Below are 55,693 nucleotides of genomic sequence, written 5' to 3' on the forward strand. Positions count from 1 at the left end.
AAGTGGATGAGGAGCTGTATCAGCAGGAGCCGGAAGACATTCATATGCTCAAGAAGCTGTAAGACAGAGGAAATAGAGGTGAACGGGCTGTGTTCGTGTATTTTGCATTCGGAATAGGTATTCTCATCATGATCGGGGCGGGCGTGCTCGCTTGGAAAAATTCCAAAATCATCGCGGAACAGAAGAAGCAGCCTGGCCCCAGACCGATTCACTACACCTATACGGTGCAGGTGACAAGCCGCTTAGATGAAGAGGAGAACAGCCGCTTCACCCCGATTTATCGAATTTCGTATGAGGATCCTCAAGGAACGATGTATGCGTACTTAAGCAGGGTAACCGGGGAAAGGGAGCTGAAGCTGTCCGAAGCAACCGGCATCATGGAGACTAAGCTGGCGGACGTGCTCGCGAAGGGCCGGCTCAAGGCGGCGTCTCCTGTCATGGAAGCGGTCATCGGCGAAGAGGAGAAGGAGGCTGTCGCCCGTTTGGACCACAAGTTAAACGCGTCAGGGGGGCTGATCAGTGGATGACTTGACAAAGCGGCCGATTCGGGCGGTGTTGTTTGATTTCGACGGCACGCTGGCGGATACGCTGCCATTGTCTTTTTACGCGTTTCAGGAAGTATTCCGCAAGTATACCGCGAAGGAGTACAGCAACGAAGAGATCATGGCCTGGTTTGGACCGACAGAGGAAGGCATTATCAGCCAGGTTTTGAAATCTCACGAGTCACTGCCGGAAGCTATTGACGACTACTATCGGATCTACGACGCATATCACGACCGGATGCTCTCGCTTTCGGAAGAAATCCGCGGCATGCTGAACCGGCTGCAGGACATGTCCATTCCGATGGGCATCATCACAGGCAAAAGCCGCAGATCGCTCGACATTTCTTCGGCAAAGCTCGCTATGGGGTCTTATTTCACCGTAGGCTTTGCCGGGGATGAACTTACCCGTCCCAAGCCGGATCGGGAGGGCCTCGATAGGGCGATGGCCGTGCTCGGAGTAATGCCGGAAGATACGCTGTTTATCGGGGACAGCAACGCCGATATGGCAGCCGGGCGGGCGGCAGGCACCCGGATCGGCGGTGCAATGTGGTTTGAAACGATTCAGAGCAGCAATCTTCTTCCCGTTCCCGATTATCGGTTCACCTCGCCGCTTCAAGTGGCGGAGCTGATCGGCAGGTTAAATCAGGGCAAAGGATAAACAAGAGGCGATGGAGGGAAGGCGAATGCACGTCGTTCAATTTCAGGATCCGGAAGCATTTTTGGAGCATACGGAGCCGGTGCTGCTTGAGAATGAACTGCTGAACAATCTTCCGCTTGGCATTCTGTACCGGTTGGTAGACACGATGAAAGAAGAAGGCGGCATTCCGAGGCATGGGGAGGGAAGCAGTCGGCTGTTTCTGGCGACGGTTCAGAACGGAGAGCAGCCCCTGCTCATACTCATCCAGACGCTGTCGCATCTGATTCTGTATGCAAGCGATGAAGTCGGCGGCCCGGAACAGCTTCGGACTTGCTGCTGCGAGGCGGTGGACTATATCATCCGTCAGGGTGAGGTATCCCAAATCCCTAGCATTATCGGGTTAACGTCAACCGCTGAAATGTTTGCGGAGGGGTGGCGCGACAAGACCGGCATTTCCTACCATGTCGGAATGAATCAGCGGATATACCGCTGCACGAAAGTAAACCCTATTTCCGAAAGCGGGGGGCACTTGAGGGAAGCTGGGCCAGATGATCTGCCGCTCCTTACAAGGTGGGTGCTGGACTTCAGCCGCGAAGCGCTGGAGCCGATCCCGCAGGAAGACTCGGAGCGGATTGCCCGAAGGGGAGTCATCTTGTCTTCCCTCTATATTTGGGATGACGGGGGACCGGTCTCTATGGTCCAAAAATCGCGTCCGACCAAGCGCGGTATTGTGGTCACGCTGGTTTACACGCCTCCCGAGCTGCGCGGCAGGGGTTATGCAAGCTCATCCGTAGCCGAATTGACCCGGCGGCTCCTAAGCAGTGATTACGAGTTCACCTGCCTGTACACGGATCTCAGCAATCCGGTGTCCAACCATATATACATGAACATCGGCTACGAGCCGGCGGCGGATTCTATCGTTTATGTTTTCGACCGGGCGGGCGAATAATTACATATGATAGCTGCCTGTAGGTTCGTTTAAGACCCATTCCAGCATGGTCAGCATGTCTTCGACGCGGAGCAGCTGGGCAGACAGCGAGGCGTGGACCGGCGTGTCCGGTTCAGCCGATTCGATGCGGGAGAGCAGCGACTTTTTTTGCATCAGCAGTTCGTTCATTTTGGATTTAATCTGGTTTTCAGTTCTCATTGATAACCCTCCATGTGCAGTTGTTACGGTACCATGATGATTATACCAGTCTTGAAGGGCAGGTCCATAACCGAATCGGCCCATCCACTATACCAAGGAGATGATGTGGAATATGAATCTGAAGAAAATGGCTGCGGAAAAAGCTGTTGAATACGTTGAGGACGGCATGCGTGTCGGTCTGGGGACAGGCTCCACCGCTTACTGGGCGATCAAGAGAATCGGTGAACGCGTCAGGGAAGGGATGACGATACAGGCAGTGGCGACCTCCAAGGCTTCGGAGAAGCTGGCGGCCGAGGAAGGGATTCCGCTATTGCCTTTTCACCAATTGGACGGGCTGGACCTGACTATTGACGGTGCAGACGAAGTCAATCCGGAACTGAGCCTGATTAAAGGCGGGGGAGGAGCTCTTCTGCGGGAAAAAATCGTTGCCTACCACAGCAAGCAGCTGATCATTATTGCCGATGAGCACAAAGTAGTGAATACGCTGGGCGCATTTCCCCTCCCGGTGGAGATCATCCCGTTTGCGCATGAATGGACGCTGGGATCGCTGGAGAAGCTCGGATGCAGCCCGCAGCTGCGCACCGATAACGACCAGCTGTACGTCACCGACAACGGAAACTATATCGCCGATTGCCGCTTCGGGGAGATTGCCGACCCTGCGAAGCTGCATCAGCAGCTGTTATACATTCCGGGCGTGGTGGACAACGGGTTGTTCATTGGAATGGCGGACCGGGCGGTCATCGCCGGCAGCGACGGAACGGTTAAAATCATGGAGCGTCCGTTAAACCGGTAGATCAGGCGCATTCCATGAAACAACCGGTATTGTCCGCTGCATGGCGAAATCTGCTGACCGTGTTGATCGTCGCTTATACGCTTCTTCTCCTCTATTGGATGTTCCTGGGGTTCGGACGGAGCCCGGGTTCATCCTTTCATTATAATGTGATTCCTTTGCGGACGATCCGGCTGTACATTCAGTATGGCTGGACCATGTCCCCGAAAATATGGATCATCAATTTGTTCGGCAATATGGCGGTGTTCGTCCCTTTCGGCCTCCTGCTACCGCTGCTGATCCAGAAGCTGCAGTCGTGGCTTGTGCTTACGGCCGTCTTCGTTTCGTCCATCCTGGTCGCGGAATGGGCGCAGATGCTGCTGCGGGTCGGCAGCTTTGACGTGGATGACGTGATCCTGAATACAGCGGGCGTGTGGATCGGATGGTTGATCTCCAGCATTTGGCGGGAACGGATCGGCATAAAAAGAGGAACAAAGGTTTGACATCATCGCGTCTTTCGATTATCTTAGCATTAAGATAGCGCGTTTGGAGGTTTTTACATGGCTGGTAAAACTAGCAACGATGAATTGTCCCTGGATTTATTTATTGTCCTTGCCCGCGCCTATAATTCAGTAGTTGCCCACTCCATTCGTGATATTCAAAGCCACGGTTTGAATTCAACGGAATTTGGAGTCCTGGATCTGCTGTATCACAAAGGGCCCCAACCACTGCAAAAAATCGGGGAGAAGGTATTGATATCCAGCGGGAACATTACGTACGTGGCGGATAAGCTGCAGAAAAAGAATCTGCTTGTCCGCAAGGCGTCACCGGATGACCGACGGGTCATATTTGCTGATCTGACGGATGAGGGGAGAGCATTCTTCCAAAGTATTTTTCCTCAGCATCAGCAGGTTCTGGTCCGCGCGGTGGAAGATCTGGACAGCGAAGAGAAGATGCAGGCGATTCAGCTTCTGCGCAAGCTCGGATTGTCGGCAGAGCGGAAATTCAAGGAGAGTGGGGCTATATGAACGGACAGCTTCGCGCAAACATCAGGCCCGGACTCGAGGTCGATATCGTACTGAAGCAGGACCAGCGTACAGGCAAAAGGACACGCGGCATCGTGAAGGATATCCTGACCAATTCCGCCCAGCATCCACACGGCATTAAGGTCAGGCTGACGGACGGGCAGGTCGGCCGGGTGCAGGAAATCATCACGCCATAAGTGTTAGAAACGGAACCATCTTGGCAGTCGTGCTGAAGCATGAAAAACAGCCGCTGCCCGCCGGAAGGGCGGGAGCGGCTGTTTTTCTTTTTGTATTGGTGACCGTTATTCCTCGGGCGGTCACAGATGAAACCGTTCAACCTGATCCCACTGCTTTTCTTTGCGCAAAATTTCGCGCTGTTTTGGCCCGATCAGGTCAAAATGGGGAAAAGGAGAGCGGTTGTGTATATATTTCGGTGAAAGTCCGTGGCTGACGCACCAGCCGGCGAGCCGGTCCAAATCCGAGCAGCCGACCTTGGTCACCGTCGTCATCCCGGGAAAACGCGGGTCCAGCCAGTAGTGCGTCAAATACGCGATTTCTCCCCGGCTGACCGCCTCCTTCCACCGGTTCAGTTCAATGCGGTTAATTCCAAAAGCCATCCTGTATTCATCCCCATCTATTTCGTCATTCGTCTTCGGATATGATTCGTACGTCTTCGCACATTTCCAGTTATTCCGCCTGGCAAATTCCTGCTTGCCGATTAAGCGTCTGCCGTACGCTGCATCAAACGCTTCAGCTTGGTTTCGGTCGGAGATCCGGCGCATGGCGTATAGATGCTGCAGCGCAAATCGCTTCCGCCCTGTACCTGCAGCGACGTTAAATCGAACAGCATCTTTCCGGCTTTGGCATGCCTGAACTCAATCAGTACCTCCGGCGCCGAGCTGACCTGGCTCTGTTTCCACAGCGTCAGGAATTCGGGATCGGTATTCTCCATTTCCCGCAGAAACTGCTCATACCATTCGTCATCGACGTACTGCCCGTAATACGCGCGAAAAATCGACAAAAACCCCATAATAAAATGCTCCCAGTTAACCGCCAGCCTCCGCATCTCTTTGCGGGTAAACAGAAGGCGAATCAGGTTCCGCTCCTCGGGCGGAATCTGGGTAAAGTCGAGAAACACGTGGGCGGCCGCTTCATTCCAGCCGACAATCTGAAAACGCCGGTCGGAGATGATCGTTGGACAGTAGTGGAGCTCGTCCACGATTTTTTGCAGCGCCGGGCTGATCTGCGGGTGCTCCTGCTGAATCGGGGCGGCAGCGGAGCCGCTCTCCAGGGCGAGCGAAAACAAATATTTCCGCTCGTCCGCTGTCAGCCGGAGCGCGGACGCGACGCAGTCGAGCACCGAAGCGGACACTTTGATGTCCCGTCCCTGTTCAAGCCAAGTATACCAGGTGCTGCTGACCCCGGCGAGCTGTGCCACTTCTTCCCGCCGGAGTCCGGGCGTCCGCCGGCGGGTGCCCTGCGGAAGTCCGACTGTTTCCGGCTGCAGCTTGGCCCGCTGGTTTTTCAGAAAAGCGGAAAGCGCATTAAGCCGTGCCTGCTGATTCATCTGTTCTTGCACCTCTTTCAAAGTTAAGACCCATTTGCAGATCTATTTGCACATCCAATGATAAGCTCCATCGTAGGTTCCGCTGCCATCCGGGTGTTTCTTATGATGGTGTTCATTATGATGGTGTTCATTATGATGGTGTTCATTATGATGGTGTTGCTTATACTAGGATAAACTATAACTTGTAATAGGATAAATGCTATGGAAAAATGATATCATAATTTGAGTTTGGGAGGAATACCAGATGGAAAAGGTTGTCGTTACAGGAATGGGGCTTGTTTCACCGTTGGGCAGCACGGTGCCCGGCTTTTGGAATGCCATGATTCGAGGCGAGTCGGGAATATCCCGGATCGATGCGTTTGATACATCGCACATGAAGGCTTCCGTCGCCGGCATCGTGCGGGATTTTGATGCAGAGGCAAGATTCGGCCGCAAAGAAGCCCGACGGATGGACCGCTTCACCCAGTTTGCGCTGGCGGCGGCCGAAGACGCGCTCAAGGATGCGGAACTGGACATGGACCGCCTGGATAAGGAGCGGACGGGTGTGTACGTCGGCTCCGGTATCGGAGGCATTGGGACATTGATGGAGCAGGGGGACGTTCTTCGTTCCCGGGGACCGGAACGGGTCAGCCCGCTGCTCGTCCCGATGATCATCTCGAATATGGCCGCGGCGACGATCAGCATCCGGTTCGGCTTCACCGGACCTACAATGTCGCCGGTTACGGCATGCTCGATCGGCAATACAAGCATCGGAGAGGCGTTCCGGCTGATCCGCTCGGGCGGTGCGGACGTCATGATTGCCGGCGGCGCGGAAGCGGCCATTTCCGAAATTTCGATGGCGAGCTTCGGCAATGCTACGGCCCTGTCGGCATGGGACGGGGATCCGAAGCTGGCAAGCCGCCCGTTCGATGCTGGCCGCGACGGGTTCGTCATGGGCGAAGGCGCGGGCATCCTGGTGCTGGAGTCGCTGTCCCACGCCCGCAGCCGGAACGCCCGCATATATGCGGAGGTAGCCGGATATGGGGCGACTTCGGATGCCTATCATATTGTTGCTTCCCATCCGGAAGGCATCGGAGCCTACAACGCGATGAGGCTTGCCCTTCAGGAAGCCGCCGTCCGTCCGGAGGACATCGATGTGGTCAGTGCTCATGCTACGAGTACGGAAGTCGGGGACAAGTCCGAGACGCAGGCCATCAAGCGCTTGTTCGGCGAGGCGGCTTACCGTGTGCCGGTGACGGCGAACAAATCGATGCTCGGGCATATGTTTGGGGCTTCCGGCGGCGCTCAGGCCATCGCTTTGGTACAGATGCTGCTGGAAGGCGTGATACCACCGACGATCAATCTGCGGGAAGCGGACCCGGATTGCGACCTGGATTATGTTCCGAATATCGCGCGCACCGCTGAAGTCAAGATCGGCATGTCCAATTCCTTCGGTTTTGGCGGTCATAACGCCGTCATCGTTTTGAAGCGATTCGAAGCGTAACGAAGGGCGTATCCCTTCCCCGGGCTTCTCTTTGGCGGCCAATCCCTCGAGTCCCGGTCGTCTTGGCCGCTATGGTATGATGGGGATATCTATCCATAAGTCAGAAACCCATAACTGGAGGGGATGAGAATTGGCCGTCAAAATTTGTCCGAAGTGCGGGGAATCCAATCCGGAGCAGGCGTGGACCTGCGTACGCTGCGGCAGTTCCCTGCAGAATGCCGAAGTGGCCGGAACTCCGGATGCCGACAAAAGGGCGGGCATATCGCTCGGACGCGATGAGAACATCTGCCCTGCATGCGGTGAACAGCTCGAGCCGGGGGCGAGAAAGTGCAAGTTTTGCGGGACGACGATTTATAAAAAGCCCGCTGCACCGATTTATGAAGAACCGGATGAAGATCCGTTTAGACCAAGCGCGGTGTCGATCATTTTGCTGATTCTGGCGACGGTGGTGTTTCCTCCGGCCGGTCTCATTATAGGCGGGGTGGCCGTCGTTCTCGGCGATCCGGATAAACGGATCGCCGGGCAGCTGTTGATGGTTCTCGGTCTGATCGTGATTGCGGTGAAGTACTTTTTTTAATGCGTGTCGCCATCATTTTCTAGAAGAAATTCGGCAACCAGCCTGGTCGGGGGCTCCTTCCTTGGGTAAATCTTAAGTAGAAGCTTGTTAACTAAGGAGGCTGGCCGATGAACAAAGAACATTTTGAAGCAGCAAGGGCTTCGGAAGCGGAGTACCATCAGCGCTTTTACGAAGATAACGATCTGTTTGAACAGGGTACCTGGATGGCTCAGCCGGGACCGGTCGTCATGGAAATGCTGGAGCGGCTGCTCCAGCATCGCGAGGATGCACAGGTGCTGGATCTCGGCTGCGGCGTCGGCCGCAACACGATTCCGGTCGCCGAGCGGTTGCGCGGAACCCGGAGCCGGGTGGTCGGGGTGGATCTATTGGAGGATGCCGCTGCCAAGCTTAAGGAAAACGCAGTGGAATTCGGTGTACAGGAGCTGGTTGAATCTGAGGCCGCCGATGTGGAGCATTACGCGATACAGGCGAATGCCTACGATTACATCATTGCGTGCTCGGCACTGGAGCATACGTCATCGCGTGACGCCCTGGAACGGGTGCTGGACCGGATGAAGCGCGGGACGCGGACCGGCGGAATCCACTGTATCACCATGAGCACGGACGTAGAGGAAGTTGACCGGGTAACCGGAGAAGTTCGGAAGGGATTAATCGAGACCAATTTGGCGCAGCAGGACGCTATGGCCCTGCTTCAGCAGCATTACCGGGATTGGAACATCCTGATCGAACGAGTGGTACCGCAGAGCATCGAGGAAGTGAAGGATGGGCGCAGCATCGATTTTCGCTGTTCCCTGATTACGTTTGCCGCACAGAAGATCCGATAAAACCGATGTGCGTGCAGCTGCAGCCCTCCTACTCCGCTTAACTGTTTGATCAAGATACGAGATCTATCTAACCTTTGCCCCATGACAGCCAGCGGCTGACGGGGCTTTTTTTCGCTCAAATACGCTAGGGTTGGAATCGCGATGTCATGGAGACGTCAGGAGGAGTTCTGCTTGCTCCAGGGCCACCCTGCAGATTCGGTCCGGTTGAAATTTACGCGCAGACAAGGTACAGTAACGAAACAGAATTCTTTTTGCCATGATAGGGCAGAGCAGTGAATGTGAATTTACAGGAGGCAGAACCTATGCTGTTAAATATCAAAAATTACATACGCAAGCCGGAGACGATGGAGCTCATCTCCTATGCGGTTTTTCCCGATGACCGGTCGATTGAGCAGGCGATCCAGCAGTACGAGGCCAACGACGCCTGGCAGCTGTACGGTTTTGAAGACGGGGAACTTCTAGTCGGGTTGATCGGTTATGAAAAGATGGATGATACCTTGCTGATCCGCCATATTTCGGTCATTCCGGAAAACCGCGGGCTCGGATACGGAAGGGGCATGATCCTGGAAGTGCTGACGCAGGAAAAGCCCGCCAGGGTCGTAGCGGAGACGGATGAGGAGGCGGTCGACTTTTACCGCAGCATCGGATTTGAGGTGCACAGCCTGGGCGAACTGTTCCCGGGAGTGGAGCGTTTCCGCTGCGTTTACGAAGCCGAAGAGGATGAGGAATAAAACGGCAAATCAGATGAAAATAACGAGAGCCGGTTCCGGAAAGGGACCGGTTTTTTGGCGTTTTTCCTTTTTTTTGCAACCTGAACGGGTTTGGGTGCATCTTTATAGTAGAGGGGAGGTAGCCGTACTGGACGTAATCGGGAGACTGAAGCAAAAAGATGAGGCGGCACTTCAATGGATTATGCGTCAATTCGGTGACGAGCTGTTGCGAACGGCGTTTCTTCTGCTCCGTGACAGGTATGATGCCGAGGAAGCGGTCCAGGACAGTTTTATTCAAGCCTTTCGGCATATCGAACAGCTTCAGGATGAGAGCAAGCTTAGGAACTGGCTGATCCGCATTGTCGTAAACAGATGCAGAATGAAGCAGCGTGCCTGGTCGTGGAGACGGTTCTTGCCCTCGCCGCGGATGGAGGAAATGATGGGAGGACTTCCTACCCCCGGCCCGGAAGAGAAGCTCCTGACGAAGTGGAGGAATGAGGGTCTGAGCCAAGCCATTCATAGGCTGAAATACATCTACCGCGAAAGCATTACGCTTTACTATTTTAATGAGATGAGCGTGTCCGACATTGCCGGTTACCTACAGCTTAGCGAGAACACCGTCAAGGCTCGATTGGCCCGCGGACGCCAACAATTGCAGCAGATGCTGGAACAGGAGGAGCTTGATGCGAAAAACAGAACAGCTTTTGATTAAACGGACTTTGGAGCAGGAGCTATCCGAAATTCGGTTTACCCAAGCTGCGGAAGTACTGAGAGCAACCCATCCACGGAACTGGAGAGACCGGGTGCGGGCTTTTTTGAACAAAGAACTGGAACTGCCGCTTGTGCCGCTGGGGACAGCCTCATTGTTCTTTCTGGCTGCGTTGTTCGTATACCATTTGGTCGAGCAGCCGAAAACTCATCCTGGCGGGCCACAGCAGCATCTTCGTGAATTGATTGAAGAAGGCGGAAGCTATTATTGGAAAGACGAATATGAGCGGAAGGTGAATAGGCATGAAGGTGACCATCAAAGTTAAGCATTTGATTTTGTCCACTGCTGTCTTTCTCCTGCTCATAGCTGGATCTCTGGTAGCCCTTTCCCGTCAAAGCCCCCCGTCTCAAAACACTGATCAGGCGGTGGGGAGCAGCTTGAGCAAGCAGGAGGTTTTCAAGCGGATTCGGGAATCGGAGGATGAACAGAAGTGGACATATATTCGCAATTACCTGATCGGCAGGGAGGGAGCCGAGCTAACAAACAGCTACGACATATATGTCGGGCCGGGAACATCGGAATGGAGCTCGGTAACGGATGAGGGACAGGGGCAGCTGCCTCCCATCACGTTGAAGGAAAAATTCCCCTATTTGGAGGCTTATGTAGAATCGGGACCCGCTGATTTTCATTTGGCCGGAGCGGCGTTGCTTCTTTCGTACTATTACGAAGGAGCGGGGCAATGGAAAAAAACGATCGAGCTGCTGGAACGTACCGAAGAACGGCTGCCTGCTTCACAGATGTATGCTGCTCAGAAGTTGAAAATAAGAATGGCCGAGGTCGCGGGAAACCATGGAGACATGGATCTTTTTCGTCAGATCAGCGCCGATTTATCCCGCGAGCTTAAACAAAATCCAGACACTCGCATCGTGGAGAAGTTCAGCTGGCTTCAGACCAGATATCTGGGCGGAAACGAAAGCATTCAGCAATATTTGAAAGCACTAAAAAAATGGGAAGGATCCCCGGTCGATGGAAGCGGGAAACAACCAACGTTGATCTTGGAGCAGCCCACTCTGCTGAAACAGGGATTGCAAAAGCTTGCTGACTCAAGATCGGACCGGCTGCCTGAAGTGTCCGGTACGCTGAAGAGAAGCGACGGTTCACCGATCGCCTATGCTGGCGTTTATTTACGGACGAAGGACAGCGTGCAAGGAAGCCTTCAGTCGGATGAACCTTACCAAACGATGACCAACGGGAAGGGGGAATATACGATCAAAGGGGTGCTTCCAGGAAGCTACCAGCTGTATTTGGGGCTTGAATTGGACCAGATCAGCGGGTGGACTTGGCCTGCGGAATCCGATGAATGGGTTCGTGTTGGACTTCAGGATGTAACCCGGAATGCCGTTTTACAGCCGCTGCTGGAATTGGATTTTCCTGTTAACCAGACGACGGTCCGCGAAGATCGGATCACCTTTGCATGGGAGCCTGTACCGAGGGCCGCTTATTACGATGTATACCTCGGAGTGCAGATTCATTCAGGTTCGTTCAGCCAGCCGGTTATGACGAAGGTTGACACAACCCGAACAACGATAAAGACCGAGGAACTCTATCATCTCCTAAGCGGTATTTCATCCTATTCAGATCAGGACGGGAAGATGGTCACGGATCCGCTGTCCCTGCTCGGGTTCTCCAATCCGGAGAACCGCTTCTTCTGGACCGTGAATGCATATGACAAAGATGGCCATCTGCTCACCCGAAGTGACGGGTATCGCGTCGGAAACGACAAAATCGGAAACCTGCCATTCTTTTATCTGAAGGAGAGAGAATTGACACTGGCGGACCGCACACTCCTGGCAGGGAATCTGGATCAGGCTATGAAACAATATGAGCAGGCATACAAGGACGATCCGGCCGATACGCACAGCCTTCATATGCTGATCGTGATGATCGATGCACAAATATCCGAACACCGATCCAACGGATCGGATTCCTTCGACCGAGAAAACGCCGAAAAACAGCAAGAGACTTATTTGAAGGAAATGGTTCAGCTTCATCCGACCTCCGGATATTTGTCGAGACTGACAGACTATTACTATAAGAAAAAGGATTGGCAGGCTTACAATGTCTATTTCAAACTTTATGAAAAAGTGGCGGCGGGAGATTCATGGGATGTTGATCTGTCGACCCATGCGATGGCCATGATGAGACAGGGGAAGCTGAAGGACGCGGAGGCATTATTGGTTCAATCGATGGAGGATGATCCCTCGCATCGAAGGGTCGGACAATACCTTTCCCTGATCCTGTACCGGGAATGTTCCTTTAAAACAGCTAGGCAGCTAGCCGGTTCGTACCCTGACCTAGCTTCAAACGAGTCAAACGATTGGGGGCGCATGGTGGAAAGTATGGAAGAAGAGTCAGCCTCCAATGCTGATTATGACAAAGCTATACACAAGTATCTTGGATGGTACCTTCAGGATCAGCAGGAACTGTTGGACGCATGGCTGCGAAAAAGGGATCCATCGTACCTGGCTTTGAGGGCATTTACTCAAGCCCTTCAGAACAGCGAGTGAAATATTCGGGGTCCCTTCTCCCTGAAAATCAAAAATCCCGCGCATGGTCCCGTTTCGCTCCCAGGCCCGGTTACATATACTGCATTAAGCAGCTTATGAGTCAGAAGGGGGGCGAAGGCTTTGGTGTATTCATACACCGCGATAGGGGATTCATTGACCGTCGGTTTTGGAGCCTTGCCGGGAAACGGTTTTGTTCCAGTGTATCGGGGGATGGCGGAACAGCATGTAAGAGCTTTTGTATCTTATGAAAATTTTGGCGTAAACGGGTTGACGACGTCAGGCTTATATGATCACATCTCCAGAAATGGGGCGATGCGGCAGGCGATCAAGCAGGCGGAGATCATTACGATTTCTATTGGCGGCAACGATCTGATTCGGGCGGCCAAAAACGCACCGTTCGGCTCGAAGGCTTCCCAGCATTTCAACCAAGCGCTGAGCCAGTGCAAAACGAATGTGTCGGGAATTCTCCGCACGATCAACCAATTAAAAGGCGGGGGCCAGCGCCCTTACATTATTCGCGCCGTAGGCTTGTACAACCCGTATCCGCAGGTTGAAGAGGCGGGTTACTGGGTACAGCAGTATAACCGTTTTTTAAACGGATACGCCGGCGGAAACCTGGGGGTCGCCAACATTTACGGTTCCTTTCAGGGAAGGGAAAGGGAACTGCTGTCGCTTGACCATCTGCATCCAAACGGCAGGGGGTACCGGGTGATTGCGGAACAGCTTAACTCGTTGGGGTACCGGCCTTTGGCCTAAGCAGCCCGGCACAAAAAAACAGACCCGGCAATCGGGTCTGTTTTTTTGCTGGTCTGGACCCGCACTCACTTGCGAAGCATGCTGAGGACGGCCCACTTTCGTTCCTGGCGCTTTTTGTACAAGGGCAGCGCGCGGTACAGATCGATCGATTCCTGGAACGCCGCTTTGGCTTCCTGGGTCCGGCCTAGGGATTTGTACATCATCCCGAGCAGGTAGTAGCCTTCACAGGAGGAGGACTGGATCTGCTGGAATTCCTGCACGTAGCTCACGGCCTTAGCCTGGTCGGTGCTCTTATAAATATCCGCCAGTCTCAAATAAGGGCGGCCGTATTTGACGCGGGGGTTCAGCTCAAGCGCGCGCAGGATGTGCTGCTCACCCTCCTGAATGCGCCCCAGCTTGAGCTTGACGGTACCGAGGTCATCCCAATATTCGGCGGAATCCTCGGACTGGGTTTCGATGGATTCCAGCAGGCGGAGCGCCTCAGGATACTTTTTCCGTTCGATCAGCAGGCGGGCGAGCTCGTGCTTGGAGGAGACATCGCTGGGGCTCATCGTCACGTGGGCTCTCAGCTTGGATATCCGGTTCATCCGTTTAAATGGCTTGGTCACGCTCGGAAAAATGCCCACAAATTTTCTGTCCAGCAAATAGACGATGATCAGCAGGACAAGGATGGCCAGGAAAGGGTTTCCGAGCAGCCGGGCCAGTATGAAAAACAGGGCGATTTTAATAAACATAAATCCTCCTTATGAAAAACGCCGGGCCAGGCTGCAGCGAGCAGCCTATTGGCTCGACAGTGCGCTTCGTACGCTTAAAATGTATTTCGATTGATCCAGCGGATTGACGCCCCGTCTCTGGCGGGCGGCATTGGTTTCCGGCGGGGCTTCCTGATATCCGGCAAAAGAGGAAGCCATCACGCCGCGGCCGCCGGTCATGGACCGCAGCTTCACCGGAAATTCGAGCGAAGTCGCCGCCGGAATGATGCCTTCGACCATAAAGCGTCCGTGCAGGATGGAAGGCGGCTCAAACTCCGCGCGCATCTGCACCAGGTCGCTGAGGATTTTGCCCCCGTAATCCTCGGGGGTGGTGATGCGGAACCGAAGCAACGGCTCCAGCAGGGTCGTGCCCGTCGCGGCCAAGCCGTTCATGATGCCCATCGGCGTGGCGACGACAAAATCGAGCGGATGCGTATGCCATACGTGATGCTCTCCTTCAACGAGGGTTACCCTGAGGTCGGTGACCTCCCAACCCAGAAGTCCCTGCTGCAGGGCCTCCGGCACGCGCCGCTCCACCTCGTTCTGGTAGCTCGTCAGCAGATCTTCGCTCCGTACCTGGGAGCTGTATACGAGGCCGCTCCCGCGGGGGAGCGGTTCGATCGTGAAGCGGAGCACGGCCCAGCACGGCTTGGGCATCGTATAGGCGATAAAGCCTTCACCGGATTGGCTCGGCGTTTCCTTATAAATTACGGAAGGCTGGCCGAACCGGACCTTCAGGCCAAAACGGCTCTCCAGCTGGCTGGACAAAATTTCGAGCTGGATGGAGCCCATCACTTTAAGATGGAGCTCCCGCTCGCTCGGAAGCCACTGCAGATCGAGCAGCGGATCCTCGTCGGTGAGCTCCTGAAGCGCCTCTACCAAGTCCTGATAGCGCGCTTCTTCCTCGGCCTGCACCTGAACGGTTAACAGCGGTACGGCGATGGAAGGGGAAGGGGGGATGAGCTCGCTGCTGCCCAGAATATCGCCGATCTTGGATTGGGACAGGCCGTATACCGCGGCGATATCTCCGGCATGCAGCTCCCCCAAATCTGCGAATTTGCGCCCGTCCATTTTCCGGATTTGGGTTACCTTTTCCTGAACGTCCTGCGTCAGATTACGGACGGCGTCTCTGTTCTTCAGAGTGCCGTTATAGAGCCGGACGTAGGCGGCGCGTCCCATCGTTTTGTCCCGTTCGATTTTGAACACGACGCCCGACAGCTCGCCCTCATTATCGCCGGTTGGCCCGGGCAAATACGCTGTTGCATGATCCAGCAGCTCCCGGATGCCGATGCCCCTCTGTGATGAGCCGAAGAGGACGGGGAATAACCGGCCCTGACGGGTCAGCCCGGCGAGCATGCTCCGCAGCTCTTCCGGCGCAATCGGCTCCCCTTCGATAACCCGCAAAAGCAGCTCTTCATCCACATCTGCGCAGGCCTCCACCAACTGTACGTACTCCGGACGTTCAAGCTCCCCATCCTTGGCGGGGTCCAGAATGGAATGCATACCGGCAAAGTCCTCTGCTTCACCTATCGGAATTTGAAGCGGGACGGCGTGAGGAGAGAGGAGCCGTTTGATTTCATCCAGGACGGAAGCGGCGGACACGCCGGTCCGGTCCATTTTGTTCACGTATATTAACGTCGGGATGTTTAAGGATCGGAGCGCATGCCACACCGTTTCCGTCTGGGATTGAACGCCCTCGGCCGCGGATACGATGAGGATGGCCCCATCCATAACGCGCATCGACCGCTCCACCTCGGATAGAAAATCGACATGGCCCGGCGTGTCGATGACGTTGATATGTATGCCTTTCCAATGAAGCGTGGTCGCGGCGGCACGCACGGAGATGCCCCGCTCCCGCTCGACTTCGAGCGAATCGGTCAGCGCCGTTCCTTGATCCACGCTGCCCAATGTGCGGATCGTGCCGCTCTCAAAGAGCATATGCTCGGTCGTGGTCGTTTTACCCGCGTCGATATGGGCAAAAATGCCGATGTTTCTCGTTTCTTTGGTCGTCATAGCGCTGATGCCACCCCGTATGCTTCGGATTATAGTGACTCTATTATAGCATGGGGGAACGATCCGCAGCCTTTTTCGCGCGAATTCAAGGACTCCGAAAAATTGCAAGCCGTTTTATTTTTTCGAGATTTGAAAGGTGAATTTCCATACGGCCTGGTTTCCCGAATATCGGCCCCGGTTTTCTGTGACCGTCACTTTCATCTCCACCAGCTGGGTTTTCTTTGTCAGCGTGCTGACTTTAATCGATTTCTGTGCTTTCCCCTCGTCCGGAATCTTGTCCTGTTCTTCGGCGTAGGCGTACAGATTGATCGAACTCACGTTTTTGAGGGTGACGGAACTGCCCTCCTCCACTTCCTTACCGTTCACAGAAGCCGTGTAATACCACTCATTGCCAACATGCTCGTTCTTAACTAACTGAACGCTCACCAGTTTGACATTCCAGCCGGTAGCGGATGCAGCCAAGGCAGGTGTGGCGCCGGCAACCACGATCAACAGAACGGCAGTGATCCATAAGCCTAATTTTTTGATGAATGAATCCATTGTGTACCGCCTTTCGCTATAGTCCATATAGAAACTTCTTTTAATAAGGTAGACCCCTATCGTACTATAACCCCTTTTGTTAAATTGTTCCATATGCAATTTGGGAAATTAGCGGATAACGGTTTACACGCTGTTTCGTTATAGGCCGCCCTGGTTGGGGTAAGCATAAAAGGATGGAATTCTGCTGCCGCGAGTATGGCATTGGCGGTGTATATGCAAAATGGGAGGAATGACGAATATGGAACGCACGTGGTGGAAAGAAGCCGTCGTGTATCAGATCTATCCCCGCAGCTTTAAAGACAGTGACGGCGACGGGGTCGGCGATATTCAAGGGATCGTGTCGAAGCTGGATTATTTGCAGGAGCTGGGGATAGACGTCATCTGGCTCTCTCCGGTCTACAAGTCGCCGAATGACGATAACGGTTACGATATCAGCGATTACTTCGAGATCATGGACGAGTTCGGCACGATGCAGGATTGGACGCAGCTGCTGGACGGCTTGCACGAACGCGGAATGAAGCTGCTTATGGATCTGGTCGTAAACCATACATCGGATGAGCATGCCTGGTTTGCGGAGTCCCGCTCATCCCGGGATAACCCTTACCGCGACTATTATATCTGGCGCCCAGGTAAAGGCGGGAATATGCCGCCGAACAACTGGAGGTCCTTTTTCAGCGGGTCGGCCTGGAAGTATGATGACACGACCGGAGAATACTATTTGCACCTGTTTTCAAAGAAACAGCCCGACTTGAACTGGGACAACCCGAAGCTCAGGCAATCGGTGTACGAGATGATGACCTTTTGGCTGGATAAAGGCGTGGATGGCTTCCGCATGGACGTCATCAACCTGATTTCCAAAGTGCCGGGGCTTCCAGACGACGGGGAGGACGGACTTGGAGATGGCAGCCCTTATTTTATGAACGGCCCGCATGTGCATGACTATTTGCGGGAGATGAACGAGCAGGTGCTGTCGAAATACGATGTGATGACGGTTGGGGAGACACCGGGCGTATCTGTGGAAGAAGCTCTGAAGTATACCGGAGCGGACAGGAAAGAGCTGCAAATGGTGTTTCAATTTGAGCATATGGACGTCGATGCGGGTGACGGCGACAAATGGACCGTGGTCCCATGGACGCTGCAGAAGCTGCGCGGCGTGCTTCATAAATGGCAGACCGGGCTGGCGGAGGACGGATGGAACAGTCTGTATCTCAACAATCATGACCAGCCGCGGATGGTGTCGAGATTCGGCAATGACGGTGAATACCGGGTTCCTTCGGCTAAAATGCTCGCTACGCTGCTGCACACCCTTAAAGGCACGCCTTACATCTATCAGGGCGAGGAGCTCGGCATGACGAACATCCAATTTAACAGCATTGAGGACTACCGGGATATTGAAATTTTGAACATGTACGAGGAACGGGTCACGCAGGGAAATGCGGATCCGGGAACGATCATGGAATCGATCCATGCCAAGGGAAGGGACAATGCGAGAACGCCGATGCAGTGGAATGCCGGGCCCAATGCCGGGTTTACGATAGGTACGCCTTGGATCCGGATCAATCCCAATTACAAGGAAATCAACGCGGAAGCGTCGATGAGCGATCCGGATTCGGTCTTCCGCTATTATCAGCGGCTGATCGCTTTGCGCAAGCAGAATCCCGTGATGGTATACGGGGATTACCAGCTCCTGCTGCAGGATAACGAGCAGATTTATGCGTATACCCGTACTTTGGGCGAGGTGATATGGCTTATCGCTTTGAATTTTTCGGAATCGGCTGCGATCCTTGAACTTGACGACAGGTACAGCGGCATGAAACGGGAGCTGATCATCGGCAACTATCCCGAGGACGGAATGGAACCCGAGCGGCTGCGCCCTTATGAGGCAAGAGTCTACCGGATGTTCACGTAATGTCCGGCTGCTCAAAGAACAGACTTCTCAAAGAACAGACTTCTCAGAACATACTCTCGCAATGAAGGAAAGCGTCCCGGCCATGGCCGGGTCTTTCTTTGTTAAAAGGAGAGAAGAATTGCATGGAATGCCGGAAGCGTGTCCGTTTTGTCACGGGCTGTTGGATATGATATGTTCGTCCTAACGTATAGGAGGTTGTTACCCATGAATGAACGTTTGAACCGGCAGATCGAATTTATCAGGGAAATCGACAAGCTGAAGACGATCTACCGCCAGTCGTACCTGATGGACAAATCCCGGCACGAAAATGATGCGGAGCACACCTGGCATATTACGCTCATGGCCTGGCTGCTCGAGGAGCATTTGGATCAGCGGAAGGTAAACCTGCTTCGGGTCATGAAAATGCTCCTGGTTCACGATTTGGTTGAAATCGATGCAGGTGACACTTTCGCTTATGATGAGCAGGGCCAGGAAGGGAAATTCGAGCGGGAAATGGTCGCGGCGAAGCGGATTTTCGGGCTTCTGCCCGTCGATCAGCGTGATGAAATGCTGGCCCTGTGGCTCGAATTCGAGCAGCGGGAAACCCTGGAATCGCGCTATGCGGCGGCCATGGACCGGATTCAGCCGCTGCTTCACAATTATTTTACCGGGGGAAAAGCGTGGCAGGAACACGGAGTTGCGGCAGACCGCGTCCGGGCGCGGATCGTTTTTTTGCAGGAGGACCTCCCGGACCTGTATTCGCTGGTTCAGCACTTGATCGACGACGCGGTCAAACAGGGGTATCTCCGCCCCTGATCCCGAACAGAATAAGGGACTTTTCGGTATAGACGGTCCCCGCCAATGTGATAGAATGATAGTAACTGCTAAGCGAACTGCGATCCACATATTACTTGCCTGAACGCAAAAAGGAGAGGGACTAGAGCGATGAAGCTGAGCCAAAATGATACATTACTCTTTATTGGGGATTCCATTACGGATTGCGGCCGCGTCCGGCCGGTCGGGGAAGGCGGCTTCGGCCAGCTGGGCAGCGGTTACGTCGCACAAGTCGACGCGCTGCTGAGCGCGGTATACCCGCAGCTTAACATCCGGGTGCTGAATACGGGAATCGGCGGAAATACCGTCCGCCATTTGAAGGAGCGCTGGGAGAGCGACGTGCTCGACCTGAAGCCGGACTGGCTTTCGATCATGATCGGAACCAACGATGTGTGGCGCCAATTCGACCGTCCGCTGAATCCGGATCAGCATGTGTATTTGGACGAATATGAAGCGACGCTGAGGGAACTGGTGCAAACGACACGGCCGAGGCTGAAGGGGCTCGTTTTGATGACTCCATATTACCTCGATCCGAACGTGAACGACCCGATGCGTGCAACGATGGACGTCTATGGGGCCGTTGTCAAAAAGGTCGCCGCGGAATTTGACGCCATCTTCGTCGATACACAGGCTGCTTTCGACGCGTTGTCGGAGCATGTCTATCTGTCTTCGTTGGCTACGAACTGGGACCGTGTCCACCCTGGATCCCGCGGACATATGACGCTGGCGAGGGAATTTCTGAAAGCGGTCGGCTTCAGCTGGTAAGTTAATATTGAAAAAGTTGCCCTGCCTTCCGATATATAGGTTGAGGTGATACGGATGGCCAAGAAGGGGCAAGTTTTTAGCTCATACAGCCTGGATACCAAACGGAAGGCCGTACATATGCGTCTTCAAGGGATGACCAAAAAAGAAGTGGCTGCCGCATTAGGCATCGCCGACATCGGCCGGTTAAAGGTATGGATGAGGAAATACCGCGAGCACGGGGAATCCGGGCTCATGGATCAACGAGGCCGCTCAAGGGAAACGCTGACGATCGATCGGCCCTTAGCGGAACCGGTTCAGCATTAAATTTCGGGGAAGAAGCTCTGATTTGACAGGGCTTCTTCTTTTTTTCGCGGGAAGGGCCGGGCCGGAGCACATTTTGCAAATGGGTCTGGATTGTCCATACGTTTGTGCATTTATGACATATGGATAAAATAACCTTACAATCAGCCATATATGCCGCAAAAGTAATCCGAATGGAGGTGTTGTCAGTGCAAAGCCGGAGTGCAACCCACGCCAAAGGCATAGATGTGTCGCATTGGCAGGGCATCATCGATTGGAAGAAGGTCCGCGGCGCGGGATATTCGTTTGCCTTTCTTAAAGCGACGGAGGGATCCCGGATCGTCGACGACCGCTTCCGGGCCAACGCGCAGGACGCCAAAAACGCGGGGCTTCTCATCGGGGCATACCATTTTACCCGTGCGGCCTCACCGGGTGATGTCAAGAACGAAGTGGATCATTTCCTTCAGGTGATTGAAAGTGCCGGGGGGCTGTCCGCATTCAAGCTGCCTTTTGTGCTGGATATCGAAACGAAGGAAGGACAGAACAAGGCGCGGATCAGCCAGATCGTGAATACGTGGGGAACCCAATTCAAGCAGCGGACTGGCCGAACCCTGATGATCTATACGTTTCCAAGCTTTATCGATTCTTACCTGGATTCGTCGCTCGGCTCTTACCCGCTGTGGTATGCCTATTACGCCAGCGGTACGCCGGCCAACAAGGCCGGCTGGAAAGCTTGGGAATTTATCCAGTATACCAACAAGGGCAAAGTGCCGGGGATCAGCGGCGACGTTGACCTGAACGAGTATAAAGGAAGCGAGGCGGAATTAATGGCAGCATACAGCAATCCAACGCCGAACACCAGCGAAACTGCTCCGCAGTGGAAAGAGTCGGGAAGACAATGGCTGATCGATCAGGTGGGAATCAGTCCCGACTGGAAGGCCGAAGATCCGGTTGATATCGGGACGCTGGGCAGCATTTTGCTCAAGTATACCCAGAATGTCCTGGGCAAAAAGCAATCCTGATTGGCTTAACGTACCCTTCGCGTAAAATAGGCTGTGCTCTCGCCATGAAAATTGGGTCTTTGACCAGGCCATGGGGAGCGGGCTTTCATACCATAAGAGTATGAAAACGGAGGAGGGAATGAAATGAGCGGAGTCGTTGGAGGTTATGGCTGCGGCGTAAATCCTTTCGCATCGACAGGTGCAATTTTGGTCCTCTTTATTTTGTTGGTCATCATTACCCGTTCTTTCTGGATATAACGTCTACAGAAATATCGTTTGCTCACCTGTTTTCGGCGTCTGCCGGGGACAGGTGGATTTCTTTGGATGCTATAGCCTGTACATACTTTCGGGCGTGATTCATTTTTGAGCAGCCGGGTATTTGTACTCCAAGAGGTGATGAAACATGGACAAGGATTACAAGGACCGGCAGGAGCCCGTGAATCGTGATGAAAACGAAAAACATGCACGCATGGATCATCCGGAACAGTATGCCACCGAGCGCGAAAGCCTGTTCGACCGCTTCGAAAGCGAACGCAACGTGGATCCGATCCCCGTGGAGGATTTAACCGAAAATATGAAGGACGAGCAGAATAAAGAGCACACCAAAGATTCCTCCTCCAGCGAGAAGAAATATCGACCGTAACAGCCCGGCTTTCCTTACGGACAGGATCAGGAAAAGAAAAAGCGCAGGTTCCTCCCTTATAATTGGGACAAGCCTGCGCTTTGCTATGCTCTCGGCTGCAGTCATTTGCTCATGGTGCCTGGTGTTGGCTGATCTGGCTTTTATTTTTTAGTAAGAAGAAACAAGAGCTTAAGTTGATTGCAACAAGGGCTGTTCTAAAGTAGTCGGTTCCGCGGCTTTTCTGCCGTGGATTTAATCTTTGGCGCCCATCGTGATCAAATTGAGAAGCACCGTTACGGCACCAAGAATAATACTGGTCCATAATGCGCTTGTATCTACGGAATAAACGAAAGGGAATACGATGAACCAAACTCCGGCAAGAAGCGAAATCCAATTTTGCCAGGAGCCCCATCCCGAACTGGAGAACGCCCACAATGAGGCGATCAGCTGAACGGCACCGATAATGACGCTGGTCCACAATGCGCCGTTATCGTCAGAGAACCCGAAAATCCAGGGAGCGATAATAAACCAAATGCCAATCAGAGCGACAATCGTGTTGTCTACGCTTCTGAGCTTCATACACACACCTCCGGTTATATATTGCCAACATCAGGATACGTAAAAATCATATGCAAATAATTCCAGTTCATGACCTGCTGTACAAATTAACATCTGGAGTCAGTTGGATCCTAGAAAATGGTATCCTTGCCCCGGACTCCTTCATTGGCTGAAAGGCGGGATGAAGTCATCGCCGTCATCCTGCACACTGCCGAATGGTTCGCGATGGCCGCCAGGGCCCCCGCCGTGTCCTCCGCCTGGGCTACCATAGCCTCCGCCACCGTGATAACCTCCATGACCTACAATGCCCGGATAGCCTCCATGGCCACCAAAACCGTCGTAGTGCCCGCCATGCCCGTATCCCCCGTATCCGCCAAAATAGGGATATCCCCAAGATGGTCCGTAAGGGTATCCAGCATAAGGATAGGGGTATGGGTAAGGAGAGTAGTAGGGATAAGGATAGGGATAATAGGAATAAGGGGATCAAGTAGTAAAAGACATTCTAACGCCTCCCATTCTCAACTATGGAAACATCGTATGCCGGAAGGCGAAAATCGTGATAAGTGCCCTGTAAAAATGGGCGCATGTCCCGTAACCAAACAGACATCAAAAATTAATACTGGCATAATGCTGTTTTAATGTTTCATTCACAATTGGTTTGTATATTTATATATATAACCCCCTTTGATATATATAGTACGGAATGGACCCTGACGGCCTTGGCGCTGTGACAGGGTCATTTTTTTGCGTAAAAAGGGAAATACAAAATATTCCATGGGATGAAATAGATACGGGCTGCGGACTGCATAGGTGATATCTCATTTGGGAAACTTACGATTGAAGTCTTATACCTGGAGGTGAAAAATGATGAAGAAGCGTATCGCTGCAGCCCTGCTTACAGCCTGCATTTCCATGAGCGTTTCCGTACCTGCTTTTGCGTATGGCCATGGTACAACCGGTACAGGCACTGGAACGACGGGAACAACGGGAACATACAGCACGACAGGTACCTATGGTACCAACAACACGAACGGAACCTATGGCACCAACGGTATGAACAATACTTACGGCACCTACGGTACCAACAACGGATATAACAACACGATCCGTACCAACGCAGCAAATGACAACAACATGGACTGGGGATGGCTTGGACTTCTTGGCCTGCTTGGATTGATTGGACTCCGCGGAAGAAACCGCGAGCATTCCTAAGCAACTGGGCACCCCATAATCAAGCAAAAGCACCCTTGCAGATTCTGTGATCTGACGGGGTGCTTTTTTCTGATTAGGAACAAACCGCACAAGTGCAGCGCGTCCAGATACAAATACAATCGGATGTTAACCAAATAAAATTGGGCGCCCCTTGCGGGACGCCCTCATGGGAGAGGAGAAACCGGACGAAGAGCTTATGGGGAAACGTAAGCTTACTCCGCGGTTGTCTACGACATTCGTTTGATGTCGATAATTTAAGCATTCCCAGGCAGAGATGTTTTATACATTGCTTTTCCAAAAAAGATGAAAAATTCCTCAAGGGCCATTTTTCAAACTTGCGGGGATTGTGGTACGATATCGTCATAATTGCGTATTCCGCAAAATTCGATATCCCTCGCGAAATTCGGGCATGATATGACGCCGTAGGATGAAGAATAACGGAATACGGACAAGATCAAGTGAAACTGCGGTTTCATCGATAGAATGGGTGAAAAGCAAGTGAGAGTTGTTTCGGGAAGCGCAAAGGGCAGACCGCTGAAGGCGGTGCCGGGCATGGGTACCCGCCCGACGACCGACAAGGTCAAGGAAGCGATTTTCAGCATGATCGGGCCTTATTTTGACGGAGGGACCGTTCTCGATTTATTTGCGGGAACCGGGGGACTGGCGATCGAGGCGCTCAGCCGGGGCATGGAACGGGCAGTGCTCGTCGACATGGACCCGAAGAGCATTGAGACGATTCGGGCGAACCTCAAGGCGACCAAGATGGAGGGACAAGCGGAAGTGTACCGGAACGATGCGGTCCGGGCGCTGAAGGCGTTGGAAAAGCGGGGGCTGGTCCTGAACGCTGTTTTTCTGGATCCGCCGTACCGGATGAAGAACGGGGACGAGCTCATGCTCCTTATGCAGGACAAGCATATGCTGCGGCAAGGCGCGGTCATTGTTCTGGAGCATGAGTCAGGCTACGAATACCCCGCCGAGTTCGGCTCGTTTACCTGCATCCGGCATGCGGTGTACGGTGAAACGGCCGTATCGATCTATAGATACGAAGAACATACAGCGGATTCGTCAGACGACGGTCCGCGGGCAGGAGGGCAAGATGAGCGAAACGAATAGCAAGCAGCGCATTGCCGTATATCCGGGCAGCTTCGATCCGGTGACTATGGGGCATCTCGACATCATCCAGCGGGCCGCAAAGCAGTTTGACGTGCTGATCGTTGCTGTACTCAACAACCGGAGCAAAAACCCGCTGTTTACGGTAGAAGAGCGGATGGATTTGATCCGGCAGGTAACCGGGCATATCCCGAATATCGAAGTGGACAGCTTCCGCGACCTGACGGCCAACTATGTGCGGCAGAAGAATGCACAGGCTATCATGCGCGGCATTCGCTCCGTCACCGATTTTGAATACGAGATGCAGATGGCGTCGACCAATCATAAGCTGAACCCGGAGGCGGAGACCGTCTTTATGATGACGAATCCGAAGTACTCCTATCTCAGCTCAAGCATCGTCAAGGAGATCGCCGCCTATCATGGAGACGTGACGGATCTGGTTCCGCCGGAAGTGGAGAAGGCGCTGCGCAGTAAATTTTAACGCCGGACCGTTTTGTCGCGACGGGGAACCACAATCAGAAGGACGATTAAGGCGCCGAGGATGGAGGCGAGCAGGAGTCCCTGCCACTTCAGCAACTGGGGCATCAGCACCCACAGATCCTCGATCGGGCCGCGGCTGCCGCTGAACGGGCCGCTCTCGGAATAAACGGGATGAATACGGCCCAACAATGCGGCGAGCGGAGCCCAGGTCAACCATGTCAGGGCAAAGGCATACGCCCCATGAAGAATCCGGGTCCAGACCATGGGCATAAGCGGAGCCCCGGTTTTGCGGATGAGGGACATGGACTGCAGCAGGGCGCTGATGCCGCTGAATCCGAGGAGAGCGGACAGAACGGACCACTGCAGCCCACCGGAAGCAAACGCGGCGGCACTGATGTCCCGGGCGCCCAAATGAACCTCGAAGAGGCTTGATAATGCGTAATCCGGAATCGGAAGCCGGGCGGTCGTCACCCGGCCGGCAATTTGGATAACAACGGAGAAAATAATGATGTATCCGCCGATCATCATCAGCACCTGGACGGCATGCGTGACGGAGTCGCCCAGCAGCCGGCCGAAGCTGCGTCCGTCTTTGGCGCGCGCTTCCTCCGCCGCTTGAAGAACGCGGGCAGGCAGCGGGGCAGGCTTGCTCTCCAGCCGCTGCTGCCGGGGCTTGTCTGACGCAGGGGCGGCTCCTTTCGTTCTGACGCGCCGGTGGACGGTCAGATAGGCCAGGATGCCGGCGATCCAATGAACGGCGATCAAGCCGTAGCCGAGGGCCGGATCGTGCATCAGTCCGGTGGCTACTACGACGAGAATCATCACCGGGTTGCAGAAGTGGGATATGGCCGCGAGCTTGCCCGCTTCTTCGGCCTGAAGACTGCCCTGGGCGTGAAGCTGCTGAACCGCCTGGGCACCGCCCGGAAAACCGGTCGTCAGCCCCATGGCCATGACCCATCCGCCGGTGCCGGGCAGACGGAACAGCTTCTTCATCAGCGGCTCCAGAAAAGCGCCCAGGGCGCTCACCCAGCCGTACGCGATCAGAATTTCCGACAGGACGAGAAAAGGCAAAAGCCCGGGAAACACGATTTTCCACCATAGGTTCAGACCTTGAAGGGAAGCCTGAAAAGCGGGGGCAGGGGAACTGACGATACCGGCCACGAGAGCTGCTGCGCACGCTCCCAGCATAAGCGTTATGGCTTTGGGAGAAGGACGATGCGTCGTTTTTTTCATGATTTTCACCTCTTAAGAGTAAACATAGCTAGTACCCAATCTATGCGGGGAAGACAACCATAAGACCAGGGAGCAGGGATGGGAATGAAAGATGGCAACAATATGAGACGGCCGCGCAGAAGAGAGGGCTTGCGCCTTCTGCTGTACATTTTCGTGGTGGCTGTCATGGTGTATGTGTGCGTATATATGCCGACACCATACATTATTTATCAGCCGGGCAGCGCCAACGAGGTGAAGCCGATGCTGTCGATTGCCAAAGGGGATACGGAGGAGCGCGGAACCTTCATGATGACGACGGTGGCGGCAAGTTACGCCAATATCGCCATGCTCGTCATGTCGGTGTTCAACCCGAACGATGAGGTAGCCAAGAAACAGGCGAGACTCGGGGATATGAGCGAGGATGAGTATGCGGCGGAGCAGGTCTACATGATGAGCGACTCCCAGTCCTCCGCGATGGAGGCGGCTTACCGGGAAGCCAAGGTGCCGTTCAGCATCGTTCCTGAGTATTTGTTTGTGTTCTCGACGCCGGACGATTCGGTGAACAACCAATACTTCAAGCCTGGAGACCGCATTGAGGAAGTCAACGGCAAGCCGGTCCCGGACAATACGGCGCTCGCCGACATTCTGAAACCAATGAACGTGGGCGATGAGGTCACCGTCAAGCTGCTTCGGAGCGGCAAAACGCTGGAGCAGAAGCTGAAGCTGATTCCGATCAAGGATCAGAAAACGGGAAGCACCCGGGCCGGCCTCGGGGTCACCATAGCGACAATGCAGGCGGTCAAGACGAAGGATCCGGGCCATCAGGTCCAGTTCAAGGATACGCGGATCGGAGGGCCTTCCGCCGGCCTTATGTTCTCGATGGAAATCGTCAACCAGCTGACGCCCGGGGATCTGACCAAGGGCTACCGGGTCGCAGGCACAGGCACGATTGACAAGAACGGTACCGTCGGGGCGATCGGAGGCGTCCAGCATAAGATTGTGGCGGCGGACCGGGAGAATGCGGATATTTTCTTCGTTCCGAAGGATAACTATAACGAGGCGAAAGCCAAAGCGGATCAGATTAAAACGAAAATGAAGCTGGTTCAGGTCAGCACCCTCGAGCAGGCGATGGACTATATGAACCAGCTGCAGGCTAAATCATGACCGGCGGCTGCATATAGTCGCGGTACCAATCGTCCGGCGACGGCGCGGCGTACGCGTTCGCATATGCCGCCGCCGCCCGGAGGTCCAGGTCCAGCTGGTCATGGGAGAAGGCGGACGGCTTCATTACCACCGGTAGGGAGGCCGTCTTTTTCATTTGCTTGAGCAGAGCCTGTCCCATCTTGTTGAATCCCAGGATCCTTAAATAGCCGGGGCCTTCCGCAAGACGCGCAGGAGCGAGCTGCTCCTTCGAGTGCCGAAGCAAAATATGCACCAGCATCCGCTGCAGCTTCGTATGGGTATAGCGCTTTGTCTTTAAGGCGGCGAGCAGGCCGGCCACATCGGCTCCCGGCAGGGCCGGCAGCCGTCTGCCCAGGCGATGCTCGAGCCCTTCCGTCACTTCGTGCAGGGCCGCGAGCTGCTCGGGAGGCGTGGTGAGCAGCAGGTGCAGAAGCGGCTGCCGGAACGATTCCCAGGTGATCGGCCCGCGTCCGGCGGCAAATTCCCGCTTCAAAATGGCGAGCGTCGTGGCCGGCACATACGGAGCGGCCTCGTCAGGGGCCGGGCCGAGCAGCATGCGGCGCACCGCGGTGGCGCTGGCTATATACGTATGCCCCGGCACTTCATCGTGATATCCCGCGTGGATGCGCGGGATGGTGTAGGGGCGCATACGGCTGCCAAGGCGCTCGAGCGCGATCAAATAATGCAGGCCGAGCGTATGATTCGGCTTGTGGAGCAGCTGGAGGATATCCTCCTTCCAGCCTCCGCTTCCCGCCAGAGCTTCGGCGGCTGCCGCGTAGGCGGAAGGATAGCTCATCCCCTGGCCCAAGTAGTGCGCGATATGGCCTTGAAGCTCTTCGCTTTCATGCGCCAGCATGCGGGCCAGCGGCTGCAGCACCTCCAGCGTCCCGCTTTCGGTTCCGAAGCAGACGCTGTCGACGACACCGGTGGCGTTCAGCAGCGCGACGGCCCCGTAGGCGAACCATTCGGCGGGCTGAACGGCATATGCGGCTGGCAGCTCGATTACTAGGTCGGCACCCATGGCCAGCGCCATTTCGGCGCGGGCGTATTTGCTGACGATCCCGGGCTCGCCCCGCTGCAGGAACGGCCCGCTCAGCACCGCGACGGCATGCTCGGCACCCGTCACTTCCTTGGCTCTGGTATAATGGTGGACGTGGCCGTTATGTAAAGGATTATATTCGACAATCAGGCCGACTGCGGACATGGTCTTCAGCTCCATCGTTTCATTTTGGGCACCCGTGGTTAACGGCTGTTATAAAATATATCATAAAACGAATGGCATCCAGTCACAATAAGGGGGAACGTAAGGTCAAGGTGAAACTATTGACAAAGTTCCCCGGAAATCGGTATAATAATTTTTGTTTGTTTGGAGTGATGTAGATGCACTTTCAATTCAGGAAAATGGCAGCCAGCAGCGAGCCGCTGCAGCTCCGTCAGCAAGTGGATGTAAGTCCGCTGCTTAAAGGACTGGGTGACATCAAGGCCGACGGACCGCTCACAGCGGAACTTACAGCCTCGTATGTCGGTCCCGATACAGTGGATGTTCAAGGCGAGTTATCCGTACAGCTGGACATGTCCTGTTCACGCTGTCTGACACCGGTGCATGAGCATTTGGATATTCCATTCCACGAGCAGTTCAAGCTTAAGAAGCAGCCTGAGGAAGCCGAGGACGAAGAAGATGAAACCATATATGTGGACAACGAGACTGTGGAGCTCGCCCCTTACGTGGAGGAATCCTTTATCCTGAATCTTCCGATGACCGTCGTGTGCAAGGAATCCTGCAAAGGCCTGTGCCCTACGTGCGGAAGAGACTTGAACGAAGGTGCCTGCGGCTGTAACAATGAAGTGGTAGATCCACGGCTTGCAGCGCTAAAAGACTTTTTCAAATGAGCATGAATGCATTCCTCCGGGCCCTTCGGGACCCCGGTTGATTGAAATAAGGAGGTGGGAACATGGCAGTACCTCAACGGAGAACGTCCAAGACACGTCGTGACAAGCGTCGTACTCACTTTAAACTGGCAGTGCCGGGCATGGTGAAATGTGAACAATGCGGAGAATTGAAGCTTGCTCACCACGTATGCAAAGTGTGCGGAACGTATAAATCAAGAGAAATCATTTCGCAGTAATGCCAAAAACAATCAAGTAGTACTTCATCTTTGGTGAGGTGCTATTTTTTTTGTCACTTTCTTTTTAACCCGTCATGCTTTATACTACATTAGTACCAGGTTCTAATGAAAACTGTCCGGATTGATTCTTTTTTCCTGTGAATTCTATTGACGAACTTCATAGACTGTTTGTGTTCCACATTCATGGACGGACAAGACATGACAGGGAGGTGCCTCACATCGAACGGTTGCCCAAGAAGCAGCGGCATCAGCAGCTTTTGAAGATTATCGAACAAAATCCGTTTGTGACCGACCGCGAACTGACGCGGGAGCTGAAGGTCAGCATTCAGACGATCCGGCTTGACCGGATGGAGCTAGGCATCCCGGAACTGCGGGAACGAATGAAGCAGATGGCAGAGCACTCCTATGATCAAGTTCGCTCCTTGCAGCTTGATGAGGTTGTCGGGGATGTCGTGGATCTGCAGCTGGATAAGAGCGGCATTTCCATTTTTGAAATACGGGAAGAGCATGTGTTCACCCGAAACCATATCGCCCGCGGACATTATGTGTTCGCCCAGGCCAACTCGCTGGCAGTTGCTCTCATTAACGACGAGATTGCCTTGACCGCATCTGCAGACATCCGGTTTCTGCGGCAGGTTCATCTGGGTGAGAAGTGTATTGCCAAAGCCTATGTCCGGTCTATGGCCGGCCAGAAGGGAAAAGCCAAGGTTGAGGTGTTCACCTATGTGGGCGAGGAAATGGTGTTCCAGGGGAACTTTCTGATATACAGATCGACGGGCGAGGATAACAGCGAAGGAGGAGTACAGTATGCGGATCGCCATTGATGCCATGGGCGGTGACCATGCGCCGGAGTGCAACGTGGAAGGAGCTTTGGCTGCCGCCGCCGAATGGAAAGATACGCAGATCGTTCTGGTCGGGGACGAGCAGCGGTTGCTGCCGCTCCTGAAGCAAAGCGGAGGGACGGTTCCCTCCAATCTGACGGTCCATCATGCGGGTGAAGTGATCGAAGCCGAAGATGAACCGGTCAAAGCCGTCCGGCGCAAGAAGGATGCTTCCATGGTCGTGGCGGGACGGATGCTGAAGGAGAAGCAGGCGGAAGCCATGATTTCGGCAGGCAACACGGGAGCGCTGATGACGACCGGATTGCTGGTTGTCGGACGGATGGAAGGGATTGAGCGTCCGGCTCTGGCCCCTATGATCCCGACGCTTGACGAAGCCGGCGTGCTGGCCCTGGATCTGGGCGCGAATATGGACGCAAAGCCCGAGCATTTAGCGCAGTATGCGCTGATGGGCAGCCTTTATCGCGAGAAGGTGATGGGCGTGAAGAATCCACGGGTCGGCCTGCTGAACGTGGGCACCGAGCCAGGGAAGGGGAACGAGCTCACCAAGCTGGCGTTCCCGCTGCTGCAGGAGCTTCCGATCAACTTCATCGGCAACGTGGAAGCCCGGGATATTATGCTCGGGAGCTGCGACGTCCTCGTGTGCGACGGATTTGCCGGCAATATCTTGCTGAAGGCTGTGGAAGGAACGGCCGGCGCGATGTTCAAGCTGCTGAAGGAGCAATTCACTCAGAATATGCGCAGCAAGCTTGGGGCCGCCCTGCTTATGCCTCAGCTGCGTAATTTGAAAGGCAAGCTGGATTACAAGGAGCACGGGGGCGCCCCTCTGCTCGGCCTGAGCGGACTTGTCGTCAAGAGTCACGGCTCGGCGGACGGCAACGCCATCAAGAACGCGGTCCGGCAGGCCCGCGTTGCACTGCAGAATCAACTGGTTGAGAGTATATCCAAGGAAATCAGCGGGAAGTGAGTGACAAGAGAATGGAAAAATTACGTTCAGTAGGCATCATCGGCACAGGCAAATATGTTCCTGAGAAAATATTAACCAACAGCGATCTGGAAAAGATGGTAGAGACGAACGACGAATGGATCGTCTCCCGCACCGGGATCCGCGAGCGGCATATCGCTTCTCCGGAACAAGCGACTTCGGACCTGTGTTATGAAGCAGCCCTGAAGGCGCTGGAGTCCGCTGGGATGTCGGCTGAAGAGCTGGACCTGATCGTTGTCGCAACCATCACCCCGGATACGTTCTTTCCGTCAACGGCCTGCATTCTGCAGGATAAGCTCGGCGCCAAGCAAGCCGCCGCGTTCGACCTGTCCGCTGCCTGCTCCGGCTTCGTCTACGGACTGGCGACGGCGAGCAATTTTATCAAGACCGGCATGTACAACAACGCTTTGGTCATCGGCGCCGACACGCTGTCGCGGATTACGGATTATACCGACCGCAACACTTGCGTGCTGTTCGGTGACGGCGCGGGAGCCGTCATCCTGGGCGAAGTTCCCGAAGGCCGAGGATTTCAGTCCTTTGACCTCGGAGCCGAAGGGGCCGGCGGTACGCTGCTGAAACTGGAAGCTGGCGGTTCCAGACTGCCGGCGTCCCAGGAGACGCTCGAAGGCAAGAAGCACTACATTTATATGAACGGGCGCGAAGTGTTCAAATTTGCGGTCCGCGTCATGAATACGGCAACGGAAGACGTCCTGCGCAAGGCCGGCAAAACGAAGGCCGATATCGACCTGTTCGTGCCGCACCAGGCGAATATCCGTATCATTCAGTCCGCCATGGAGCGCCTCGACCTTTCGCCGGATAAATGCGTCATCAACGTAGATAAGTACGCCAATACGTCGGCGGCTTCCATTCCACTCGCGCTGGTTGAAGCGGCGGAGGAAGGACGGATGAAGGAAGGCGACTGCGTGCTGATGGTCGGCTTCGGCGGAGGATTGACCTGGGGCGCATCCGTGCTGATCTGGTAATCATATGATTCATCTTATGTGAATGATCAATCGATAGCTTACGAAGTGAATTGGCTTATTCAAGCAATACAATAGAAGCTTTGCATCAAGAAGTATACGAGAGGAGCCTGAGCAATGGGGAAAGTTGCGTTTGTGTTTCCCGGACAAGGGGCCCAATCCGTCGGAATGGGTAAAGATTTCTATGATGCGGTTCCCGCTTCCCGCCGCATTTTCGAAAGTGCGGACGAGGTGCTGGGATTCCCGATGACGAATATGATTTTTGAAGGTCCGGACAGTGAGCTGAAGAAGACCTTCAATACGCAGCCTGCGCTCCTGACGGCCAGCGTTGCGGCGTTTGAGGCGGTTCGCGAACAAGGCGTTACTCCTGACTTTGTCGCCGGACACAGCCTGGGCGAATACAGCGCCCTGGTGGCTTCCGGCGTGCTGAGCTTTGAGGATGCGGTAGGAACGGTCCGGGCGCGCGGCGAATTTATGGAGCAAGCGGTTCCGGGCGGACAAGGGGCCATGGCCGCCGTGCTCGGTGCCGAACGCGAAGCGCTGGCCGAGCTGTGCCGCAGCATCACGGCAGAAGGACATCTCGTGGAGCTGGCCAACCTGAACTGCCCGGGGCAGATCGTCGTCTCCGGCTCGAAGGAGGGCGTCGCCCTTGTGGGCGAGCGCGTGAAAGAAGCCGGAGGAAAAAGAGCGATCCCGCTTGAGGTAAGCGGACCTTTCCATTCCTCGCTGATGAAATCGGCTGCCGAGAAGCTGGGCGGGAAGCTTCAGCCGCTTCACTTCGATGAACCGGCCATTCCCGTGATTGCGAACGTGACGGCCCGTCCGGCCGCGTCTGCGGAGGAAATCCGCGGATTGCTGGTCGAGCAGGTATACTCTCCCGTGCTGTGGGAGGATACGGTGACCTATCTCATCTCCCAAGGGGTGGATACGTTTGTCGAGATTGGTCCCGGAAACGTGCTGACCGGCTTGATCAAAAAGACGGATAAATCCGTCAAGCTGATTAACTTAAGCAGCCTGGACAGCCTGGAGACGCTCAAGGCCAGTCTTGAACAATGATTACGCAATAAACTTTGGGTATACTCTAGGAAAGGAGGAATGGGTATGTCTAAGCCTTTACAGGGACAGACAGCACTCGTTACCGGCGGCTCCCGCGGGATCGGCTGCAGCATCGCGCTTGCGCTGGCCGAAGCCGGGGCTAACGTAGCCGTCAACTATTCGGGCAGCGAAGCCGCCGCCAAGGAGGTTGCGGAGCAGATCCGTGCGCTTGGCGTAGAGGCGATCACCGTTCAAGGCAATGTCGGTAAAAGCGAGCAGGCCGAGGATCTCGTTAAAGAGGTTGTTGCAGCGTGGGGCAAAATCGATATTTTGGTCAACAATGCGGGGATTACCCGGGATAACTTGCTGATGCGCATGAAAGAGGAAGAATTCGATCAGGTGATCGAAACGAATCTGAAGGGCGTGTTCAACTGCCTGAAGGCGGTCAGCCGTCCGATGATGAAGCAGCGCTACGGCCGGATCATCAACATTTCATCGGTCGTCGGCGTTCTGGGCAACGCCGGGCAGGCCAATTACGTCGCCGCCAAAGCGGGGGTAATTGGCCTAACCAAATCGTCTGCGCGTGAGCTCGCCTCGCGTGGCATCACCGTTAACTGTGTCGCACCAGGTTTTATTGATACCGATATGACACGAGAGCTGCCTGAGGATCTCCGGGCGAAGATGCTGGAAGACATTCCGCTCGCCCGCCTCGGACAGCCTGAAGAAATTGCCAAAGTCGTGGTTTTCCTAGCGACGGAAGGGGCATCCTACATGACAGGGCAGACGCTTCATGTGGATGGCGGTATGTACATGTAATACCGGAAATCTAGGAAAAACAGCGAGATAACCGTTTTCATTGCCTCTATGGCATTTTGAAAACTTTTCTCGTATAATACCAAAGAGGAGGTGAACCGGATGTCCGATGTATTGGAGCGTGTAAAACGCATTGTCGTCGATCGCTTGGGTGCTGACGAAGCCGAGGTTACACTGGAAGCATCTTTTAAAGATGATCTTGGTGCTGATTCTCTCGACGTTGTTGAACTGGTGATGGAATTGGAAGATGAATTCGATCTGGAAATCTCTGATGAAGATGCAGAGAAAATTACGACCGTAGGTGAAGTTGTAAACTACATACAATCTCATACCTAAGTCATTTGATAAGTCCCGTACTGCTCTTACAGGCGGGACTTCTCCTCATTTTCCAAGTGAATCGGCTTTACAAATAGGATAATTGATTTTGCAGATGCTGTTTATATAGAGGTGAACTTATTGATGCACAGAGTGGTTGTTACCGGGATGGGTGTTGTTACGTCACTGGGCCACGATTTGGACACTTTCTGGAATAACCTGATGGAAGGCAAATCCGGTGTGTCTCAGATCGAATCCTTTGATGTCAGCGACTACCCTACACAGATTGCCGCTTCGGTGAAAGACTTTAATCCCGAGGCGTATATGGACCGGAAGGATGCGCGCAAGATGGACCGATTCGTCCAGTTTGCCGTTGTCGCCGGCAAATCGGCCCTTGAGCACAGCGGGCTGGATATTCAGAAGCACTCCGATCCGAACCGGGTGGGCGTATCCATCGGTTCCGGCATCGGCGGCCTCGGAACCTGGGAAGACCAGCATAACGTTTTGCTGGAGAAGGGACCGAAACGGGTCAGCCCGTTCTTCATCCCGATGATGATTGCGAACATGGCCTCCGGTCAATTGTCGATCATGCTGGGCGCCAAAGGCCCGAACACGACGCCTGTGACGGCATGTGCGACCGGATCGCACGCTATCGGCGACTCGTACAAGCTGATCCAGCGCGGCGATGCCGACGTGATGATCTGCGGCGGAGCTGAAGCGACCATCCGGCCGACGGGAATGGCCGGCTTTTGCGCTATGCGCGCCATGTCCACCCGCAATGACGAACCGGAGAAAGCGAGCCGTCCGTTTGACACCGGCCGTGACGGATTCGTCATGGGTGAAGGTGCAGGGATTCTCGTTCTGGAATCGCTGGAGCACGCGCAAAAACGCGGGGCCAACATTATCGCCGAAGTGATCGGCTATGGGCTGAGCGGCGACGCTCACCATATGACCGAGCCCGATCCGGACGGACCGGCGCGCTGCATGTCTATGGCGATGCGCGATGCGGGCATTCAGCCGGAGGACGTAGACTACATCAACGCTCATGGCACGTCGACGCCGGTTGGAGACCGGTCCGAGACGATCGCGATCAAGAAAGCGCTGGGAGACCATGCGTACAAGGTTGCGGTCAGCTCGACGAAATCAATGACGGGCCACCTGCTGGGAGCCGCTGGCGGCGTTGAAGCGGTCATTTGCGGCCTGTCGCTGCAGAACCAAATGCTGGCGCCAACCATTAACTTGGACAACCCGGATCCGGAATGCGATCTGGATTATGTTCCGAACGTTGCACGAAAGGCTGATTTGGACGTTGTCATGTCTAACTCTTTTGGATTCGGAGGCCACAACGCCACTGTAATCCTGAAGAAATTCGAGCAGTAAGGGGACGATTTGTTGAGTGGAGATCTGAAGCAGTTACAACAGAAACTTCAAATCCAATTTCACAATCGGCTGCTGTTGAAGCAGGCTTTTACCCACGCTTCCTACGTCAATGAGCACCGTTTCAGCCAGCAGCAGGATAACGAGCGCCTGGAATTTCTGGGCGACGCCGTGCTGGAGCTGACGGTTTCCGAGTATTTGTACAACCTGTTTCCGAACCGGCCCGAAGGAGAGCTGACCAAGCTGCGTGCGGCGATCGTCTGCGAACCGTCGCTGGTGAAATTTGCCGAGCAGCTGGAGTTCGGGCAGTACGTTCTGCTGGGAAAAGGTGAAGAGCTGACCGGCGGGAGAACTCGCCCAGCCCTGCTTGCGGATGTGTTTGAATCGTTTGTAGGAGCGCTGTACCTTGACCAAGGCCTGGAAGCGGCGCGGGCGTTTCTGGACCGCTACGTGTTCCCGCTGCTGGAAGAGGGCGGCAAAGTGCACATGAGCGATTTCAAGACAGAGCTGCAGGAGCTGACGCAGCACCATAACATGGGCGTTCTGGAGTACCGGATTGTGGAGGAACGCGGTCCGGCGCATGAACGCGAGTTTGTCTCCGAGGTGTATATGGGGAATGAGCGTGTGGGAAGAGGATCGGGCCGCTCGAAGAAAGAGGCGGAGCAGCAGGCTGCGGCCGAAGCGCTGAAGCAGCTGAAGCTGGCCGGTAACGGCTCCCTGTAAAGCATGGACAAACAAAGAGCAAAGAGCAGTCGCCTTTCGGATGGATGGCAGGAAGAGCCTTCAGACTGCTTTTTGCTCTTTATTCATTGGGAATATGCTTGTCCTCGCAAGCTGCAATGTTGTGGTATTATTAGGTTTAGAGGTGATTGAGGGAATATGTTTTTAAAACGGATCGAATTAGCCGGTTTCAAATCGTTTGCCGACAAAACGGAAATGGAATTTGTCCGCGGAATTACGGCTGTCGTCGGTCCCAACGGCAGCGGCAAGAGCAACATTTCCGACGGCATCCGCTGGGTGCTCGGGGAACAGAGTGCCAAGTCGCTGCGCGGGGGCAAGATGGAGGATATTATCTTTGCGGGAAGCGATGCGCGCAAAGCCGTCAATTTCGGCGAGGTGTCGCTGACCCTGGATAATGAGGATCATGCCCTGTCCCTCGATTTCAACGAGGTGACTGTGACGCGCCGTGTGCACCGCAGCGGAGACAGCGAATATTTTATCAACAAGCAGTCCTGCCGCCTGAAGGACATCACGGAGCTGTTCATGGACACAGGCATCGGCAAAGAGGCATATTCCATTATCGGTCAGGGCCGGATCGAGGAGATTTTGAGCACCCGGTCCGAAGACCGCAGAGGTATTTTTGAAGAGGCATCGGGCATCGTTAAATATAAATCCCGCAAAAAGGACGCCGTCCGCAAGCTGGATGAGACCGAGCAGAATCTGGTTCGGATCCACGACCTGGTCGTTGAGCTGGAGGATCAGATCGGCCCGCTGAAGGAGCAGTCCGAGAAGGCGATCCACTATAAACAGCTGCGGGAGCAGCTGAAGCATAAAGAAATTTCGCTCTACGTGTACCAGATCGAGCAGATCCACGCTGCCTGGAGCGAAGCGAATGCCAAGCTCGCTGTGCTGCAGGAAGAACAGCTTCAGCTGTCCACCGTCGTGTCGGCGCATGACGCCAAGCTCGAGAGCGACCGCGCCCAGCTCCGCAAGCTGGAGGAAGAAGTGGAGACGCTGCAGGGTGAGCTGCTTCAGTATAGCGAAGCTTATGAGAAAAGCGAAGGCTATGCGGAGGTGCTCCGCGAACGCAAGCGGAACCTGGAAGCGAACCGGGAGCAGCTGGCCGGGTCGCTGACGGCAGGGGACGAGAGATTCGAAGACCGCAAGGCGGAAATCGACCTGCTGAAGTCCAAGCTGGAAGCTTCGCGGGACGAGCTGAAGGCGCTTCGGGATCAGCTGTCGGCCGAAGAATCGAAGCTGGCCGGCGTGACTGGAGGCATCAGCCAGCAGCAGGAAGAAACGTTAAAGGGTACGCTGCTGGAGCTGATGAACCAGATGGCGCAGACCCGCAACGAGATCCGCTATGCAGATCAGCAGCAGGAGGCGCTCTCCCGCCGGATGAACCGTGCCGCGGAGGAAACCGGCAAGTGGGAAACCCAGAAGGAGGAGCTGCTGAAGCGTAAGCAGCAGCTGGATTCGGCCATCGAGAAGCTGGGCGGGGAAATCCGCGAGCTGCGCGGCGGGTACATAAGCGAGAGCGAGCGGTATCAATCGCTGCAGCGGCTTCTGGACGAGAGCCAGGGCACGCTCCGCAAATGGGAGCAGAAGCGTGAAGCTCAGGTATCCCGCCGGGATACGATGAAAGAGATGGCCGATGATTTTGACGGCTTTATGCTGGGCGTCAAGGAAGTGCTGAAAGCGTCCCGGCGCTCCATCCTGTCCGGCGTGCACGGGGCTGTGGCCGAGCTGATCCGCGTGCCTGAGAAGCTGGAGCTGGCGATGGAAACCGCGCTTGGCGCATCCCTTCAGCATATCGTCATGGATAATGAAGCTGTATCGCGCCAGGCGATCTCCTTCCTGAAGCAGCGGCAGCTCGGCCGCGCGACCTTCCTGCCGCTCGACGTCATCCGGCCCCGCAACATTTCGGGGGGTGACCGCTCGATGGTGGAAGGCGTGGAAGGCTTCGTCGGCATCGGGGCCGACCTGGTGCAGTTCGACGGCCGGTATGCGCCAGTCGTCGGCAGCCTGCTTGGCAACCTTATCATCGCGGAAAGCCTGGAAGTGGCGAACCGGATTGCCGCCAGATGCCAATACCGCTACCGGGTCGTCACGCTGGAAGGTGACGTCGTCAATGCCGGTGGTTCGATGACAGGCGGTAGCCAGCATAAGAAGAACAGCAGCCTGCTCGGGCGCAAGCGCCAGCTGGACCAGCTCGATCAGGAGATCAACGATACGGAGGTTCAGCTGCGCAAGCTCCGCCAGAGCATTCAGGAGGTCAAGGTTCAGCTGACCGAAACGCAGGCCAAGCTGGACGAGCTGCGCCAGTCCGGCGACGAGAAGCGGATCGAGGAGCAGCGCTTGTCCAGCGACCTGAAGCAGCTGGAGCATGAGCTGCGGCATGTGCTGGAGCAGGTGGAAGTGGCCGATCAGGAGAAGACCGGCTTTAACGAGGAGAACAAGGAGCTTGAGGAAGCCCGGGCGAATGCTGTCAAGAAGCTGGCCGAGCTGGAGGAAGAAGAAAAGGCGACGCATCAGGCCATCCAGGCTGCCGAATTTGCCCGCAAGGCGAGTGAATCGGCGAAGGAGGAGCTGCAGAGCCAGCTTACCCAGCTTAAAGTCAGGGAAGGTAAGCTGGATCAGGAATGCTTCTCCTTGGAAGAGCAGTTAAAACGAATGCAGAGCGAATTCAATTCGCATGATAAAGAGCTGCGCCAGACGAAGACGCTGCTCGCTTCGATCGAGGCGGATCTGGAGACGAACGCGAAGGAATCCATCCAGCAGATCGAAGATTTGAACCGGTACCGGCTCAAGAAGGAGCAGGCATCCGAGCAGCTGGACTTCAAGCGGGCGGCCCGGACGCAGCTGTCGAAGAAGCTGGAGCTGGAAGAGAGCGAAACGAAAGAGCAGCGGACGCGCCTCAAGGCCGTGGAGGATCAGCTGCGCCAGACCGAAATCGGCGTGAACCGGCTTGACGTGGAGCTGGAGAACATTCTGAAGAAGCTCAGCGACGATTACGAGCTGAGCTACGAGCTGGCCAAGCAGCGCTATCCGATTCCGGAGGACGTGCCTGCGGTCCAGACCGAGGTGCGCGAGCTCAAGCGGGGCATCACCGCGCTGGGCGATGTCAACCTCGGCGCGATCGAGGAATACCAGCGGGTCAACGAGCGGTACGAATTCCTGAATGAGCAGAAGCAGGATCTGGTGGAAGCGAAGACGACGCTCTATGAGGTCATCCGCGAGATGGACGACGAAATGTCGAAGCGGTTCAAGCATACCTTTGACGCCATCCGCCGCGAGTTCGGTACCGTCTTCGTGAAGCTGTTTGGCGGCGGCCGGGCGGATCTGGTGCTGCTGGATCCGGAGCATCTGCTCGAGACCGGCATCGATATCGTGGCCCAGCCCCCGGGCAAAAAGCTGCAGAACCTGCAGCTGCTCTCCGGCGGGGAAAGGGCGCTGACGGCGATGGCGCTGTTGTTTGCGATTTTGCAGGTCAAGCCGGTGCCGTTCTGCGTGCTGGACGAGGTCGAAGCCGCGCTCGACGAAGCGAACGTGACGCGGTTCGCGCAGTATCTCCGTGAGTTTTCCGAGCAGACCCAGTTTATCGTCGTGACCCACCGCAAGGGAACGATGGAAGAAGCCGACGTCCTGTACGGGGTTACGATGGAAGAGGGCGGCGTATCGAAGCTGGTGTCCGTGCGGCTGGAAGACGACGAAGCGGAAATTGCTTAAGCATATTCAACCTTAGAGATGGAGGAGACCTATGAGCTTTTTCAGAAAGCTGAGAGAGAGCATTTCAAGCAAGACCGAATCCGTAACGAAGCAGTTCCGGGACGGATTGGAAAAAACGCGCAAAGGATTCGTGGAACGGGTTACCGACCTGATGACGCGCCGCAAAAAGATCGACGAGGAGTTCTATGAGGAGCTCGAGGAAATTCTGATCGGCGCGGACGTGGGCGTGAACACGGTCATGGAGCTGATCGACGATCTGCGTGCCGAAGTGAAAAAGCAGCGGATCGAAGAAGCGGTGGAGCTGCAGCCGATCCTTTCGCAGAAATTGATGGAGCTGCTGCGCGGCGATGACGACAACGCGCTCCGCATGAACGAAGACGGCATTACCGTCATCCTGTTTGTTGGGGTCAACGGCGTCGGCAAGACGACGACGATCGGCAAGCTCGCTCACCGCTTCAAGCAGGAAGGCAAGAAGGTGCTTCTTGCCGCCGGCGATACCTTCCGTGCCGGAGCGATTGAGCAGCTCGAAGTGTGGGGCGAACGCGCAGGCGTAGAGGTCATCAAGCAGCATGCCGGCTCCGATCCGGCCGCGGTCATGTTTGACGCGGTTCAGGCTGCCAAACAGCGCGAGGCGGATGTGCTGATCTGCGACACGGCGGGACGCCTGCAGAACAAAACGAACCTGATGGAGGAGCTGAACAAAATTTTCCGCGTCATTCAACGGGAAATTCCGGGCGCTCCGCATGAGGTGCTGATGGTGCTTGACGCAACAACGGGACAGAACGCCCTCAGCCAGGCCAAGCTGTTCGGGGAGAAGAGCGGTGTCACCGGCCTTGTCCTGACGAAGCTTGACGGTACGGCGAAGGGCGGTATCGTCGTGGCGATCCGCCAGGAGCTCAACCTTCCGGTGAAGCTCGTAGGCCTTGGCGAGAAAATGGAGGATTTGCAGCCGTTTGATTCCCAGCAGTTTGTACATGCCCTGTTCGCCGGACTGATCCAGGAGCAGGAGGCGGAAGGCGCAGCGCAGGATGAAACGTAGCACTGATCTGTATTGCGCGGATGTACGCATAACAATAGGACGTAAAAAAGAAGGATGGCATGCAGCCACCCTTCTTTTTTTGCGTTGGGCCGAGCAAAATGCCTCTAGCCTTGCCGCATTTTTAATCCGTCAGCACTCTGACAAACTCGACCGACCGGAGCGGCACGATGGCCACATCCCCCGGAGGGCCGTACATAACCGGTGGAACCTTCAGCATCAATGAAGCGTCATTAACCGAGATGAGCGTGCCGGTGATCATGTCGCCTGGCGTCATGACTTCGACTTCCGAGTTTATGAAGCCGCGAACCAATTCTTTGAAATCCATGGCCGTTCTCCTTTCAAATGGAATTGATTGTCATTGGTTACTGAACCGAAGTAATCCGGCTGAACGGAATGATCAGCAGGTCGCCGCCGCTCTCGCGGAGTTCGACCGCGTCTTCGGCTACCGTCAGCACGACGCCCTGCAGGGTAGCGCTGGCCGTATCCACCCGGACCTCGCTGCCGATCTTGCCTGCAAAGTAGGCGTGCAGCTCGGGATTGTCCGTGATGCCCGTCATGACTTCTTCTTCCAGTCTCGCAACGCGGTCCGCCAGCGACTCCAACTCTTCGATCCGTCGGGCCAGCCGTCTGATTTCCTCCTTAAGCTCCTTCCATTCCCACAAGTGCTCATTCAGCTTTGCTTCAATCTGACGCACGTCATCCTTCACATGATGCAGCTCATGGCTTAGATGCAGGATCTGATCATGCAGCTGTCGGATCCGGATTTTCCAATGCCTATGATTCCAGAAAAACGTCATGGCTCTCATTCTCCTCCTTTAATTCATTGGCAGTTGCTTTCCCGAAAGGGACTATGATCGGTAAGACTCGATTTCTTCCTTCAGCCGACGCAGCTGCTGCAGGCTTTCACGCTCCGCGCGGCGGATCGCCTTTTCCTGCAGCTTTATTTCTTTGGGACTTTCCTCCAGAAACGCGTCGACCCTGTTTTGCAGATCTTCGTATGCCAGCTTGTAATCGCAGTAGTATTTTTTCATCCCGAACGCATCCAGCAGGCTCTCAACCTTGCGCATCTGGCTCAGGGCGAATACCGGTTTCCCGGCGCGCAGGGCGACCAAGGCGGGGTGGAGCTTGTAGGTGATCAAATAATCGACAGACTGGATATAGCTGTACGTCAGGTCTAATTCCATCAGCATAGGCAGCGTTTCGGCGGATGCCCCCGGGAGGGCCTCCTTGATCCGGGAGAGCATTTGCTGGCAGACCGTAAGGTCCGAGTAAATATTAGTGGGGTGGTTGATCACGGGGATAAACACAAGGTGGTAACCCTGCCGGATCAGGTGGAGCGACAGCTGCAGCATATTTTCAAAAGGGAACGAAGGGTAAGCAAACAGGCACAGGCCGATGGTCGGCCGGCTGGAGAATCGTTTGACTGGATAGTCAGGCTGCCTGTACGCAAATACGATATCGTGGGCCTGCTGAACATGCTGATGGAATCCGGCTCTTTGGGCGATATCGGCCGATCGGCTGTCCCGGAATACGGCCATTTGCGCCGTACGGATATAATTCCTGTATTTCGCAACCTGGTCCGCAGGCCAGCTGGATTCCGGGTAGTTGTCCACGATGCCGACGCCGTACAGCCATTTGGGGTGGTTCTTGAGCGCATCCGGAAAATAATAAGGATTAAACGAATACGGTGTGACCAAGTCCCCGCCCCCGATAATGACCTGGTCGGTTTGCGCCGGATCGAGACGGCTGGTCCACGGATACACCACATGGCCATCGAATACCTGCTGCAGCGTTCTCAGAAAAAGATCGTCACCGAAGTTGCCCATGCCGTAATAACCGCATACTCCAATGTTCAACGATAAACGCCTCCTTTCATTAAGACTTCGGCTCGCTCTTGCGCCGCAGCGTGTCCATAATGACCTGGTGCGCGGCCTCGCCCCGGTCTTCCCAGCGGTTGCCCCGCGCATATTCGATCCGAGCCTGCCGCTGTTCACGGGAGTCGGGCTCTTCCAGCATCCGGCCCAGCTTGGCGATAAAATCGTCGTGTGTGGTCGCCGTCGTGACATGGGGCTCCATGCGGATGCATTCCGGAAGCGCCGTCGACAGTACAGGCACACCTGATGCCATATATTCATAAGCTTTTACAGGATTGGTTGCCAGGGTAATGGGGTGATACTGAAAAGGGATTAACGCGACATCGATATGCTGAAGATATTTTTTGAGCTCGGTGTGAGGCTTTTCGCCCAGCACATGAACATTCGGAAGCCTCGCATAATCAGGGATATCGCCGTAGGCGGCACCGATGGACACGAAATGCACGTCCGGATAGTGCGACGCCATCTTCGCGAACAGATCGTGATCGAGCCAGTAGGCCCAGGCGCCGATATAGGCGGCGACTTTCCCCTGCGGCAGGTCATGAGGGCGCTGGGACGGGGCGGGATCGAAGAAGGAAGCATCAGCTCCGTTCGGGATCAGCGTTACCGGTTTATCAGGATAGGCCAGCTCCAGGCGCATCCGGATGGATTCGGCTGTGCAGACCAAATGGTCGGAAGCATCCACCATCTTGACTTCATACTTGGCCCAGTGCGGAAACTCATCACAGCAATCATAAATGATGGCATCCGGACGGTAGAGGGAAGTCAGACGTGTGCGCTGTTTGGCCCAGGTGGTCCAGCCCACGACCGCATGGTCTTCGCGAAGCTTCTTCAGCCTCTTCATAAAGGCGTGATGGTCGGTGAACAAAAACACGTTCGGCTCCACTTCTATGAATTCACGATCCAGCGGCGCCAGGTTTTCAAAGAATACGAGGTGGCCCCTGGCCCCAAGCTGAGTCATGAGCTGCTGCGGCCGCTGTTTCATGTACTTCCAGTTCATCGTTTTCGGATAAATAATGATTGCCATAGTTTACATACCTCCTTTCAACCAGCCGCTTACAATATATGCTTTGATAGCTTTATAGAATTGGATGAAAGGACCAATTAGAGGCGAAATGGGGAAAGAGCCCGGCCGACACGAATAGCATGTCAGTCCATCATGAGCCCCGCCATGGGATAGGCCCAGGGAAAGTGGAAATGCGGGCGGCTTGGAGGTTATAATGGTGAAAATAAAAGGATTGATGAAAGGGTTGTTTATGGCTAATACACACACTTACACCCGGAAGGAAGAAGTGGCGAACGCCATTACCCACGGCATCGGGGCACTGCTCAGCGTTGCCGCATTGGTGCTGCTGATCGTATTTTCCACCATGAAGGGGACGGCATGGCATATCGCCAGCTTTTCGATCTACGGGACGACGATGCTGATTTTGTACATCAACTCCACCTTGGTACACAGCTTTAAGGAGGGCAGGGTCAAGGATCTGTTCGAAATTTTTGACCATTCCTCGATTTACTTGTTCATTGCGGGCTCGTATACGCCGTTTATGCTGGTTGCGATCCGGGGACCGCTGGGGTGGTCGTTGTTTGCTACCGTATGGGGGATTGCACTGCTCGGCTGCGTGTTCAAGGCATTTTTTACGAAGCGATTTCTGTTTATGTCCACGATTTTCTACATTATTATGGGGTGGATGGTCGTGGTTGCTTGGGGGCCTCTGACGGCTGCCGTGGCTTCGGGAGGCATCTGGCTGCTGGCTGCCGGCGGGATCCTGTACACGCTTGGTACCATTTTTTACGTGTGGAGGGGCTTTCCGTATCACCATGCGATCTGGCATTTGTTCGTGCTGGGCGGAAGCGTTATGCATTTCTTTGCGGTGCTGATCTATCTGCTTCCTTGGTCGTAAAGATAGAAACTTTTCAAGATGACAAGGATATTTGCTTGACATCTTTCTTTGTTTTCTGTATGATTAGGAACGTTAAAGAACTGTAAAGTGTTTTTCCTTGACGAAGGGAGTGTCCCTCAGTGAGTCAGGAGAATCGGCTCGAGAAGACGAATCGAATCAACCTTTTGTTTGATTTCTATGAACAGCTGCTGACAGAGAAGCAGCAGACGTTCCTTAAATATTACTTTCATGACGATTTCTCCCTCGGGGAGATTGCAGCCGAGTTCGACATCAGCCGTCAGGCCGTCTATGAGCATATCAAGCGGGCTGAGCAGGTGCTGGACATGTATGAAGAGAAGCTGGGACTGCTGCAGAAGCATGAGCAGCGCAGCCAAAAACTTGAGCGGCTGCAGAGCATTACGGAGTCCAGCAGCATGTCTGAATCCGATAAAACGAGAATATATCAAATCATAAATCAATTGCAGCAATTGGAATAAAGCGTTAGAAGGAGGTGGCGGTTCATGGCATTTGAAGGATTGACGAGCCGGCTGCAGAACGTATTCAGCAAGCTGCGCGGCAAAGGCAAGGTGTCCGAGGATGACGTTAACGAAGCGATGCGCGAGGTGCGTCTTGCGCTCCTGGAAGCTGACGTTAACTTTAAGGTCGTCAAGGATTTCGTCGCCAAGGTGAAAGAGAAGGCCGTCGGCACCGAAGTGATGGAGAGCTTCACGCCGGGCATGGTCATCATCGACATCGTTAATAAAGAACTGACCGAGCTGATGGGCGGAAGCCAGGCGAAGCTGGCAAAGGCGAACAAGCCTCCGACCGTCATTATGATGGTAGGTTTGCAAGGGGCCGGTAAGACGACGACATCAGGCAAGCTGGCGAAGCTGCTGCAGAAGCAGAACCACCGTCCGCTGATGGCGGCGGGCGATATTTACCGCCCTGCGGCGATCAAGCAGCTTCAGGTGCTGGGTGACCAGATCGGCGTACCGGTATTTACACTCGGCGACAAGACAAGCCCGGTGGAAATCGCAAAGCAGGCTTATCAGCATGCCAAGGATAACGGGAACGATTATCTGATCATCGATACGGCGGGCCGCCTGCATATCGATGAAGAGCTGATGGAAGAGCTGCGCCAAATCCACAGCGAGGTGAAGCCGGACGAGGTGCTGCTGGTTGTGGACGCGATGACAGGCCAGGATGCCGTCAACGTCGCGGATCACTTCAACAAGCAGCTGGATCTGACGGGCGTCGTGCTGACCAAGCTCGACGGCGATACCCGCGGCGGCGCCGCGCTGTCCGTTAAGGCCGTAACCGGCTGTCCGATCAAGTTTGCGGCGCTCGGCGAGAAGATCGATGCGCTGGAGCCGTTCCATCCGGAGCGGATGGCTTCCCGGATCCTCGGCATGGGCGACATGCTCTCGCTGATCGAGAAAGCCCAGTCGAATATCGACACGGAGAAAGCTAAGGAAATGGAACGTAAAATGCGCAACGCCGAATTTACGTTCGACGATTTCCTGGAGCAGATGGAGCAGGTGAAGAAGCTTGGCCCGATCGACCAGATCATGGACATGATCCCGGGGATGGGCAAGCTGAAGCAGACCAAGGATCTGAAGGTCGACGAGAAGCAGATGGGCCGCATTGAGGCGATCGTCTTTTCGATGACAAAGGCAGAGAAACAGAATCCGGATATCATCAACCACAACCGCCGCAAGCGGATTGCGACCGGCAGCGGCACATCGCTCGCCGAGGTCAACCGGCTGATCAAGCAGTTTGACGAGATGCGCCGGATGATGAAGCAGTTCTCGGATATGATGGGTCCGAAGGGTCCGAAGGGCAAGGCTTTAAAGCAGCTGAAAGGATTGGCCGGCAAAGGCGGCATGAAGTTTCCTTTCCGTTAATCACTGCATTTCTATATAGACAGCTTTCTCTCCGCTTAGGCGGGAGGCTGTCCCCACACTTATTTTGTTGAAGGAGGTGAATTTCGTGGCAGTACGTATTCGTCTGAAACGCATGGGTGCTCATAAAGCTCCTTTCTACCGTATCGTGGTATCGGATTCCCGTTCCCCACGTGACGGCCGTTTTATCGAAGAAATCGGTTACTACAATCCGGTCAACCAACCGGCTGACGTAAGAATCGATGAAGATAAAGCACTGGCGTGGCTGCAAAACGGTGCGCAAGCATCCGACACAGTCCGCAACCTGCTGAGCAAAGCAGGCGTGCTTAAAAAGTTCCATGAGCTCAAGCAGCAGAAATAATGACTGATCGTGAGGGTTATCTATGGAAGAATTAGTTGGTGTTATTGCTAAGGCTTTGGTGGATCATCCTGAAGAGGTGGCTGTGAAGACGGTGGAGAAGGATCACCTGATTGTCTATGAGCTAACCGTGCATCCCGAGGATGTGGGAAAGGTCATCGGCAAGCAGGGCCGGATCGCCAAGGCGCTTCGAACAGTCGTAACTTCTGCAGCAGTCAAAATGGATAAACGCGTGACCGTGGATATCATATCTTAAAGATATACGAAAGGGGGTTAGGATGAATGTCCTAGCCCTTTTTCGTACATGCTGAAGATTATATAATAGATCCGTGCAATACAAGCGCGCCGAAGCGCCGGCGCCACGAAGCTAGGAGGAGAACATGCCGGAAACACTTTATAAGGTTGGCAAAATCATCAACACCCATGGCATCAAGGGAGAAATCAAAGTGTTGTCGTACACGGATTTTCCCGAGGTCCGTTTCGCCAAGGGGAGCGAGCTCATGATCGTTCCGGAGGACGGGGGCAAGCCGGTCGACGTGACCGTCCATTCTTCCCGCCTTCATAAAAATATGTACATCATCAAATTGGACGGCTACGACAATATTAATGATGTGGAGAAATTTAAAGGCAGCATACTGAAAGTCGGCAAGGAACATCTCGTGGAGCTGCCGGAAGACGAGTATTACTTCCATGAAATTATCGGCTGCACCGTCGTGACCGATGAAGACAAGGAGCTTGGGGTCGTGACGGAAATTTTGACGCCCGGCGCGAACGACGTATGGGTAGTCCAGCCTAAGGGCGGCAAGAGCATCCTCATCCCCGTCATTGATGATGTCGTCCTTGACGTAGACATTCCGAACCAAAAAATACTCGTTCATATTATGGAAGGACTGCTGGACTAATGAGAGTGGATGTGCTGACCCTGTTCCCGGAAATGCTGGATGGGGTTTTCCGGACAAGCATTCTCGGCAAGGCCCAGGAGAAAGGAATCATCTCGCTTCATACTGTCAATTTCCGGGATTACTCCGGGAATAAGCACGGTACGGTTGACGATACGCCTTATGGCGGAGGCGGGGGGATGGTTCTGAAGCCGGAGCCGATCTTTGCGGCTGTCGAGGATCTGCTGGAGAAAGCGGGACATCAGGCCAAGCCAAGAGTCATTCTGATGTGCCCGCAGGGGGAAACCTTTTCCCAGAAAAAAGCGGAGGAACTCGCGAAGGAAGAGCATTTGATCTTCATTTGCGGCCACTACGAGGGATACGATGAGCGGATACGTGAGCACCTCATCACCGATGAGCTGTCGATCGGCGACTACGTCTTGACCGGGGGCGAGCTTCCGGCGGCGGTTGTGATTGATGCGGTCTCCCGGCTGCTGCCCGGTGTGCTGGGCAACGAAACGTCGGCCGTGACGGATTCCTTCAGCACCGGGCTGCTGGAGTACCCGCACTATACCCGCCCGGTGGAGTTCCGGGGCTGGAAAGTGCCGGACATGCTGTTGAGCGGCCACCACGCGAACATTGAGGCTTGGCGCCGGGAGCAGGCGCTGAAGCGGACGCTGAAGCGGCGGCCGGACCTGCTGGATGAGGTGGAGCTGACCGACCGGGACCGCAAGACACTGGAAAAGCTCCGCAGGCTGAAAGATACCGATGGCGGACTTGAATAACCAAGCTGTAAAACCACGGCCCCTGGGTTCTGCAAGGGAGTGGTTTTTTAGCGTCAGATGCGTTAGTCTGAATATAAGGTTGTCTGAATTTCGAGCATCAAGAACACGAGCACCAAAGAAAAATTTGATCATGACAGGAGGATATTATGGATTATAAAGCATATTTTCAAACCCATCGCGATCAGCATCTGAACGAACTGAAGGAATGGTTGTCCATTCCGAGCATTTCCGCATTGTCCGAGCATAAGCCGGACGTTAAGCGGGCGGCAGAATGGCTGGCGGAGACACTCAAAAAGGCCGGCCTTGAAAACGTGAAAATCCACGAAACAAACGGCCACCCGATCGTCTACGCGGACCATCTGCATGCACCGGGACAGCCGACGGTTCTCGTCTATGGGCACTATGACGTGCAGCCGGTAGACCCGCTGAACTTGTGGGATACCCCACCATTCGAGCCGGCCGAACGCGACGGCAAGCTGTACGCCAGAGGGGCAACGGACGATAAGGGGCAGATCTTTTTACATATTAAGGCGGTGGAAGCGATTCTTCAGCAGGAGAAGCAGCTTCCGGTCAACATCAAGTTTTGCGTGGAGGGCGAGGAGGAAGTCGGAAGCCCGAACCTTCCGAAGTTCCTGGAGGCACAGCAGGAGCTGCTGAAGGCCGATGCGGTTCTGATCTCGGATACGTCCCTGCTGGAAAAAGGAAAACCGGCGATCTGCACCGGTCTTCGCGGTCTGTGCTCACTGGAAGTTCATGTCCATACGGCCAATACAGATCTGCACTCCGGCAGCTACGGCGGCGGCGTCCCGAATGCGCTGCATGCGATGGTCAGCCTGCTCGATTCCCTGCATGATGCCAAGGGCCGCGTGACGGTGGAAGGCTTCTACGAAGGCGTTCCGGAGCTTACGGAGGCCGATCATGCCGAGTTTGCGAAGCAGTCCGGAGACGAGAACAAGCTGAAGCGCGACCTTGGCCTTGACGAGCTGTACGGGGAAGAGGGATACACGTTTGCCGAAAGAACGGGCGCCCGCCCGACCCTTGAGCTGAACGGCGTCTATGGCGGATTCCAGGGCGAAGGCAGCAAAACGGTCATCCCGAAGGAAGCCCATGCGAAGATTACATGCCGTCTGGTGGGACATCAGGATCCGCAGGACATCTTGAACAAAATCGAAAAGCATATCTACAGCCACGTACCGACGGGCGCCAAAGCAACCGTCGTCCAGTTCGAGAAGGGCAATGCATTTACGATCGATCCGTCCACACCGATTTTGCAAAAGGCGGCGGAAGCCTACGAGGAAGTATACGGCACGCGTCCCGTATTTACGAGAGACGGGGGCTCCATCCCGATCGTGGAGACGTTCTCCCGTGTACTGGCCGCTCCGGTCGTATGCATGGGCTTTGGCCTTCCCGACGAAAACCTGCATGCGCCTAACGAGCACTTTAACCTGGAAAACTTCGATCTTGGCCTGCTGACCATCGTCGATTTTCTGAAAAGAGTGTAACGACCTCCTGAATAAGGAGTCCTGAAAAGGATTATAATGAATGAAATCGCCGGATCGAGAGCTGTCAGCTCGGATCCGGCGATTTTTATATTAGCCTTCAATAAGGATTGGCCTGGATTGAACCGTATGCTGATGAATTCCATGGTAATCCCAAATCACTACGGACAAAGGAACCTAATTATTCTCCATTGAAATTTTATAACACAATAAATATAATTGTTATGTAATAATATTTTATAATGAGACGTATGATTCTTTTTACTACAATCCTTATCCCGCTTGAAGAGCAGCAGCTAAAGACGAGTCGAGCTGACATGAAATATCCGATGGACAACATTTTTTGCAGAACTCGTTTGCACGTACGATCCACAGTAGAAGGAGGAGTTATTTTGAAGATCATTCCGATGGATGCCGAATGGCTTGATGCGATGTGTGACCTTTGGAACGGGGAACTGGGCGGCCATTTTCCGATGCGCAGGGAACTGATGAAGCAAAATACAGTTGAAGATGTGAACGTGTATGGCCCCGCTTCCGGGCTGGCCGTTGACGGGGAGGGCCGTCTGCTTGGGTTCGTGATCGCCAAGAAGTGGCAGGAGCCGGCGCGCGAAATGCAGCTGGGTGACGGCGGCGGATGGATACAAGCCATCGTCGTCCGCCGCGATGCTCAGGGGCAGGGCATAGGGTCAGGGCTGCTCCGTCATGCCGAGGACGCATTGCGCGAAGCCGGAGCGGTATCGGCCAGCATCGGGCGTGACCCGTGGCACTATTTTCCCGGGGTGCCGCTTGAACTGCCGGAGGTTAAGTCATGGTTCGCGCGCCGCGGGTACGAATACCTGTACGAGGTGTTCGACCTGGTGAACGAAACGTCGGACGATGGCCTAGAGCGGCCCGAGTATCGGGATGGCGCCTTCGCCCGCCTGCTTGTCCCGGGAGACCGTGAAGAGATGCTCCGATTCTTCAAGCGGTGCTTTCCGGGACGCTGGTATTACGAGGCGCAGTGCTATTGGGAACGGGGAGGGCAGGGACGGGAATTCGTCGGCCTGTTCCTTGGGGACGAAATGATCGGCTTTTGCCGCGTGAACGACGGCGAGTCCCCGCTGATTGCCCAGAATACTTATTGGGCGCCGCTGTTCAGTGAACCGCTTGGCGGCATCGGGCCGCTCGGCGTGGACGACCGGTTCCGCGGGAAAGGCTACGGGCTGGCGATCGTTCAGGACGGGGTCGCGGAGCTGACGGCCAGAGGCGTGAAGCACCTGGTGATCGATTGGACGGAATTTGTGGATTTTTATGCCAAACTTGGTTTTCGGACGTGGAAAGGATATAATATCGGCAAAAAAGCACTGATGTAGCTCCCAGAAGGAGGATGATGCATGAATCCGGCAAAAGCAATTTGGCGGTTCTTTTTTCCCAAGGAGCGGATACTGATCTTCACATCTTTCGACGCAGACAGCTATGCAAGGGCCAAGTCCAGACTGCTGAGCGGAGGGATCCGCCACCGCTCGCGCATCGTGAGCCAGCCGACCGGCCGGGACACCTTTACTGGCCGCGGAATGACGCAGTACGACTTGTACGTGGCCCAGGAGGATGAGCATGCCGCAAGGCAGCTCCTGTAGTCACAAAGCGGATGGTCAGAGCTGCGAAGAAGCGGTAACTGCCATTTTCGCAGCTCAGAGACAACCAGCCCCCGGCAAATGGCCGGAGGCTGGTTGTGGCTGCGGCGTATGGGCGGCTATTCGTCCAGTTTGGCAATCGTGGTAAATACGTCGTACAGCTTCTGATCCGGGTGCTGGCGCTCGGTGTGCTTTTCTACAAACTCTGTCCATTGCTCAAAAAACGCTTTGGCTTCCTCTTCCGTCAAATAGACCTCGGAATGGGACAGGTTCCCGGCAGGCTCCTCCTGGTTCTGAGCCTTCAGAAACTTACGCTTGCTCTCCTCATACAAATCCTCCAGCAGCTTTTGCGTTTCGGAACGGAAGATTTTTTGGGCCGCCTCATCAATGTCCTTGCTGCGCTTAATCCGTACGGATCCTTTGAAGGCTTGATAATATTTGGCCGTGATTCCGTTGATTTGCTTGGTGTGCACGAGGACAATTAACCCGATGCTCTCCAGCTTTTTGGCGTGATAGTAGACCTTGGCCGGAACCTCGCCGAGTTTGTCAGCGATATCTTTGATCGTCATTGGCTGGTCAGCCTTCTGAAAGCAGCTTAATATTTTCAAACGGTATGGATCGGAATAAATCCGGATCTCCTCGATCGTGCTCAGTTCTTTGGTCTCCAATGTTGTGCACCTCTACATTTCCCGTATCTTGTTTTCCGGATCGTTTATCTTCATTATAAGCCGAGATGGCTTCCGAGCACAAAATGTTTCCATCGCTCTAGATTTTCATAAACCCTTCCTGGCTCCACAGATACACCCCCGGTATCAGCATCAGCAGTCCAAAAACGAGGTACAGCACGTGGACCCCAACGAATGCTCCGGCCCAACCGGCCAGCAGGCTTCCGACGGGAATGGCGCAGGTGCAGATCGTGCTCGACAGCGCCCCAACCCGGCCAAGCATCGCTTTGGGGGTGACTTCCATCATATAGGTGGATACCGGCGTGTTGACAAACGAAATGGCGAATCCCATGCCAAAGCAAAAGGCGGCCGCGGCATAGAGAGGATATTCCCTTAGAAGGGCGGGGACATAGAGAAGGCTGTACGTAACCCCGAGCAGCAAAAATCCGAATACGATCAGACTGCTTTTGCGGTAAGCAGTGCCCTTCTGGCTGATCCATAAGCCGCTGATAATCATGCCGGTAATCAGGGCGATGCCGATCAAACTGAGGCCGTATGGGCCCGAGTGGAGTATTTGTTTGACATAAACGGGCTCAAGCACGTTTTTAGGCGTGAGGCACAGATTCACGAATGCGGCTGAAAGCATGGTCATCATCATCAGCTTGTGGCCTTTAACGAACTTCAGGCCGGTTTTAAACTGGCTCCAGTAGGACGGGCTTTCCTCTGCCTGCATAAGACCTGCGTCATTATCGTCTCCCTGCCCGTGATCCCGGTCGATGCGGATCCAGACGTACAACAGGGCGGCCAGCAGAAAAGACAAGGCGTCGATCAGCATCGCTCCGGAAATGCCAAGCATGGCGATCAGGCCGCCGGCTGCGGCCAGACCGGCAAGCTCGGCGGTGCGGGAGGCAGACGACGTCAGCGAGTTGCCGCTGAGCAGCAGCTCCTTAGGCAAAATGCGGGGAACGAGCGACATCTCCGCCGGCGTGGAGAAGCATTCGAGCGTTGAGTTGATAAACGTAAAAATAAACAGGTGCCACGGCTGCAAGTCTCCTATGAAATAGAGCAGCGCCGTCACGGTTACGGTGATACCCCGGCCGGCATTCGTCACGATCACGACCTTTTTCTTGGACCAGCGGTCGACCAGGACGCCGGTAAACATACTGAAAGCAATGCCAGGAACAAAGTTGATGGCGTACAGTGTTCCCATTAGCAGCTCGGAGCCGGTAAGCAGGTAGACCATCCAGCTGTAGGCGATGGAATCCACGGAATCCCCGAATCGTGAAATGATTTTGGCGGTGATCATCATTAGATACAACTTGTGTTTTACCAGTCTGCGTACACCTTGATTCTGCTGAAGCAATACGGTTTCGCTCATGAAAGGACATCTCCATTCAATTTTTATTAACGTTAAAATTATTTTAATGATAAATTTATTTTAACGTCAATTCCGATTTTGGCAAGAAGTTTTTTAAGATTATAGAATTAATAAATTTCAGCGAAGCTGAACCATTCTATAATCGCAAGAAAAACTGCCTTTTAAACGCGGTCTGTCTTCTTTGAAGGTACGTCGATAGACGTTTTTCTTACAATTGGGTCAGCCTATTTTTCGGTGTGAAGTATCTGTTGTTGGGAGAGCGAGACTTTGCTATTTTTTCAACCGAGGGGCAGCGCAACAACTGGAAGATTTATAGTTGCAAAGGATGAAACAAATATGCTACAATAAATGCTGTTGTGTGGAATACGGTGGTCCGCTGCGGATGATGAAGGAAAACAGAGGGTTTTCCGGAAGAGGCAAGAACACCTGTACGGAAGGAGGAGTCCTAAATGAACATCCTACAAGAGATTACCAAAGAACAGCTTCGCACCGACATCCCTAGCTTTCGTCCTGGCGACACTTTGAAAGTGCACGTTAAGGTTATCGAGGGATCGCGCGAGCGTATCCAGTTGTTCGAAGGTGTTGTGATTAAGCGTCGCGGAGGCGGCATCGCTGAGACTTTTACTGTGCGTAAAATCTCTTACGGTGTTGGGGTAGAAAGAACTTTCCCAATCAACTCGCCAAAAATCGAGAAGATCGAAGTGGCTCGTTACGGTAAAGTACGTCGCGCCAAACTGTACTATCTTCGTGAACTGCGCGGTAAAGCAGCAAGAATTAAAGAGATTCGCCGTTAATCAGCGAACAACGCTAAAGGGCTTGATTTCAAGCCCTTTTCGTTTTAGGATTAAAAAGGCGTCAATAGATGAACGAACCAAGTTGACAAACCGCGATAAGCGGAGGTTTTTCTGGCGATCACGAATGCCTTTTCGCTTCGCTGGTCCAAAGAAAGCATACACGGCTCCGTAATGGGAGCTTTTCTTTTCGGCAAAACTAGGAGAGGGCGGTGGATATATGCAGCAGGACATTCAGAGCGATGCGGTGGAACTGAAGGAAGAAGATCATAAACCACCTAAAAAAGGGAAAAATGAAGTCGTAGAATGGCTGAAAGCGATCATCATTGCCCTGATTTTGGTGGCACTGATC

General features: G+C 54.5%; 67 protein-coding genes (2 of these 67 cut by a window edge). 51 read left to right on the top strand and 16 right to left on the bottom strand.

Annotation, left to right across the window (positions count from 1 at the left end; all coding sequences use genetic code 11):
- The 4 genes in view from GCU45_RS27745 to GCU45_RS27760 are tightly spaced (at most 27 nt apart) and all read left to right on the top strand, a layout consistent with a single transcriptional unit that may run on beyond the window.
- On the top strand, positions 1-62 hold the 3' portion of the coding sequence (locus GCU45_RS27745; protein ID WP_152402133.1) for a GNAT family N-acetyltransferase. It extends 463 nt beyond the left edge of the window; only the last 62 of its 525 coding nucleotides appear in the window; its start codon lies beyond the left edge, outside the window; the stop codon is at positions 60-62.
- A 27-nt stretch (positions 63-89) separates the two neighbouring features.
- Complete coding sequence (locus GCU45_RS27750) at positions 90-527, top strand: hypothetical protein (protein WP_152402135.1); 438 nt, start codon at positions 90-92, stop codon at positions 525-527.
- Complete coding sequence (locus tag GCU45_RS27755) at positions 520-1,200, top strand: HAD family hydrolase (protein WP_152402136.1); 681 nt, start codon at positions 520-522, stop codon at positions 1,198-1,200. The genes GCU45_RS27750 and GCU45_RS27755 overlap by 8 nt, the downstream gene beginning before the upstream one ends.
- Positions 1,201-1,225: 25 nt before the next feature.
- Positions 1,226-2,128, top strand: a complete 903-nt coding sequence (locus GCU45_RS27760; RefSeq protein ID WP_167527250.1) for a GNAT family N-acetyltransferase — start codon at positions 1,226-1,228, stop codon at positions 2,126-2,128.
- Here the strand turns inward: GCU45_RS27760 and GCU45_RS27765 are convergent, their stop codons facing one another.
- On the bottom strand, positions 2,129-2,326 hold the full coding sequence (locus GCU45_RS27765; protein WP_105443696.1) for a hypothetical protein: 198 nt from the start codon (positions 2,324-2,326) through the stop codon (positions 2,129-2,131).
- Between the two features lie 112 nt (positions 2,327-2,438).
- On the opposite strand from GCU45_RS27765, the gene rpiA reads away from it, so the two are divergent.
- The 4 genes from rpiA to GCU45_RS27785 are packed head-to-tail and all read left to right on the top strand — an operon-like array spanning position 2,439 to position 4,317.
- The gene (gene rpiA / locus GCU45_RS27770) at positions 2,439-3,119 is read left to right on the top strand and encodes a ribose-5-phosphate isomerase RpiA (RefSeq protein WP_208837080.1); all 681 of its coding nucleotides are present in this window, start codon (positions 2,439-2,441) and stop codon (positions 3,117-3,119) included.
- 14 nt (positions 3,120-3,133) lie between these two features.
- On the top strand, positions 3,134-3,598 hold the full coding sequence (locus GCU45_RS27775) for a VanZ family protein (RefSeq protein WP_152402142.1): 465 nt from the start codon (positions 3,134-3,136) through the stop codon (positions 3,596-3,598).
- Between the two features lie 57 nt (positions 3,599-3,655).
- A complete protein-coding gene (locus GCU45_RS27780) occupies positions 3,656-4,123 on the top strand; it encodes a MarR family winged helix-turn-helix transcriptional regulator (RefSeq protein WP_076168391.1) in 468 nt (155 codons plus the stop codon).
- Positions 4,120-4,317 (top strand): YwbE family protein, encoded by a 198-nt coding sequence (locus GCU45_RS27785; protein ID WP_076168389.1) that lies wholly within the window; start codon positions 4,120-4,122, stop codon positions 4,315-4,317. Before GCU45_RS27780 ends, GCU45_RS27785 begins: the two co-directional genes overlap by 4 nt.
- Positions 4,318-4,437: 120 nt before the next feature.
- Here GCU45_RS27785 and GCU45_RS27790 read toward each other — a convergent pair whose 3' ends face one another.
- Positions 4,438-4,737, bottom strand: a complete 300-nt coding sequence (locus GCU45_RS27790) for a hypothetical protein (protein ID WP_105443693.1) — start codon at positions 4,735-4,737, stop codon at positions 4,438-4,440.
- Positions 4,738-4,838: 101 nt separating this feature from the next.
- Positions 4,839-5,687, bottom strand: coding sequence for a helix-turn-helix transcriptional regulator (locus GCU45_RS27795; RefSeq protein ID WP_076168387.1), 849 nt, complete (start codon positions 5,685-5,687; stop codon positions 4,839-4,841).
- A gap of 244 nt (positions 5,688-5,931) precedes the next feature.
- Between GCU45_RS27795 and fabF (GCU45_RS27800) the strand changes: the two genes are divergently transcribed.
- From fabF (GCU45_RS27800) to GCU45_RS27835, 8 genes are all read left to right on the top strand, one after another.
- Complete coding sequence (gene fabF, locus GCU45_RS27800; RefSeq protein ID WP_152402143.1) at positions 5,932-7,170, top strand: beta-ketoacyl-ACP synthase II; 1,239 nt, start codon at positions 5,932-5,934, stop codon at positions 7,168-7,170.
- Positions 7,171-7,300: 130 nt separating this feature from the next.
- Positions 7,301-7,747: a zinc ribbon domain-containing protein gene (locus tag GCU45_RS27805; protein WP_152402145.1), complete on the top strand. Its 447-nt coding sequence runs from the start codon at positions 7,301-7,303 to the stop codon at positions 7,745-7,747.
- A gap of 107 nt (positions 7,748-7,854) precedes the next feature.
- On the top strand, positions 7,855-8,571 hold the full coding sequence (locus tag GCU45_RS27810; protein WP_152402147.1) for a class I SAM-dependent methyltransferase: 717 nt from the start codon (positions 7,855-7,857) through the stop codon (positions 8,569-8,571).
- Between the two features lie 302 nt (positions 8,572-8,873).
- Positions 8,874-9,302: a GNAT family N-acetyltransferase gene (locus GCU45_RS27815; RefSeq protein WP_152402149.1), complete on the top strand. Its 429-nt coding sequence runs from the start codon at positions 8,874-8,876 to the stop codon at positions 9,300-9,302.
- Positions 9,303-9,483: 181 nt separating this feature from the next.
- Positions 9,484-9,993, top strand: a complete 510-nt coding sequence (locus GCU45_RS27820) for a sigma-70 family RNA polymerase sigma factor (protein ID WP_152402151.1) — start codon at positions 9,484-9,486, stop codon at positions 9,991-9,993.
- Positions 9,965-10,315, top strand: a complete 351-nt coding sequence (locus GCU45_RS27825; protein WP_152402153.1) for a hypothetical protein — start codon at positions 9,965-9,967, stop codon at positions 10,313-10,315. The genes GCU45_RS27820 and GCU45_RS27825 overlap by 29 nt, the downstream gene beginning before the upstream one ends.
- 112 nt (positions 10,316-10,427) lie before the next feature.
- On the top strand, positions 10,428-12,557 hold the full coding sequence (locus GCU45_RS27830; RefSeq protein WP_167527251.1) for a carboxypeptidase-like regulatory domain-containing protein: 2,130 nt from the start codon (positions 10,428-10,430) through the stop codon (positions 12,555-12,557).
- 123 nt (positions 12,558-12,680) lie between these two features.
- On the top strand, positions 12,681-13,313 hold the full coding sequence (locus GCU45_RS27835; protein ID WP_341874529.1) for a GDSL-type esterase/lipase family protein: 633 nt from the start codon (positions 12,681-12,683) through the stop codon (positions 13,311-13,313).
- A 65-nt stretch (positions 13,314-13,378) separates the two neighbouring features.
- Here the strand turns inward: GCU45_RS27835 and GCU45_RS27840 are convergent, their stop codons facing one another.
- The 3 genes from GCU45_RS27840 to GCU45_RS27850 form a co-directional block, all read right to left on the bottom strand.
- Positions 13,379-14,047, bottom strand: a complete 669-nt coding sequence (locus tag GCU45_RS27840) for a tetratricopeptide repeat protein (RefSeq protein ID WP_152402159.1) — start codon at positions 14,045-14,047, stop codon at positions 13,379-13,381.
- A gap of 45 nt (positions 14,048-14,092) precedes the next feature.
- Positions 14,093-16,078: a GTP-binding protein gene (locus GCU45_RS27845; protein WP_152402162.1), complete on the bottom strand. Its 1,986-nt coding sequence runs from the start codon at positions 16,076-16,078 to the stop codon at positions 14,093-14,095.
- Positions 16,079-16,192: 114 nt separating this feature from the next.
- Positions 16,193-16,618 carry a hypothetical protein gene (locus tag GCU45_RS27850; RefSeq protein ID WP_152402163.1) on the bottom strand — a complete coding sequence of 142 codons (426 nt, stop codon included), beginning with the start codon at positions 16,616-16,618 and terminating at the stop codon, positions 16,193-16,195.
- Positions 16,619-16,856: 238 nt separating this feature from the next.
- On the opposite strand from GCU45_RS27850, the gene GCU45_RS27855 reads away from it, so the two are divergent.
- From GCU45_RS27855 to GCU45_RS27880, 7 genes are all read left to right on the top strand, one after another.
- On the top strand, positions 16,857-18,527 hold the full coding sequence (locus GCU45_RS27855) for a glycoside hydrolase family 13 protein (RefSeq protein WP_152402166.1): 1,671 nt from the start codon (positions 16,857-16,859) through the stop codon (positions 18,525-18,527).
- 204 nt (positions 18,528-18,731) lie between these two features.
- Positions 18,732-19,322: an HD domain-containing protein gene (locus tag GCU45_RS27860; RefSeq protein ID WP_089546510.1), complete on the top strand. Its 591-nt coding sequence runs from the start codon at positions 18,732-18,734 to the stop codon at positions 19,320-19,322.
- 129 nt (positions 19,323-19,451) lie between these two features.
- A complete protein-coding gene (locus GCU45_RS27865; protein ID WP_152402168.1) occupies positions 19,452-20,105 on the top strand; it encodes an SGNH/GDSL hydrolase family protein in 654 nt (217 codons plus the stop codon).
- 54 nt (positions 20,106-20,159) lie between these two features.
- The gene (locus GCU45_RS27870) at positions 20,160-20,408 is read left to right on the top strand and encodes a helix-turn-helix domain-containing protein (protein WP_076168349.1); all 249 of its coding nucleotides are present in this window, start codon (positions 20,160-20,162) and stop codon (positions 20,406-20,408) included.
- 185 nt (positions 20,409-20,593) lie between these two features.
- The gene (locus GCU45_RS27875) at positions 20,594-21,406 is read left to right on the top strand and encodes a glycoside hydrolase family 25 protein (protein ID WP_167527252.1); all 813 of its coding nucleotides are present in this window, start codon (positions 20,594-20,596) and stop codon (positions 21,404-21,406) included.
- Positions 21,407-21,529: 123 nt separating this feature from the next.
- Positions 21,530-21,643: a sporulation protein YjcZ gene (locus GCU45_RS34060; protein WP_192714767.1), complete on the top strand. Its 114-nt coding sequence runs from the start codon at positions 21,530-21,532 to the stop codon at positions 21,641-21,643.
- Positions 21,644-21,788: 145 nt separating this feature from the next.
- Complete coding sequence (locus GCU45_RS27880; RefSeq protein WP_152402172.1) at positions 21,789-22,028, top strand: hypothetical protein; 240 nt, start codon at positions 21,789-21,791, stop codon at positions 22,026-22,028.
- 231 nt (positions 22,029-22,259) lie between these two features.
- On the opposite strand, the gene GCU45_RS27885 is transcribed toward GCU45_RS27880, so the two are convergent.
- Together GCU45_RS27885 and GCU45_RS33920 are read right to left on the bottom strand one after the other, a co-directional pair.
- Positions 22,260-22,586, bottom strand: coding sequence for an SPW repeat protein (locus tag GCU45_RS27885; RefSeq protein ID WP_105443685.1), 327 nt, complete (start codon positions 22,584-22,586; stop codon positions 22,260-22,262).
- A gap of 110 nt (positions 22,587-22,696) precedes the next feature.
- Positions 22,697-22,846: a hypothetical protein gene (locus GCU45_RS33920; RefSeq protein ID WP_167527253.1), complete on the bottom strand. Its 150-nt coding sequence runs from the start codon at positions 22,844-22,846 to the stop codon at positions 22,697-22,699.
- A gap of 583 nt (positions 22,847-23,429) precedes the next feature.
- Here GCU45_RS33920 and GCU45_RS27895 point away from each other — a divergent pair.
- From GCU45_RS27895 to coaD, 3 genes are all read left to right on the top strand, one after another.
- Positions 23,430-23,777 carry a WGxxGxxG family protein gene (locus GCU45_RS27895; RefSeq protein WP_152402174.1) on the top strand — a complete coding sequence of 116 codons (348 nt, stop codon included), beginning with the start codon at positions 23,430-23,432 and terminating at the stop codon, positions 23,775-23,777.
- A gap of 498 nt (positions 23,778-24,275) precedes the next feature.
- Complete coding sequence (gene rsmD, locus GCU45_RS27900; RefSeq protein WP_152402175.1) at positions 24,276-24,890, top strand: 16S rRNA (guanine(966)-N(2))-methyltransferase RsmD; 615 nt, start codon at positions 24,276-24,278, stop codon at positions 24,888-24,890.
- Complete coding sequence (gene coaD, locus GCU45_RS27905; RefSeq protein WP_076168267.1) at positions 24,874-25,368, top strand: pantetheine-phosphate adenylyltransferase; 495 nt, start codon at positions 24,874-24,876, stop codon at positions 25,366-25,368. Before rsmD ends, coaD begins: the two co-directional genes overlap by 17 nt.
- Here the strand turns inward: coaD and GCU45_RS27910 are convergent.
- Entirely contained in the window at positions 25,365-26,597 is a 1,233-nt protein-coding gene (locus tag GCU45_RS27910; protein ID WP_152402177.1) for a nucleoside recognition domain-containing protein, read from the bottom strand. The genes coaD and GCU45_RS27910 overlap by 4 nt on opposite strands.
- 102 nt (positions 26,598-26,699) lie before the next feature.
- Here GCU45_RS27910 and GCU45_RS27915 point away from each other — a divergent pair, with 102 nt between their 5' ends.
- Positions 26,700-27,740 (top strand): SepM family pheromone-processing serine protease, encoded by a 1,041-nt coding sequence (locus GCU45_RS27915; protein WP_105444113.1) that lies wholly within the window; start codon positions 26,700-26,702, stop codon positions 27,738-27,740.
- On the opposite strand, the gene GCU45_RS27920 is transcribed toward GCU45_RS27915, so the two are convergent.
- Positions 27,730-28,962, bottom strand: a complete 1,233-nt coding sequence (locus GCU45_RS27920; RefSeq protein WP_152402179.1) for a nucleotidyltransferase — start codon at positions 28,960-28,962, stop codon at positions 27,730-27,732. The two genes, GCU45_RS27915 and GCU45_RS27920, sit on opposite strands and share 11 nt — an antisense overlap.
- Positions 28,963-29,138: 176 nt before the next feature.
- Between GCU45_RS27920 and GCU45_RS27925 the strand changes: the two genes are divergently transcribed.
- The 12 genes from GCU45_RS27925 to ftsY all read left to right on the top strand — a co-directional run bounded on the left by GCU45_RS27925 (position 29,139) and on the right by ftsY (position 41,716).
- Positions 29,139-29,648: a YceD family protein gene (locus GCU45_RS27925; protein ID WP_152402181.1), complete on the top strand. Its 510-nt coding sequence runs from the start codon at positions 29,139-29,141 to the stop codon at positions 29,646-29,648.
- Between the two features lie 62 nt (positions 29,649-29,710).
- A complete protein-coding gene (gene rpmF, locus GCU45_RS27930; protein ID WP_036645943.1) occupies positions 29,711-29,884 on the top strand; it encodes a 50S ribosomal protein L32 in 174 nt (57 codons plus the stop codon).
- Between the two features lie 227 nt (positions 29,885-30,111).
- Positions 30,112-30,708, top strand: coding sequence for a transcription factor FapR (gene fapR / locus GCU45_RS27935; protein WP_076168257.1), 597 nt, complete (start codon positions 30,112-30,114; stop codon positions 30,706-30,708).
- Positions 30,692-31,690, top strand: coding sequence for a phosphate acyltransferase PlsX (gene plsX, locus GCU45_RS27940; protein ID WP_152402182.1), 999 nt, complete (start codon positions 30,692-30,694; stop codon positions 31,688-31,690). The genes fapR and plsX overlap by 17 nt, the downstream gene beginning before the upstream one ends.
- A gap of 11 nt (positions 31,691-31,701) precedes the next feature.
- Positions 31,702-32,691 (top strand): beta-ketoacyl-ACP synthase III, encoded by a 990-nt coding sequence (locus GCU45_RS27945; RefSeq protein ID WP_144025357.1) that lies wholly within the window; start codon positions 31,702-31,704, stop codon positions 32,689-32,691.
- Positions 32,692-32,805: 114 nt separating this feature from the next.
- Entirely contained in the window at positions 32,806-33,744 is a 939-nt protein-coding gene (gene fabD, locus GCU45_RS27950; protein ID WP_152402184.1) for an ACP S-malonyltransferase, read from the top strand.
- Positions 33,745-33,789: 45 nt separating this feature from the next.
- Entirely contained in the window at positions 33,790-34,539 is a 750-nt protein-coding gene (gene fabG, locus GCU45_RS27955) for a 3-oxoacyl-[acyl-carrier-protein] reductase (RefSeq protein ID WP_152402186.1), read from the top strand.
- A 99-nt stretch (positions 34,540-34,638) separates the two neighbouring features.
- Positions 34,639-34,872 carry an acyl carrier protein gene (gene acpP / locus GCU45_RS27960; protein WP_019638123.1) on the top strand — a complete coding sequence of 78 codons (234 nt, stop codon included), beginning with the start codon at positions 34,639-34,641 and terminating at the stop codon, positions 34,870-34,872.
- A gap of 120 nt (positions 34,873-34,992) precedes the next feature.
- Positions 34,993-36,231: a beta-ketoacyl-ACP synthase II gene (gene fabF, locus GCU45_RS27965; protein ID WP_145948917.1), complete on the top strand. Its 1,239-nt coding sequence runs from the start codon at positions 34,993-34,995 to the stop codon at positions 36,229-36,231.
- Between the two features lie 12 nt (positions 36,232-36,243).
- Positions 36,244-36,951 carry a ribonuclease III gene (gene rnc, locus GCU45_RS27970; RefSeq protein WP_076168242.1) on the top strand — a complete coding sequence of 236 codons (708 nt, stop codon included), beginning with the start codon at positions 36,244-36,246 and terminating at the stop codon, positions 36,949-36,951.
- 156 nt (positions 36,952-37,107) lie between these two features.
- Complete coding sequence (gene smc / locus GCU45_RS27975; protein ID WP_152402187.1) at positions 37,108-40,677, top strand: chromosome segregation protein SMC; 3,570 nt, start codon at positions 37,108-37,110, stop codon at positions 40,675-40,677.
- A 31-nt stretch (positions 40,678-40,708) separates the two neighbouring features.
- A complete protein-coding gene (ftsY, locus tag GCU45_RS27980; protein WP_152402189.1) occupies positions 40,709-41,716 on the top strand; it encodes a signal recognition particle-docking protein FtsY in 1,008 nt (335 codons plus the stop codon).
- A 121-nt stretch (positions 41,717-41,837) separates the two neighbouring features.
- Here the strand turns inward: ftsY and GCU45_RS27985 are convergent, their stop codons facing one another.
- Genes GCU45_RS27985 through GCU45_RS28000 form a run of 4 tightly spaced genes read right to left on the bottom strand, consistent with a single transcriptional unit; the run spans position 41,838 to position 44,617 of the window.
- Positions 41,838-42,041, bottom strand: coding sequence for a hypothetical protein (locus tag GCU45_RS27985; RefSeq protein WP_076168236.1), 204 nt, complete (start codon positions 42,039-42,041; stop codon positions 41,838-41,840).
- Positions 42,042-42,078: 37 nt separating this feature from the next.
- Positions 42,079-42,522 carry a hypothetical protein gene (locus GCU45_RS27990; RefSeq protein ID WP_244364308.1) on the bottom strand — a complete coding sequence of 148 codons (444 nt, stop codon included), beginning with the start codon at positions 42,520-42,522 and terminating at the stop codon, positions 42,079-42,081.
- Between the two features lie 42 nt (positions 42,523-42,564).
- A complete protein-coding gene (locus GCU45_RS27995; RefSeq protein WP_152402190.1) occupies positions 42,565-43,572 on the bottom strand; it encodes a polysaccharide pyruvyl transferase family protein in 1,008 nt (335 codons plus the stop codon).
- A gap of 19 nt (positions 43,573-43,591) precedes the next feature.
- Positions 43,592-44,617: a glycosyltransferase gene (locus GCU45_RS28000; RefSeq protein ID WP_152402192.1), complete on the bottom strand. Its 1,026-nt coding sequence runs from the start codon at positions 44,615-44,617 to the stop codon at positions 43,592-43,594.
- A 229-nt stretch (positions 44,618-44,846) separates the two neighbouring features.
- Between GCU45_RS28000 and trhA the strand changes: the two genes are divergently transcribed.
- The 10 genes from trhA (at position 44,847) to GCU45_RS28050 (ending at position 52,510) form a co-directional block, all read left to right on the top strand.
- Complete coding sequence (trhA, locus tag GCU45_RS28005; RefSeq protein WP_116231771.1) at positions 44,847-45,494, top strand: PAQR family membrane homeostasis protein TrhA; 648 nt, start codon at positions 44,847-44,849, stop codon at positions 45,492-45,494.
- Between the two features lie 119 nt (positions 45,495-45,613).
- Positions 45,614-45,970 carry a putative DNA-binding protein gene (locus GCU45_RS28010; protein ID WP_152402194.1) on the top strand — a complete coding sequence of 119 codons (357 nt, stop codon included), beginning with the start codon at positions 45,614-45,616 and terminating at the stop codon, positions 45,968-45,970.
- A 24-nt stretch (positions 45,971-45,994) separates the two neighbouring features.
- Complete coding sequence (gene ffh / locus GCU45_RS28015; RefSeq protein ID WP_116231269.1) at positions 45,995-47,377, top strand: signal recognition particle protein; 1,383 nt, start codon at positions 45,995-45,997, stop codon at positions 47,375-47,377.
- 85 nt (positions 47,378-47,462) lie between these two features.
- Positions 47,463-47,735 (top strand): 30S ribosomal protein S16, encoded by a 273-nt coding sequence (gene rpsP / locus GCU45_RS28020; RefSeq protein ID WP_076168226.1) that lies wholly within the window; start codon positions 47,463-47,465, stop codon positions 47,733-47,735.
- Between the two features lie 22 nt (positions 47,736-47,757).
- Complete coding sequence (locus GCU45_RS28025) at positions 47,758-47,988, top strand: KH domain-containing protein (protein WP_076168224.1); 231 nt, start codon at positions 47,758-47,760, stop codon at positions 47,986-47,988.
- Between the two features lie 124 nt (positions 47,989-48,112).
- Positions 48,113-48,634, top strand: coding sequence for a ribosome maturation factor RimM (rimM, locus tag GCU45_RS28030; RefSeq protein ID WP_152402196.1), 522 nt, complete (start codon positions 48,113-48,115; stop codon positions 48,632-48,634).
- Entirely contained in the window at positions 48,634-49,395 is a 762-nt protein-coding gene (gene trmD, locus GCU45_RS28035; protein WP_152402198.1) for a tRNA (guanosine(37)-N1)-methyltransferase TrmD, read from the top strand. The genes rimM and trmD overlap by 1 nt, the downstream gene beginning before the upstream one ends.
- A gap of 146 nt (positions 49,396-49,541) precedes the next feature.
- On the top strand, positions 49,542-50,897 hold the full coding sequence (locus tag GCU45_RS28040) for a dipeptidase (RefSeq protein ID WP_152402201.1): 1,356 nt from the start codon (positions 49,542-49,544) through the stop codon (positions 50,895-50,897).
- 389 nt (positions 50,898-51,286) lie between these two features.
- Positions 51,287-52,246 (top strand): GNAT family N-acetyltransferase, encoded by a 960-nt coding sequence (locus GCU45_RS28045; protein WP_152402203.1) that lies wholly within the window; start codon positions 51,287-51,289, stop codon positions 52,244-52,246.
- A gap of 21 nt (positions 52,247-52,267) precedes the next feature.
- On the top strand, positions 52,268-52,510 hold the full coding sequence (locus GCU45_RS28050; RefSeq protein ID WP_076168215.1) for a hypothetical protein: 243 nt from the start codon (positions 52,268-52,270) through the stop codon (positions 52,508-52,510).
- A gap of 116 nt (positions 52,511-52,626) precedes the next feature.
- Here the strand turns inward: GCU45_RS28050 and GCU45_RS28055 are convergent, their stop codons facing one another.
- The gene (locus GCU45_RS28055; RefSeq protein WP_152402205.1) at positions 52,627-53,175 is read right to left on the bottom strand and encodes a helix-turn-helix domain-containing protein; all 549 of its coding nucleotides are present in this window, start codon (positions 53,173-53,175) and stop codon (positions 52,627-52,629) included.
- Positions 53,176-53,272: 97 nt separating this feature from the next.
- A complete protein-coding gene (locus GCU45_RS28060) occupies positions 53,273-54,550 on the bottom strand; it encodes an MFS transporter (RefSeq protein WP_152402208.1) in 1,278 nt (425 codons plus the stop codon).
- Positions 54,551-54,999: 449 nt separating this feature from the next.
- Between GCU45_RS28060 and rplS the strand changes: the two genes are divergently transcribed.
- Together rplS and lepB are read left to right on the top strand one after the other, a co-directional pair.
- Positions 55,000-55,344, top strand: coding sequence for a 50S ribosomal protein L19 (gene rplS / locus GCU45_RS28065; protein ID WP_076168209.1), 345 nt, complete (start codon positions 55,000-55,002; stop codon positions 55,342-55,344).
- A gap of 217 nt (positions 55,345-55,561) precedes the next feature.
- Positions 55,562-55,693 carry the start of a signal peptidase I gene (gene lepB / locus GCU45_RS28070; RefSeq protein WP_105443639.1) on the top strand. The gene runs 489 nt beyond the window's last position, so 132 of the gene's 621 nt are visible here — the first part of the coding sequence; it begins with the start codon at positions 55,562-55,564; its stop codon lies off the right edge, out of view.

It is taken from the genome of Paenibacillus cellulositrophicus, assembly GCF_009363095.1.
In the GTDB taxonomy this organism is placed as follows: Bacteria; Bacillota; Bacilli; order Paenibacillales; family Paenibacillaceae; genus Paenibacillus_AQ; species Paenibacillus_AQ favisporus.

Bases quoted from the DNA above. Each gene is read 5' to 3' on its own strand.
- GCU45_RS27760 (WP_167527250.1), top strand. From the start codon at position 1,226: ATGCACGTCGTTCAATTTCAGGATCCGGAAGCATTTTTGGAGCATACG.
- GCU45_RS27765 (WP_105443696.1), bottom strand. From the start codon at position 2,326: ATGAGAACTGAAAACCAGATTAAATCCAAAATGAACGAACTGCTGATG.
- rpiA (WP_208837080.1), top strand. From the start codon at position 2,439: ATGAATCTGAAGAAAATGGCTGCGGAAAAAGCTGTTGAATACGTTGAG.
- GCU45_RS27775 (WP_152402142.1), top strand. From the start codon at position 3,134: ATGAAACAACCGGTATTGTCCGCTGCATGGCGAAATCTGCTGACCGTG.
- GCU45_RS27780 (WP_076168391.1), top strand. From the start codon at position 3,656: ATGGCTGGTAAAACTAGCAACGATGAATTGTCCCTGGATTTATTTATT.
- GCU45_RS27785 (WP_076168389.1), top strand. From the start codon at position 4,120: ATGAACGGACAGCTTCGCGCAAACATCAGGCCCGGACTCGAGGTCGAT.
- GCU45_RS27790 (WP_105443693.1), bottom strand. From the start codon at position 4,737: ATGGCTTTTGGAATTAACCGCATTGAACTGAACCGGTGGAAGGAGGCG.
- GCU45_RS27795 (WP_076168387.1), bottom strand. From the start codon at position 5,687: ATGAATCAGCAGGCACGGCTTAATGCGCTTTCCGCTTTTCTGAAAAAC.
- fabF (WP_152402143.1), top strand. From the start codon at position 5,932: ATGGAAAAGGTTGTCGTTACAGGAATGGGGCTTGTTTCACCGTTGGGC.
- GCU45_RS27810 (WP_152402147.1), top strand. From the start codon at position 7,855: ATGAACAAAGAACATTTTGAAGCAGCAAGGGCTTCGGAAGCGGAGTAC.
- GCU45_RS27815 (WP_152402149.1), top strand. From the start codon at position 8,874: ATGCTGTTAAATATCAAAAATTACATACGCAAGCCGGAGACGATGGAG.
- GCU45_RS27820 (WP_152402151.1), top strand. From the start codon at position 9,484: ATGCGTCAATTCGGTGACGAGCTGTTGCGAACGGCGTTTCTTCTGCTC.
- GCU45_RS27825 (WP_152402153.1), top strand. From the start codon at position 9,965: ATGCGAAAAACAGAACAGCTTTTGATTAAACGGACTTTGGAGCAGGAG.
- GCU45_RS27840 (WP_152402159.1), bottom strand. From the start codon at position 14,047: ATGTTTATTAAAATCGCCCTGTTTTTCATACTGGCCCGGCTGCTCGGA.
- GCU45_RS27845 (WP_152402162.1), bottom strand. From the start codon at position 16,078: ATGACGACCAAAGAAACGAGAAACATCGGCATTTTTGCCCATATCGAC.
- GCU45_RS27850 (WP_152402163.1), bottom strand. From the start codon at position 16,618: ATGGATTCATTCATCAAAAAATTAGGCTTATGGATCACTGCCGTTCTG.
- GCU45_RS27855 (WP_152402166.1), top strand. From the start codon at position 16,857: ATGGAACGCACGTGGTGGAAAGAAGCCGTCGTGTATCAGATCTATCCC.
- GCU45_RS27860 (WP_089546510.1), top strand. From the start codon at position 18,732: ATGAATGAACGTTTGAACCGGCAGATCGAATTTATCAGGGAAATCGAC.
- GCU45_RS27865 (WP_152402168.1), top strand. From the start codon at position 19,452: ATGAAGCTGAGCCAAAATGATACATTACTCTTTATTGGGGATTCCATT.
- GCU45_RS27870 (WP_076168349.1), top strand. From the start codon at position 20,160: ATGGCCAAGAAGGGGCAAGTTTTTAGCTCATACAGCCTGGATACCAAA.
- GCU45_RS34060 (WP_192714767.1), top strand. From the start codon at position 21,530: ATGAGCGGAGTCGTTGGAGGTTATGGCTGCGGCGTAAATCCTTTCGCA.
- GCU45_RS27880 (WP_152402172.1), top strand. From the start codon at position 21,789: ATGGACAAGGATTACAAGGACCGGCAGGAGCCCGTGAATCGTGATGAA.
- GCU45_RS27885 (WP_105443685.1), bottom strand. From the start codon at position 22,586: ATGAAGCTCAGAAGCGTAGACAACACGATTGTCGCTCTGATTGGCATT.
- GCU45_RS27895 (WP_152402174.1), top strand. From the start codon at position 23,430: ATGATGAAGAAGCGTATCGCTGCAGCCCTGCTTACAGCCTGCATTTCC.
- coaD (WP_076168267.1), top strand. From the start codon at position 24,874: ATGAGCGAAACGAATAGCAAGCAGCGCATTGCCGTATATCCGGGCAGC.
- GCU45_RS27910 (WP_152402177.1), bottom strand. From the start codon at position 26,597: ATGAAAAAAACGACGCATCGTCCTTCTCCCAAAGCCATAACGCTTATG.
- GCU45_RS27915 (WP_105444113.1), top strand. From the start codon at position 26,700: ATGAGACGGCCGCGCAGAAGAGAGGGCTTGCGCCTTCTGCTGTACATT.
- GCU45_RS27920 (WP_152402179.1), bottom strand. From the start codon at position 28,962: ATGTCCGCAGTCGGCCTGATTGTCGAATATAATCCTTTACATAACGGC.
- GCU45_RS27925 (WP_152402181.1), top strand. From the start codon at position 29,139: ATGCACTTTCAATTCAGGAAAATGGCAGCCAGCAGCGAGCCGCTGCAG.
- rpmF (WP_036645943.1), top strand. From the start codon at position 29,711: ATGGCAGTACCTCAACGGAGAACGTCCAAGACACGTCGTGACAAGCGT.
- plsX (WP_152402182.1), top strand. From the start codon at position 30,692: ATGCGGATCGCCATTGATGCCATGGGCGGTGACCATGCGCCGGAGTGC.
- GCU45_RS27945 (WP_144025357.1), top strand. From the start codon at position 31,702: ATGGAAAAATTACGTTCAGTAGGCATCATCGGCACAGGCAAATATGTT.
- fabD (WP_152402184.1), top strand. From the start codon at position 32,806: ATGGGGAAAGTTGCGTTTGTGTTTCCCGGACAAGGGGCCCAATCCGTC.
- fabG (WP_152402186.1), top strand. From the start codon at position 33,790: ATGTCTAAGCCTTTACAGGGACAGACAGCACTCGTTACCGGCGGCTCC.
- acpP (WP_019638123.1), top strand. From the start codon at position 34,639: ATGTCCGATGTATTGGAGCGTGTAAAACGCATTGTCGTCGATCGCTTG.
- smc (WP_152402187.1), top strand. From the start codon at position 37,108: ATGTTTTTAAAACGGATCGAATTAGCCGGTTTCAAATCGTTTGCCGAC.
- ftsY (WP_152402189.1), top strand. From the start codon at position 40,709: ATGAGCTTTTTCAGAAAGCTGAGAGAGAGCATTTCAAGCAAGACCGAA.
- GCU45_RS27985 (WP_076168236.1), bottom strand. From the start codon at position 42,041: ATGGATTTCAAAGAATTGGTTCGCGGCTTCATAAACTCGGAAGTCGAA.
- GCU45_RS27990 (WP_244364308.1), bottom strand. From the start codon at position 42,522: ATGAGAGCCATGACGTTTTTCTGGAATCATAGGCATTGGAAAATCCGG.
- GCU45_RS28000 (WP_152402192.1), bottom strand. From the start codon at position 44,617: ATGGCAATCATTATTTATCCGAAAACGATGAACTGGAAGTACATGAAA.
- trhA (WP_116231771.1), top strand. From the start codon at position 44,847: ATGGCTAATACACACACTTACACCCGGAAGGAAGAAGTGGCGAACGCC.
- ffh (WP_116231269.1), top strand. From the start codon at position 45,995: ATGGCATTTGAAGGATTGACGAGCCGGCTGCAGAACGTATTCAGCAAG.
- GCU45_RS28025 (WP_076168224.1), top strand. From the start codon at position 47,758: ATGGAAGAATTAGTTGGTGTTATTGCTAAGGCTTTGGTGGATCATCCT.
- rimM (WP_152402196.1), top strand. From the start codon at position 48,113: ATGCCGGAAACACTTTATAAGGTTGGCAAAATCATCAACACCCATGGC.
- trmD (WP_152402198.1), top strand. From the start codon at position 48,634: ATGAGAGTGGATGTGCTGACCCTGTTCCCGGAAATGCTGGATGGGGTT.
- GCU45_RS28040 (WP_152402201.1), top strand. From the start codon at position 49,542: ATGGATTATAAAGCATATTTTCAAACCCATCGCGATCAGCATCTGAAC.
- GCU45_RS28050 (WP_076168215.1), top strand. From the start codon at position 52,268: ATGAATCCGGCAAAAGCAATTTGGCGGTTCTTTTTTCCCAAGGAGCGG.
- GCU45_RS28060 (WP_152402208.1), bottom strand. From the start codon at position 54,550: ATGAGCGAAACCGTATTGCTTCAGCAGAATCAAGGTGTACGCAGACTG.
- rplS (WP_076168209.1), top strand. From the start codon at position 55,000: ATGAACATCCTACAAGAGATTACCAAAGAACAGCTTCGCACCGACATC.